Source organism: Streptomyces sp. NPDC090045 (genome assembly GCF_044747975.1).
Classification (GTDB): Bacteria; Actinomycetota; Actinomycetes; order Streptomycetales; family Streptomycetaceae; genus Streptomyces.
On the sequence record NZ_JBIVFA010000013.1, the window covers coordinates 113,010 to 170,680 of the forward strand.

At 72.2% G+C, this 57,671-nt stretch carries 45 protein-coding genes and 1 riboswitch (2 of these 46 cut by a window edge); of the genes, 13 read left to right on the plus strand and 32 right to left on the minus strand.

The annotated features are described in order from the left end of the window. The 4 genes from ACIPYQ_RS29660 to ACIPYQ_RS29675 all read right to left on the minus strand — a co-directional run. Nucleotides 1-792: the 5' portion of an LLM class flavin-dependent oxidoreductase gene (locus ACIPYQ_RS29660; RefSeq protein WP_401256848.1), read on the minus strand. It extends 177 nt beyond the left edge of the window; only the first 792 of its 969 coding nucleotides appear in the window; the start codon lies at nt 790-792; the stop codon falls past the left edge of the window. A 13-nt stretch (nt 793-805) separates the two neighbouring features. Further along, complete coding sequence (locus ACIPYQ_RS29665) at nt 806-1,324, minus strand: hypothetical protein (protein WP_362238647.1); 519 nt, start codon at nt 1,322-1,324, stop codon at nt 806-808. A 72-nt stretch (nt 1,325-1,396) separates the two neighbouring features. After that, nucleotides 1,397-2,251 carry an alpha/beta hydrolase gene (locus ACIPYQ_RS29670; protein WP_401256851.1) on the minus strand — a complete coding sequence of 285 codons (855 nt, stop codon included), beginning with the start codon at nt 2,249-2,251 and terminating at the stop codon, nt 1,397-1,399. Nucleotides 2,252-2,323: 72 nt separating this feature from the next. Beyond that, complete coding sequence (locus ACIPYQ_RS29675; protein ID WP_401256853.1) at nt 2,324-3,742, minus strand: MFS transporter; 1,419 nt, start codon at nt 3,740-3,742, stop codon at nt 2,324-2,326. Between the two features lie 166 nt (nt 3,743-3,908). Here ACIPYQ_RS29675 and ACIPYQ_RS29680 point away from each other — a divergent pair, with 166 nt between their 5' ends. After that, the gene (locus ACIPYQ_RS29680) at nt 3,909-4,826 is read left to right on the plus strand and encodes a helix-turn-helix domain-containing protein (protein ID WP_401256855.1); all 918 of its coding nucleotides are present in this window, start codon (nt 3,909-3,911) and stop codon (nt 4,824-4,826) included. 9 nt (nt 4,827-4,835) lie between these two features. Here ACIPYQ_RS29680 and ACIPYQ_RS29685 read toward each other — a convergent pair whose 3' ends face one another. The 11 genes from ACIPYQ_RS29685 to ACIPYQ_RS29735 all read right to left on the minus strand — a co-directional run bounded on the left by ACIPYQ_RS29685 (nt 4,836) and on the right by ACIPYQ_RS29735 (nt 17,844). Then, the gene (locus ACIPYQ_RS29685) at nt 4,836-6,059 is read right to left on the minus strand and encodes an acyltransferase family protein (protein ID WP_401256857.1); all 1,224 of its coding nucleotides are present in this window, start codon (nt 6,057-6,059) and stop codon (nt 4,836-4,838) included. 142 nt (nt 6,060-6,201) lie between these two features. Continuing rightward, entirely contained in the window at nt 6,202-7,449 is a 1,248-nt protein-coding gene (locus ACIPYQ_RS29690; protein ID WP_401256859.1) for an FG-GAP repeat domain-containing protein, read from the minus strand. Next, a complete protein-coding gene (locus ACIPYQ_RS29695; protein ID WP_401256861.1) occupies nt 7,446-8,240 on the minus strand; it encodes a hypothetical protein in 795 nt (264 codons plus the stop codon). Before ACIPYQ_RS29695 ends, ACIPYQ_RS29690 begins: the two co-directional genes overlap by 4 nt. A 16-nt stretch (nt 8,241-8,256) precedes the next feature. Further along, on the minus strand, nt 8,257-9,453 hold the full coding sequence (wecB, locus tag ACIPYQ_RS29700; protein ID WP_401256862.1) for a non-hydrolyzing UDP-N-acetylglucosamine 2-epimerase: 1,197 nt from the start codon (nt 9,451-9,453) through the stop codon (nt 8,257-8,259). A gap of 288 nt (nt 9,454-9,741) precedes the next feature. Further along, nucleotides 9,742-11,427, minus strand: a complete 1,686-nt coding sequence (locus ACIPYQ_RS29705) for an FAD-dependent oxidoreductase (RefSeq protein ID WP_401256864.1) — start codon at nt 11,425-11,427, stop codon at nt 9,742-9,744. Nucleotides 11,428-11,433: 6 nt separating this feature from the next. Next, nucleotides 11,434-12,708, minus strand: a complete 1,275-nt coding sequence (locus tag ACIPYQ_RS29710; RefSeq protein WP_401256866.1) for an MFS transporter — start codon at nt 12,706-12,708, stop codon at nt 11,434-11,436. A gap of 8 nt (nt 12,709-12,716) precedes the next feature. After that, complete coding sequence (locus ACIPYQ_RS29715; protein WP_401256868.1) at nt 12,717-13,502, minus strand: SDR family NAD(P)-dependent oxidoreductase; 786 nt, start codon at nt 13,500-13,502, stop codon at nt 12,717-12,719. A 107-nt stretch (nt 13,503-13,609) separates the two neighbouring features. Then, nucleotides 13,610-15,046 carry an MFS transporter gene (locus ACIPYQ_RS29720; protein ID WP_401256869.1) on the minus strand — a complete coding sequence of 479 codons (1,437 nt, stop codon included), beginning with the start codon at nt 15,044-15,046 and terminating at the stop codon, nt 13,610-13,612. A 69-nt stretch (nt 15,047-15,115) separates the two neighbouring features. After that, nucleotides 15,116-16,090: a ParB/RepB/Spo0J family partition protein gene (locus tag ACIPYQ_RS29725; protein WP_401256871.1), complete on the minus strand. Its 975-nt coding sequence runs from the start codon at nt 16,088-16,090 to the stop codon at nt 15,116-15,118. A gap of 194 nt (nt 16,091-16,284) precedes the next feature. Further along, complete coding sequence (gene galU, locus ACIPYQ_RS29730; RefSeq protein WP_401256873.1) at nt 16,285-17,190, minus strand: UTP--glucose-1-phosphate uridylyltransferase GalU; 906 nt, start codon at nt 17,188-17,190, stop codon at nt 16,285-16,287. Between the two features lie 57 nt (nt 17,191-17,247). Continuing rightward, nucleotides 17,248-17,844, minus strand: coding sequence for a TetR family transcriptional regulator (locus tag ACIPYQ_RS29735; protein ID WP_401256875.1), 597 nt, complete (start codon nt 17,842-17,844; stop codon nt 17,248-17,250). A gap of 338 nt (nt 17,845-18,182) precedes the next feature. On the opposite strand from ACIPYQ_RS29735, the gene ACIPYQ_RS29740 reads away from it, so the two are divergent. Beyond that, nucleotides 18,183-19,382, plus strand: a complete 1,200-nt coding sequence (locus ACIPYQ_RS29740) for an IS701 family transposase (RefSeq protein WP_401256876.1) — start codon at nt 18,183-18,185, stop codon at nt 19,380-19,382. Nucleotides 19,383-19,610: 228 nt separating this feature from the next. Here the strand turns inward: ACIPYQ_RS29740 and ACIPYQ_RS29745 are convergent, their stop codons facing one another. From ACIPYQ_RS29745 to ACIPYQ_RS29755, 3 genes are all read right to left on the minus strand, one after another. After that, complete coding sequence (locus ACIPYQ_RS29745) at nt 19,611-20,978, minus strand: phosphomannomutase/phosphoglucomutase (RefSeq protein ID WP_401256878.1); 1,368 nt, start codon at nt 20,976-20,978, stop codon at nt 19,611-19,613. Between the two features lie 106 nt (nt 20,979-21,084). Further along, nucleotides 21,085-22,038, minus strand: a complete 954-nt coding sequence (locus ACIPYQ_RS29750; RefSeq protein WP_401256880.1) for an NAD-dependent epimerase/dehydratase family protein — start codon at nt 22,036-22,038, stop codon at nt 21,085-21,087. Continuing rightward, nucleotides 22,035-22,712, minus strand: coding sequence for a ScbR family autoregulator-binding transcription factor (locus ACIPYQ_RS29755; protein WP_361765646.1), 678 nt, complete (start codon nt 22,710-22,712; stop codon nt 22,035-22,037). The genes ACIPYQ_RS29750 and ACIPYQ_RS29755 overlap by 4 nt, the downstream gene beginning before the upstream one ends. Nucleotides 22,713-22,814: 102 nt before the next feature. On the opposite strand from ACIPYQ_RS29755, the gene ACIPYQ_RS29760 reads away from it, so the two are divergent. Then, nucleotides 22,815-23,786, plus strand: a complete 972-nt coding sequence (locus ACIPYQ_RS29760; RefSeq protein ID WP_401256882.1) for a ScbA/BarX family gamma-butyrolactone biosynthesis protein — start codon at nt 22,815-22,817, stop codon at nt 23,784-23,786. A gap of 108 nt (nt 23,787-23,894) precedes the next feature. On the opposite strand, the gene ACIPYQ_RS29765 is transcribed toward ACIPYQ_RS29760, so the two are convergent. After that, on the minus strand, nt 23,895-24,251 hold the full coding sequence (locus tag ACIPYQ_RS29765; RefSeq protein WP_401256884.1) for a zinc ribbon domain-containing protein YjdM: 357 nt from the start codon (nt 24,249-24,251) through the stop codon (nt 23,895-23,897). Between the two features lie 141 nt (nt 24,252-24,392). On the opposite strand from ACIPYQ_RS29765, the gene ACIPYQ_RS29770 reads away from it, so the two are divergent. Both ACIPYQ_RS29770 and ACIPYQ_RS29775 read left to right on the plus strand, forming a co-directional pair. Then, the gene (locus tag ACIPYQ_RS29770) at nt 24,393-26,021 is read left to right on the plus strand and encodes an AMP-binding protein (protein WP_401256886.1); all 1,629 of its coding nucleotides are present in this window, start codon (nt 24,393-24,395) and stop codon (nt 26,019-26,021) included. Between the two features lie 138 nt (nt 26,022-26,159). After that, nucleotides 26,160-27,362 carry a serine hydrolase domain-containing protein gene (locus ACIPYQ_RS29775; RefSeq protein WP_401256888.1) on the plus strand — a complete coding sequence of 401 codons (1,203 nt, stop codon included), beginning with the start codon at nt 26,160-26,162 and terminating at the stop codon, nt 27,360-27,362. A gap of 25 nt (nt 27,363-27,387) precedes the next feature. Here ACIPYQ_RS29775 and ACIPYQ_RS29780 read toward each other — a convergent pair whose 3' ends face one another. Further along, on the minus strand, nt 27,388-27,645 hold the full coding sequence (locus ACIPYQ_RS29780; RefSeq protein WP_401256890.1) for a hypothetical protein: 258 nt from the start codon (nt 27,643-27,645) through the stop codon (nt 27,388-27,390). A 200-nt stretch (nt 27,646-27,845) separates the two neighbouring features. On the opposite strand from ACIPYQ_RS29780, the gene ACIPYQ_RS29785 reads away from it, so the two are divergent. Next, a complete protein-coding gene (locus ACIPYQ_RS29785; RefSeq protein WP_361765664.1) occupies nt 27,846-28,058 on the plus strand; it encodes a hypothetical protein in 213 nt (70 codons plus the stop codon). Nucleotides 28,059-28,307: 249 nt separating this feature from the next. Here ACIPYQ_RS29785 and ACIPYQ_RS29790 read toward each other — a convergent pair whose 3' ends face one another. After that, a complete protein-coding gene (locus tag ACIPYQ_RS29790) occupies nt 28,308-33,092 on the minus strand; it encodes a hypothetical protein (protein WP_401256892.1) in 4,785 nt (1,594 codons plus the stop codon). 252 nt (nt 33,093-33,344) lie between these two features. On the opposite strand from ACIPYQ_RS29790, the gene ACIPYQ_RS29795 reads away from it, so the two are divergent. Continuing rightward, nucleotides 33,345-35,411, plus strand: a complete 2,067-nt coding sequence (locus ACIPYQ_RS29795; protein ID WP_362235755.1) for a discoidin domain-containing protein — start codon at nt 33,345-33,347, stop codon at nt 35,409-35,411. Between the two features lie 154 nt (nt 35,412-35,565). Beyond that, nucleotides 35,566-36,231 (plus strand): TetR/AcrR family transcriptional regulator, encoded by a 666-nt coding sequence (locus ACIPYQ_RS29800; RefSeq protein ID WP_401256894.1) that lies wholly within the window; start codon nt 35,566-35,568, stop codon nt 36,229-36,231. A gap of 18 nt (nt 36,232-36,249) precedes the next feature. On the opposite strand, the gene metE is transcribed toward ACIPYQ_RS29800, so the two are convergent. Continuing rightward, nucleotides 36,250-38,574 (minus strand): 5-methyltetrahydropteroyltriglutamate--homocysteine S-methyltransferase, encoded by a 2,325-nt coding sequence (gene metE, locus ACIPYQ_RS29805; RefSeq protein WP_401256896.1) that lies wholly within the window; start codon nt 38,572-38,574, stop codon nt 36,250-36,252. 172 nt (nt 38,575-38,746) lie between these two features. Continuing rightward, nucleotides 38,747-38,973, minus strand: a riboswitch (cobalamin riboswitch). A 115-nt stretch (nt 38,974-39,088) separates the two neighbouring features. Beyond that, nucleotides 39,089-40,753, minus strand: coding sequence for an FAD-dependent oxidoreductase (locus ACIPYQ_RS29810; protein ID WP_401256898.1), 1,665 nt, complete (start codon nt 40,751-40,753; stop codon nt 39,089-39,091). A gap of 147 nt (nt 40,754-40,900) precedes the next feature. Here ACIPYQ_RS29810 and ACIPYQ_RS29815 point away from each other — a divergent pair, with 147 nt between their 5' ends. Together ACIPYQ_RS29815 and ACIPYQ_RS29820 are read left to right on the plus strand one after the other, a co-directional pair. Next, on the plus strand, nt 40,901-42,088 hold the full coding sequence (locus ACIPYQ_RS29815; protein WP_401256900.1) for a SchA/CurD-like domain-containing protein: 1,188 nt from the start codon (nt 40,901-40,903) through the stop codon (nt 42,086-42,088). Nucleotides 42,089-42,101: 13 nt separating this feature from the next. Next, nucleotides 42,102-42,359: an acyl carrier protein gene (locus ACIPYQ_RS29820; RefSeq protein ID WP_361765685.1), complete on the plus strand. Its 258-nt coding sequence runs from the start codon at nt 42,102-42,104 to the stop codon at nt 42,357-42,359. A gap of 102 nt (nt 42,360-42,461) precedes the next feature. Here ACIPYQ_RS29820 and ACIPYQ_RS29825 read toward each other — a convergent pair whose 3' ends face one another. Both ACIPYQ_RS29825 and ACIPYQ_RS29830 read right to left on the minus strand, forming a co-directional pair. Beyond that, nucleotides 42,462-43,526, minus strand: a complete 1,065-nt coding sequence (locus ACIPYQ_RS29825) for a methyltransferase (RefSeq protein WP_401256902.1) — start codon at nt 43,524-43,526, stop codon at nt 42,462-42,464. 34 nt (nt 43,527-43,560) lie between these two features. Next, a complete protein-coding gene (locus tag ACIPYQ_RS29830) occupies nt 43,561-44,784 on the minus strand; it encodes a nitrous oxide reductase family maturation protein NosD (RefSeq protein ID WP_401257091.1) in 1,224 nt (407 codons plus the stop codon). A 352-nt stretch (nt 44,785-45,136) separates the two neighbouring features. Here ACIPYQ_RS29830 and ACIPYQ_RS29835 point away from each other — a divergent pair, with 352 nt between their 5' ends. After that, complete coding sequence (locus ACIPYQ_RS29835; protein WP_361765693.1) at nt 45,137-45,499, plus strand: hypothetical protein; 363 nt, start codon at nt 45,137-45,139, stop codon at nt 45,497-45,499. Nucleotides 45,500-45,646: 147 nt separating this feature from the next. Further along, nucleotides 45,647-49,438, plus strand: coding sequence for a helix-turn-helix domain-containing protein (locus ACIPYQ_RS29840; protein WP_401256904.1), 3,792 nt, complete (start codon nt 45,647-45,649; stop codon nt 49,436-49,438). A gap of 63 nt (nt 49,439-49,501) precedes the next feature. Here the strand turns inward: ACIPYQ_RS29840 and ACIPYQ_RS29845 are convergent, their stop codons facing one another. From ACIPYQ_RS29845 to ACIPYQ_RS29875, 7 genes are all read right to left on the minus strand, one after another. Then, complete coding sequence (locus ACIPYQ_RS29845) at nt 49,502-51,067, minus strand: hypothetical protein (RefSeq protein WP_401256906.1); 1,566 nt, start codon at nt 51,065-51,067, stop codon at nt 49,502-49,504. 136 nt (nt 51,068-51,203) lie between these two features. Beyond that, entirely contained in the window at nt 51,204-51,398 is a 195-nt protein-coding gene (locus ACIPYQ_RS29850) for a hypothetical protein (RefSeq protein ID WP_362237703.1), read from the minus strand. Between the two features lie 98 nt (nt 51,399-51,496). Further along, nucleotides 51,497-52,156, minus strand: coding sequence for an ABC transporter ATP-binding protein (locus ACIPYQ_RS29855; RefSeq protein WP_401256908.1), 660 nt, complete (start codon nt 52,154-52,156; stop codon nt 51,497-51,499). Next, on the minus strand, nt 52,149-53,096 hold the full coding sequence (locus ACIPYQ_RS29860; RefSeq protein WP_401257093.1) for an oligopeptide/dipeptide ABC transporter ATP-binding protein: 948 nt from the start codon (nt 53,094-53,096) through the stop codon (nt 52,149-52,151). Before ACIPYQ_RS29860 ends, ACIPYQ_RS29855 begins: the two co-directional genes overlap by 8 nt. 104 nt (nt 53,097-53,200) lie before the next feature. After that, entirely contained in the window at nt 53,201-54,118 is a 918-nt protein-coding gene (locus ACIPYQ_RS29865; RefSeq protein WP_401256910.1) for an ABC transporter permease, read from the minus strand. Then, on the minus strand, nt 54,111-55,076 hold the full coding sequence (locus ACIPYQ_RS29870) for an ABC transporter permease (RefSeq protein ID WP_401257095.1): 966 nt from the start codon (nt 55,074-55,076) through the stop codon (nt 54,111-54,113). The genes ACIPYQ_RS29865 and ACIPYQ_RS29870 overlap by 8 nt, the downstream gene beginning before the upstream one ends. Before the next feature lie 17 nt (nt 55,077-55,093). After that, the gene (locus ACIPYQ_RS29875) at nt 55,094-56,686 is read right to left on the minus strand and encodes an ABC transporter substrate-binding protein (protein WP_401256912.1); all 1,593 of its coding nucleotides are present in this window, start codon (nt 56,684-56,686) and stop codon (nt 55,094-55,096) included. A 181-nt stretch (nt 56,687-56,867) separates the two neighbouring features. On the opposite strand from ACIPYQ_RS29875, the gene ACIPYQ_RS29880 reads away from it, so the two are divergent. Beyond that, a protein-coding gene (locus ACIPYQ_RS29880; RefSeq protein WP_401256914.1) for a fibronectin type III domain-containing protein crosses the window boundary here: on the plus strand, nt 56,868-57,671 show its 5' portion. 165 nt of this gene lie beyond the right edge of the window; 804 of the gene's 969 nt are visible here — the first part of the coding sequence; it begins with the start codon at nt 56,868-56,870; its stop codon lies off the right edge, out of view.

Sequence of the window (57,671 nt, forward strand, 5' to 3'; positions counted from 1 at the left end):
GGGCGCCCCGGAGACGAGGGCCGCACGGTGCACCTTGGCCCGCTCCAGCTCGGCGCCCGTCCACCGGTGGCGGCGCGTGGTCTCGTACGACGGCAGCGGGGCGTCCTGGCCGAGATCCTTGCGGGCGCGCCACAGCAGCAGGCTCTGGGCCAGTTCCTCGGCACGGCCGGCGCTGTCCGCGGTCACCACGCGCACCGCGAGCGCGCCGCCCGCCCGGCGGCCGGTGGCCGCCCGGAACTCGGTGCGGTAGTCCTCGAACGCCTCCCGGCCGCCGGCCGGGGAGAAGAAGTGCCCGAACGCGAACTCGGTCCCCAGCAGGCCGGCCAGCCGCGCCGACTCGCGCCCCGCGCCCAGCAGCCACATCTGCGGCGGGACCGGCGCGTGCGGTACGACTCCGCCCTCGCCCAGCAGCATGCGGAGCTCCGCCAGCCGCTGCGGGAAGTCGCGCGCGGGCCCGCCCGCCCGGCCGATCCCCAGGTCGACCCGCCCGGGGTAGAGGGAGGCCAGTACGCCGAAGACCTCGGCGACCTTCGCCGGCTCGTAGCGGGGCAGCAGCACACCGCCCGTCCCGATCCGCATCCGCGAGGTGTGGGCGAGCAGCGCCCCCGCGAGGATCTCGGGCGCGCTGCTCGCGAAGCCCGGGGAGCCGTGGTGTTCGGCGACCCAGTACCGGGTGTAGCCGAGGTCCTCCGCGACGCGGGCCAGGTCCACGGAGGCGCGCAGCGCCTGGTCCGGGGTGTGGTCCTCGCCGACCGGGGTCTGGTCCAGCACGGACAGTCGCAGGTTCGTCATGACGGATGGCCTTTCAGTGCTGGTGGGCGGGGACACCGGTGGCCCCGGCCATGGTCGCGGGCACGATCCTGAAGTCCCGTTCGAAGACGAGGTTGTGGAGGTCGGCGGCGGCGATGGCGCGCAGCGTGGGCAGTTCGGCGGCGGCCTGCGCGTCGTCGAAGACGTTCAGCGGCCACTCGGAGACCGTCGCCCCGCGCAGGTGCGGGTGGTGGAAGGAGGCGCCGTAGTGCGCGTAGAGGGTCACGGGCGGGATGTCGGCGGCCGACTGCTCGTCCCACCACAGGGTCCAGGCGTGGAAGAGGCTTCCGTCGTCGGCTCGTTGCACCCCGCCGGCGTCCACCACGCCCTGCCCGAGGAGCAGTTCGTCATTGAGCTCGCCGAGCGCCTGGCGGGCGTACGGGTCCAGGAGTCGGGCGGCGGTGCGGAAGTGCTCCTCCTTGTCCGGGCGGCTCACGGCGCCGCCGTGGATCCCGTCACGCAGGTCGGCGAAGTGCCTCAGCAGGGCAGCGAGGTTGGGGACGTCGGAGGTCATGTCGACTCCTTGGGGGTGAAGGGCGGGATAGGAGGGGGAAGAGGAAGGAAAGGGGGCGCGGGCCGGGCGGCCTCAGGCGCCCGCGGGGTCCGGTGAGACGAGCGAGTACAGGGCCGTTCCCAGCCAGCCGCGCAGGGACACCGTCGTGTGCCCGCCCGTGGCAAGGCCGGGCAGCAGGAACGCCCCGTGGCCGGTCTGCCGGAACTCCCGCAGGGCCACCTCCACTCCGGCCGCCCGCAGCAGGCGTCCGTAGCGGTGTACGTCGTCACCGACGGGGTCGAGGTCGCCGGTGGCCATGACGGCCGGTGCGACTCCGCGCAGGTCGGAGGCTTCGAAGGGGGTGCTGTAGAGCCGTGTGCCGTCCGCGGCCACGGGCCGACCCGGCTGCCGGTAGTCCTGCCAGGCCGCGATCAGGTACGAGGCCGTGGGGAACATGTCGGGGAAGCGGTGGTAGGAGGCGGCGGCGCAGCCGGGGTCCAGCGGCGGATAGGCGAGGACCTGGGCGGCCAGGGGAAGGGAGCGGTCGCGGCAGGCGAGCGCCGCGCAGGCGGCCAGGGTGGCTCCCGCGCTGTCCCCGCCGACGGCGACGGGCGCGGTTCCCCCGGCCCGCTCCCGGACCCAGTCGAGCGCCGAGAGGACGTCCTCGACCATGGCCGGGTGACGTACGTCGGGGGCCAGCCGGTAGTCGACGCTCACGACGGCGAAGCCGGAGGACCGGGCGAGTTCGACGGTCGCGCCGTGCCAGTCCTGGGCGGATCCGGCGCGCCAGCTGCCGCCGTGGGCCCACACCAGCCAGCCCTGCGGGGCTGATGCCCCCGGCCGGTAGACCCGGGCGGGGACCGGGCCGGACGGGGAGGGGATCTGGGCCTGCTCCCAGCGGACCGCAACACGGCTGTTTCCGGCGGCCGCGTGGGTGGGTGTTGCCATCGGGGTTCCTTCCCTCCGTGCCTGAGGCCAACGTTCGCTGGCACGGCAGTGCTGTCACAAGGCGGAGTTGCCTTAGTTGCCGGGCTGCTGCTTGTTGCGGAGGAAGAGGGCGGTGGTGAGGGTCCCGAGGACCACGATCGCGGTGTTCACGATCACCGCGGTGGTGATGCCCGCGTGAATGTCCGTGTTCGCCGCCGCGATCGCCGACATGATCGGCGTACCCATCGTGATACCGATCTGCTGCGTCATCGTCGCCAGACCCGTCGCCATACCCTGCTCGTGATCCGGCAGCCCTGTGGTGGCAGTCACCATGAACCCGACGATCACCAGCATGTTGCCGACACCACCGGCGAACGTCGCGATCAGCAACAGCCACATCGACGAAGACGTCTCACCCAGCGCGATCAGACTCAACGTCGCCACCGCCTGCAGCACACCACCGGCGATCAGCGTCGTGCGGGTACTCGTCGCACCGATCACCCGCGGAGCAATCGAACCACCGATCACCGTCCCGATACCCAGCACACCGAACGACAGCCCCGCCGTCAGCGGCGAAAAGTCCAGCACCTCCTGCAGATACAGCGTCATCAGGAAGACCAGGCTGGTCTCCGTCAGGAACGCGATCAGACCCGCAATGTTGCCCCACGCGACCGTCTTCTTCTTCAGCACCGACACCGGCACGAGAGGAGCCGCGCTCTTCGACTCGATCGCATAGAACACGACCAGCAACACCACACCCGCCGCCAGCCAACCCAGCGCCGAACCCGAACCCCAACCGTGCTCACCCGCCTGCGTCAACCCGTAGATGAGCGCCAGCAGACCCAACGTCACCGCGGTGGCACCCGGAAGATCCAGCTTCGGACGCACCGACGGACGAGACTCCTTGATCACCGCCGGAGCGATGAACAACACCGCGAGCGCCACGGGGACGTTGATGAAGAACGCCCACCGCCACGACAGCAGATCAGTGAGCACACCGCCCAGAATCGCGCCCGTCGTGAAACCGGCCGACATCAACGCACCGTTCAACCCCAGCGCCTTCTGCCGCAACGGCCCCTCAGGAAACGACGTCGTCAGCAGGGACAGGCCCGCCGGCGTCACCGCGGCCGTCGCCAGACCCTGAAAGACGCGGGCGATCAGCAGCATCTCGGGACTGTTCGCCAGACCACCCGCCAGCGACGAGAGACCCAGCACCGCCAAACCCACCAGGAACAGCCGGCGCCGACCGAACAGGTCCGCCACCCGCCCGAACAACAACGTGAACCCCGCAGCACACAGGGCGAACGACGTCGCGATCCACTGCAGATTCGACAACGAGAAACCGAGCCCGTCACCGATCACCGGCAGAGCCACATTCAGAATCGAGAAATCAACCGCCAGCATGAACTGCGCCACCAGCAGCACCACCAACACCAACTTCAGGCGCCCGTCCAACCGGACCGGCGCCTCCCCCGTCCCCGTATCGACCCGCGCACCCTCGACAACCGACATCGCGACACTTCCTCTCGATCACGCAACGAGCTGTTGCGTCATCGACTCTGGACCGGTCGGAGAGGGTTACCCAGCCCCCTGGTTGTGCTGGCGCCGGGCAAGCTAGCACTGCCAGGGCCACCTTCACGGGCAGCGTTCTGCGCCCTCCCCCGGCACACTGGAACGCATGGACACACCCACAGCCCTGGGCGAATTCCTCCGCACCCGCCGCGCCCAGCTCCAGCCCGAGGACGTCGGTCTCCCCTCGCACGGCACCCGCCGGCGCGTACCGGGACTGCGGCGCGAGGAGCTCGCCCTGCTGGCCGGCGTGAGCATCACGTACTACACGCACCTGGAGCAGGGGCAGAGCACGAACGCCTCGGACAGCGTTCTCGACGCCCTGGCCCGCGCCCTGCGCCTGTCTCCGGACGAGCACGCGCACCTGCTCAACCTCGCCCGGCCACCGCGTGCCAAGCGGGCCCAGTCGCCCCGGCCCGAGTACGCCAGGGACACCACGCGCCGGCTGATCGGCGCGATGCCGCAGGTGCCCGCCGTCGTCCTGGACGGCCGCAACAACGTGCTCGCCTGGAATCCGCTGGGCCATGCCCTGCTCGCCGGGCACCTCGACTTCGCGAGCCCCGAGGATCCGGCGGTACGCCCCAACCTCACGCGGATGCTCTTCCTCGACCCGCACACCCGCGAGCTCTACACCGACTGGAAGAGCGAGGCCCGGGTCGCCCTGGCGGCGCTGCGCCTGGTCGCCGGGCGCAATCCCGAGGACCGCGCGCTCGCCGAGCTCATCGGGTCGCTGATGCTGCAGAGCCCCGACTTCGCCTCGCTGTGGTCCAAGCACCCCGTACGGGACTGCACCGTCGGCACGAAGACCCTGCACCACCCGGTCGTGGGCCCGCTGACCCTCGACTTCGAGAACCTGCACCTCACCGACGGCACCAACCACCGGATGCTGCTCTACAGCGCCCCCGAGTCCTCCCCGTCCGACGCGGCCCTGCGCATGCTGTCGAGCCTGACGGCGGGTTCCACCGCCCCGGGCCGGGGAACGCCGAAGCCCGCGTCGGCGGATGCCGACACGGGCGGGGAGCGGTAGGGCGGCGGGTCAGTCCCGGGCGGCCGCGGTGACCGGGGTCCGGTCACCGGCGGGCTCGCGGACCGGGGCCGGGGCCGGGACGGACGGCGTACGGGGCCTGGCGCGGCCGAAGCGGCGCATGGCGGGCATCTCGACGTAGCGGAAGAGGAGCCAGCCGCCGAGCAGCGACGCGGCGAAGAAGCCGGCGATCACCAGCAGGGCCACCGGGACGCTGTAGGTGTGCTCGCCCAGCAGCGAGCGCAGGTAGAAGATCGTGACGCCCTGGACCAGGTAGAACCCGAAGGACACCTCGCCCAGCCAGACCATGGGCCGGCTGCGCAGGAAGGTGGCCCGGCCGTCGACGTCGGCCTGTGCGGTGGCTCCGATGAGCGCGGCGACGGGGATAATCGTGGCGACGACGAACCCGTACTGGAACGGGGCGACGAGGGCCGCGGCGTAGCCGAGGACGGTGAGCACGGCGGAGACGCCGAAGCCGACGCGGCGCGGCCACAGTCCCGCGAGGACGATGCGGGCGAGCAGGATGCCGAGGACGAACTCGAAGAGGCGGCCGGCCGGCAGCAGGTAGCCGAACCAGAACTGCAGGCCGGAGATGGGCGTGATGGTGGACTTCGGGGTGTCGGGGACGAAGTACGTGGCGATGAGCTGGATGGCGACCATCCCGGCGATCATCGCTGCGCTCCATCCCCACAGGGCGGTCCGGCCGCGGAGCTTGCGGATCGGGCCGATGAGGGCCGGGAAGAGCATGTAGAAGAGCAGTTCGCTGCCGAGGGACCAGCTGGGCGGGTTGACGCTGAGGTTGACGGTGGGCTGCGGCCACCAGGTGTGGATGAGGAGGAGGTTGGGGAGCCAGTCGGCGACGCCGGTGACGGCGGAGCCGGCGAAGAGGAGCATCGCGGCGGCGAAGACGACGACGTGGTTGGGGAAGATCTTCAGCAGTCGGCGGCGGAGGAAGGCGGTGACGCGCTCGCCGGGCTTGGCGGCCCAGGCGAGGACGAAGCCCGAGAGGACGAAGAAGAAGGAGACTCCCAGGTAGCCCGCCTTGCCGAAGGCGGTGGAGAACCCGTCGGCGATCGAGGCGTCCGCGAAGGGGTTGATGGGCGCGTTCGGTGGGATCGGGGAGTCGGTCAGGGACGAGTGGAAGAAGAAGACGGAGAGTGCGGCGAAGAACCGCAGGCCGGTCAGTGAGGGCAGCTTCGCCCGCTTCGCGGCGTCGGGGGACGTCGTGGAGGCCACAGGAATCGCTCTTTCGGGAGTGGGGTTCGTCGGGGACGGCGGCCGGGACCGGGCTCCGCCGTGCGGTGCCCGGTCCCGGCGGCGCGAAGGGGCGTACGGGACTGCCGGGAGAGGCGGAAGGGGTGGAAGGGGCGGAAAGGGCCTACTGCTCGGTCTGGTTGCGGTAGACCATGAGCTTGGCGTCCTTGGCCACGTAGTAGTTCTGGACGGAGTAGGCGATGGTGGCGAAGTCCAGGCGGCCGTCCCCGTTGAAGTCGGCGGTGGCGATGCGGGCGACGGACTCCTCGGAGACGCGCCACTTGGCCCAGACGCCGTTGGCCGCGTCGATCGCCTTGTAGTACATGACGCCCTGCCACGGCCACGGGCCGCGCAGCGCGACGAGGAACTCCTCGTTCCCGTCGCCGTCGAAGTCGGCGCAGACGATCTGGTGGCCGGGGCCCTCGCCGTTCTCGTTGGGATCTCCGTACACGTCCAGCAGGACGCGGTTCCAGCCCTCGCCGTCCGCGGCCTTGGTGTAGACGGCGACGGTGTTGCCGTGGAAGGGCTCGATGGCGGCGACGTAGGCCATCGGGTCGTCGCCGAGGCGGCCCGCGTTGAGGTCGCCGCTGCCGCGGAAGCCGGTCTGCTCGAACTGGGTGAGCTCGCCCGTGCCGATGAGCTCGCGGTTCCACTCCTGGCGGTTCTCGTCGAACCAGAGCCAGGTGACGCCCTCGTCGGAGGCCAGGAGGAGCGATTCGAGGTCGGAGCCGGGGATCAGGCCCTGCTTCTTCTCGGCGCCGTGGATCATGCGGAAGTGGCTGTCGTCGATGACGGTCATCGGCCACTCCTCGGCCGTGTGCACGTCGTCGGGCTGGGTGAACAGCACCACCGGCAGGACGGCGTGGACGTCTTCCTTGGCGACGATCGGCAGGCCGATGATCTGGAGCCGGTCGGTGCGGGTGAAGTGGCCGGCGCGCAGGCGGTGCATGCCGGTGGCGCGGCCGACGTAGTGGCGCTTCCAGCGGGACTCGTCCTTGTCCGGGGTGCCCGGGTTCTCCAGCCAGTCGATCTTGCCGCCCTCGGTGTTGGCGTCGTGGATCGTGCCGATCGGGCCGTAGAGGTCGTAGCAGACGATGACGTCGGGGTGGCCGTTGCCGCTGACGTCGGCGAAGTCGGCGCCCACGGGCATCTTGATCCGGTCGGCTATGAGCCGGCGGGTCCAGTCGCCGTCGTTGGCGTACCAGTAGATCTCGCCGAGGCGCAGCCCGTAGCCGAACAGGTCGGGCTTGCCGTCGCCGTCGATGTCGGGCGCCTCCAGCCAGTAGCCGTCGCGGAGCTGGTCGGCGACCACCTCGGCGGTGAACTTCGGGGCGCGCAGGACGGTCTCGGGGTTCTTGCCGGTGGCGGTCATGACTGGTTCTCCAGGGTGGTCGCGAGCGGAGACGAGGACGGGGGGAAGGGGAGGGTGCGCAGGGCGCGGGGTACCGGGTGGTATTCGATGGCGAGCCAGATGCAGTCGGTGTCGGCCCGGTACTGGTGGCGGGGGTAGTGGTACGTGCACTGGGGGCCGGTGGCGCAGAAGGGGTCCGGGGTGGTGTAGCCCGGGCTCATCAGGACGTCCTGGTAGAGGGAAGCCTGGTCCTCGCTGCGGAACCGCTGCATCCGGCCCAGGCCGTGGACCTGGGTGTGCACCTCGATGAAGTCGTGCTGGTTGTGGATGAAGCAGTCGGTGCCGGCGGGGGCGAACCACAGGTTGGCGCGGACGTTGAACTCCCGCTGGTCCAGTACGGTCTCGCGTTCGCCCAGTACGTGGGCCGGGTCGAACAGGACGGTGTTGATGTCGTCCTGCGGGCTGCGGTACAGCGGGGTCTCGTGGGAGAACTCCCCGGGGGCGAGCAGATCGGCCAGGTGCGACCAGCCGGGCTGTTCGACGATGCCGCTGATGTCGGCGTCGTCCGCGGCGGGGCGCAGCAGGAGCAGTGCCTCGGCCCGCTCGATGCGGGTGTCGGCGAGGACCGTCGAGGACAGCGGGGGGATGGTCTTGCGGAACTCCTCGGCGATGGTCACGGGGGTCACACCGGGGTTGACCACGATGGTGCGGCCTTCGACGGTGTAGTCCACGGCGTCGCGCACGAGGTCGGCCCTCAGGTACGGGGTGCTGAAGTTCAGCGGGCGTTCGATGGCGGACGAGGTGGCGGTCATGCGGGCTTCCTCTCGGTCAGGTGCGGGCGAAGGCGGCCGTGCGGGCGAGCTCGACGCTGAGCTCGTCGGCGGCGCTGTCGGGGACGAAGGGCTCGGGGGCCGGCCCCAGGCCGAAGAAGTGGGCGAGCGCGGCGACCGTGCGGGCGGTGGCCCGTCCGTCGCCGTACGGGTTGGCGGCGTTGGCCATCCGCTCGTACGCGGCCCGGTCGCGCAGGAGCTCCAGGGTGCGGGCGACGATGCCCTCGGTGGCCGTTCCGACGAGGCGGGCGGTGCCGGCGACGATGGCCTCGGACCGTTCGGTGACGTCGCCGAGGACCAGGGTGGGCTTGCCGAGCGCGGGGCCCTCCTCCTGGCTGCCGCTGCTGTCCGAGACGATGAGGTCGGCGCGGGCCATGAGCTTGCAGAAGCTGAGGTAGGGCAGCGGGTCGACGACGGTGATGTGCGGGTGGCCGCCGATGTGCGGGAGGAGCGCCTCGCGGACCACGGGGTTGCGGTGCAGCGGGACGACGACGCGCACGCCGGGCTCGTCGGCGATGCGGGCCAGGGCCTGCCCGATCTGCGGCAGGTGCGGCCAGGCCTCGCGGCGGTGCGCGGAGGCCAGGACGATCCGGCTCGGGTCGGCGTCGAGGTCGGCCAGGGCCGGGTCGCCGTAGCTGTCGGCCCGGCCGCAGGCCCAGCGCAGGGCGTCGATGACGGTGTTGCCGGTGACGGTGACCGTGCCGGCGTCGATGCCCTCGCGCACCAGGTTCGCCAGGTTTCCGGGGGTGGGGGCCAGGTGCAGGGCGGCGACCTGGGCGACGAGCCGTCTGTTGCCCTCCTCGGGGAAGGGCGAGCCGAGCACGCCGCTGCGCAGTCCGGCCTCGACGTGGACGACGGGGATCCGCTGGTGGAATCCGGCCAGGGCCCCGGTGAGGGTGGTGGCGGTGTCGCCGTGGACCAGGACGGCGTCGGCGGGGGCGGTGGCGAAGTAGTCGTCCAGGCCGCGCAGGGACCGGTAGGTGACCTGGGAGAGGGTCTGCTTGGGGGCCATCACTTTCAGGTCGACGTCGGCGGTGAGGCCGAAGGCGTCGAGGGTCTCGTCCAGCATCTGGCGGTGCTGCCCGGTGGAGATCACGACGGGCTCGAAGCGCGGGTCGTCCTGGAGGGCGCGGATGACGGGCGCGAACTTGATGGCTTCCGGCCGGGTGCCGAGGACTACGGCGACGGAACGCATGGCTTCCTCTTTCTTTCTGACGCGTTGGGAATCGAGCCGGGGCATGACGCAGAAGGGCGCGGCACGGCGGTGCCGCAGACCTGTTCGACGGGTGGTGGCCAGGGGATCGGATCTCGCTGCGAGGGGCTTTTCGGCTGCCCTCTTCCGGCCAGGAGTCAGCTTTCCCGGAGCCGGCCGGGGAGTCAACGAACGCTCGCGTCCACTCGAACGATTGAGCGGGAACGACAGAAGCCCCGCACTCCGGAGACCGGAGTACGGGGCTTCTGACCAGCGGGAACGCGAGGAGCGTCAGCCTCGGGCGGGCTTGATGGACATGGAGTGGCGGAAGAAGTCGGACGGGTCGTACCGCCTCTTCACCTGCTGCAGACGCGGGTAGTTGTCCTTGTAGTAGAGCGTCTGCCACGGCACGCCGGACCGGTTGCGGCGCGGATCGGTCACGTCGCGGTCGGGGTAGTTGATGTAGCAGCCGTCGGTGCTGTCGTCGATCAGTGGCACGCCTCCGGTCGCCGAGAAGAAGTCCTCGTACAGGCCGCGCAGCCAGCCCAGGTAGAACTCGTCCTCGCTCTCCTCCTGCCAGAAGGTCTGGAAGCACATCTTGAAGATGGACGACCGCTGCGCGTTGGCCGTGGCGTCGGGCGCCGCGGCATTGACCTGGCCGCCGAAGGAGAACAGGACCAGCATGGTGTCCGGATTCTTGAAGTCCGGCCGGCTCATGTACCGGTAGAGCTGCGTGATCTGATGGTCCGTGAAGTTCTTGCGCATGTACGCGGACTTGTGCGCGCCGCGTGAGGTGGGATTGGTGATGGTCGGGTTGTTGGTGCCGACCAGTCGGGTCGCCTGGAGCCAGGGCAGGGTTCTGGGCTCCGCGAACTGCGGCATGGCGGGCAGTTCGCCGGTGGCCCGGGTGAGTGCCTTCGGGGTGACCCCGGTGCCGGCCGTGATCGCCGCCAGGTAGTCGTCGAGCAGCTTTCTCGCGTGCGGCACCGTCGCGTCGACCTGGGTGAACATGCCCACGCTGCCGTGCGCCTTGGAGCTGACGTTGAACAGGCTGGACAGGTGCCGGTACGGGGAATCGGGGGCGCTGTTCGCGGCGTGCCAGGCGCCGAAGTTCTTGAGCAGCCGGGTGAACTTCGCCTCCGTCAGCTGCTCCCAGGGGAAGTCGACGGCGCTCACCAGGACCGTCGACGGCGGGGAGATGAGCTGTTCGGAGGGTTCGGATCCCTTGGCGCCCGGGGAGCGGAACCAGTAGCGGGTCACGAGGCCGAAGTTGCCGCCGCCCCCGCCGGTGTGCGCCCACCACAGCTCGCGGTGCGGATCGTTCTTCTCCCGGGTCGCCACGACCGTGCGGACGCCGCCCTTCCCGTCCGTCACCACGACCTCGACGGCGTAGAGGTGGTCGACGACCAGGCCGTGGGCCCGCGAGAGCAGTCCGTAGCCCCCGCCCGCTATGTGGCCGCCGGCTCCGACGCTGTAGCAGATGCCGCCGGGGATGGTGACACCCCAGCCCTTGTAGAGGGCCTCGTACACGTTGATCAGACGGGCGCCGGCCTCGACGACGAACGCCCGGAACTTCGGGTCGTACCCGACGTGCGTCATCTCCGAGAAGTCGATGATGACCTCGGTGTCGGGGTGCGCGGCGAAGTCGGCGAAGCAGTGGCCGCCGCTGCGCACCGAGACCCGCTTGCCCGCGCGGGCGGCGTCTCTCAGCGCCCGTTCGGCGTCCGCGGTGGAGCGGACCATCTTGATGTAGTCCGGGCGGGCCACGAAGCGCTGGTTGTTGCCGGTGGTCAGCATCTCGTAGCGGGGGTCGCCCGGCCGTACGACGGATCCGGCTCCGGCGGCCACGCCGGGAACTCCGGAGCGGGCGGGGGCCGTGGCGGCGGCAGCGGGGCCGGCCAGCGCGCCGGCCACCGCCGCGCCTCCGACGACGGCGGCGCTGCGGGTGAGCATGGTCCGGCGATCGACACCGTTCATGTGCGTCTACCTCGACTTCTCTTCGACGATGGAGTGGGTGCCGTACCCGGCACCGGCGGAGGGGTGCTGTGCGGAGGGGTGCTGAGCGGAGTGCGGTGCGGCGGGGAGCTCTGCCGACGGCAGCGGGCGCGGCCCGTGGCCCCTGCGGTCGAGCCGGCCGGAGAGCGCCGCGGTGCCCAGGCCGGCGGCGGCGAGACCGGCGCCGATCCAGGTCGGCGCGGTCCATCCGAGGCCGTGGGCGACGGCGAGACCGCCGAGCCAGGCCCCGAGGGCGTTGCCGAGGTTGAAGGCCGCGATGTTCGCCGCGGAGGCGAGGGCCGGGGCCCCGGCGGCCTGCTGCATCACGCGGGCCTGCAGCGGGGGCACCGTCGCGAAGCCGATCGCCCCGAAGGCGGCCAGGGTGATCGCGGCGGGCAGTGCGGCCTGCGAGGTGAAGGTGAAGACCACCAGCACCAGGGAGAGGCCGCCCAGGATGAGGTACAGGCTGGGCATCAGCGCCCGGTCGGCGGCCCGGCCGCCGAGCACGTTGCCCACGCACAGTCCGACGCCGAAGAGGACGAGGAGCCAGGCGACCGCGCCGTCGGAGAAGCCGGCCAGTTCCGTCATCATCGGCGCGAGGTAGGTGAAAGAGGCGAAGACGCCGCCGAAGCCGAGCACGGTCGTCGTCAGCGCCAGCCACACCTGGGGTTTGCGGAAGACGGCGAGTTCGCCGCGCAGCGCCCCGCGCTCCGGCGCCGGCTGCGCCGGCACCAGGGTGACGAGGCCCAGCAGGCCGACGATGCCGATGCCGGTGACCGCCCAGAAGGTGGAGCGCCAGCCGAACTCCTGGCCCAGGAAGGTGCCCAGCGGTACGCCGAGTACGTTGGCCAGGGTGAGGCCGGTGAACATCAGGGCGATGGCGCTGGCCCGCCGGTCCGGTGCCACCAGGTCGGCGGCGACGACGGACCCGATCCCGAAGAAGGCACCGTGCGTGAGGGCGGCGATCAGCCGTCCGCCCATGAGAGCGGTGTAGTCGCCTGCGAGGGCGCAGAGCAGGTTGCCGGCGATGAAGATGGCCATGAGCACGACGAGCATGGTCTTGCGCGGCAGGCGGGCGCCGGCCGCGGTCATCAGCGGTGCGCCGACCACCACGCCGAGGGCGTAGCCGGTGACCAGCATGCCCGCGGAGGGGATGGACACGGACAGGTCGTCGGCGACCTCGGGGAGCAGGCCGACGATGACGAACTCGGTGGTCCCGATGCCGAAGGCACCGATGGCGAGGGCGAGGAGGGAAGCGCGCATCGGCCCGGTCAGATCTGCCGCAGGGCGCCGCCGTCGACGCTCCACTCGGCGCCGGTGACCTGGGTGGCGAGGGGCGACAGCAGGTACCCGACGACGCCCGCGACATCGTCGGGCGTGCCGATGCGGCCGCTCGGCAGCGCGCGCACCACGCGGATGAAGTGCTCGACGGCCTCGTCGGGCGGGAGGCCGAACCGCTCCCCGAGCTGCTCGGCGAAGCCGCCGGGCGCGTCGAAGAGCGCCGTCCGGGTGGGCCCCGGCGAGACCACGTTGGAACGCACCCCGCGTACGCCGAACTCCGCGGCGAGGGACTTGGAGAGGGACAGCAGCGCCGTCTTGGAGGCGGCGTAGTCGACGATGCCCGGGTCGGGGAAACGGGCGGCCTCGCTGGCGATGTGCACGAGGGAGCCCGCTCCCGTCTCCAGGAGCGCGGGCAGGGCCGCTCGGGTCATGCGGACCGCGGAGTGGAAGTTGACCTCGAAGGTGCTCCTCCACTGTTCGTCGGTCACGTCGAGGAAGCCGGTACGGGATTCCAGCGCGCCCGCGTTGTTGACGAGGCCGTCGAGCCGGCCGTGGCGCTCGAGCACGGTGTCGGCCACGTACCGGGCCGCGGTGGGGTCGGTGAGGTCGGCGGCGACGGTACTGACCCGGTCACCGAGGGCTTCGGTGTTCCACGGCTTGCGGGCGACGCCGACGACGGTGGCGCCTTCGGCGGCCAGCAGCCGGACGGTGGCCGCGCCGATGCCGGACGACGCGCCGGTGACGAGGTACACGCGGTCTGCGATACGGAGGTCCATCACGTTCCTTGGGAAGAGGAGACCTTGGGGAGAAAGGGGAGGCGGCCCCGGCACGGCGGGGGTGGAGTGCCGGGGCCGCCTCCTGGGGGATCCTGAGCCGCGGGGGCTCAGGCGGAAGTGAGGTCCTTCGCCGCCTTGTTGCGGAGGAAGAGGGCGGTGGTGAGGGTCCCGAGGACCACGATCGCGGTGTTCACGATCACCGCGGTGGTGATGCCCGCGTGAATGTCCGTGTTCGCCGCCGCGATCGCCGACATGATCGGCGTACCCATCGTGATACCGATCTGCTGCGTCATCGTCGCCAGACCCGTCGCCATACCCTGCTCGTGATCCGGCAGCCCTGTGGTGGCAGTCACCATGAACCCGACGATCACCAGCATGTTGCCGACACCACCGGCGAACGTCGCGATCAGCAACAGCCACATCGACGAAGAGGTCTCACCCAGCGCGATCAGACTCAACGTCGCGACCGCCTGCAGCACACCACCGGCGATCAGCGTGGTGCGGGTACTCGTCGCACCGATCACCCGCGGAGCAATCGAACCACCGATCACCGTGCCGATACCCAGCACACCGAACGACAGCCCCGCCGTCAGCGGCGAAAAGTCCAGCACTTCCTGCAGATACAGCGTCATCAGGAAGACCAGGCTGGTCTCCGTCAGGAACGCGATCAGACCCGCAATGTTGCCCCACGCGACCGTCTTCTTCTTCAGCACCGACACCGGCACGAGAGGAGCCGCGCTCTTCGACTCGATCGCATAGAACACGACCAGCAACACCACACCCGCCGCCAGCCAACCCAGCGCCGAACCCGAACCCCAACCGTGCTCACCCGCCTGCGTCAACCCGTAGATGAGCGCGAGCAGACCCAGCGTCACCGCGGTGGCGCCCGGCAGATCCAGCTTCGGACGCACCGACGGACGAGACTCCTTGATCACCGCCGGAGCAATGAACAACACCGCAAGCGCCACCGGCACATTGATGAAGAACGCCCACCGCCACGACAGCAGATCAGTGAGCACACCACCCAGGATCGCGCCCGTCGTGAAACCGGCCGACATCAACGCACCATTCAGACCCAGCGCCTTCTGCCGCAACGGCCCCTCAGGGAACGACGTGGTGAGGAGCGACAGGCCGGCCGGCGTCACCGCGGCCGTCGCCAGACCCTGGAAGACGCGGGCGATCAGCAGCATCTCGGGACTGTTCGCCAGACCACCGGCCAGCGAGGACAGACCCAGCACCGCCAGACCCACCAGGAACAGCCGGCGCCGACCGAACAGGTCCGCCACCCGCCCGAACAGCAGGGTGAACCCCGCAGCACACAGGGCGAACGACGTCGCGATCCACTGCAGATTCGACAACGAGAAACCGAGCCCGTCACCGATCACCGGCAGAGCCACATTCAGAATCGAGAAATCAACCGCCAGCATGAACTGCGCCACCAGCAGCACCACCAACACCAACTTCAGGCGCCCGTCCAACCGGGCCGGACCCTCAGCACCACCCCCCGCGCCCGCTTCCACACGCGCACCCTCGACAACCGACATCGCCATACATCCTTTCCATCACAACGGAGGCCCTCGGCTCGGAGGGCCGGTACTGGCCGGGAAGCCGGCTCAGGCAGGGGTCTGCGCCGAGGCCCGGCGCCGTAGTTCTTCGGACAGCTCCTGCCAGCCGCGTGCGCACTGGGCGGCCGCGGCGGCGGCGGTCTCGGCGCGGTACGGGGGTACCGCGGCGACGATCCGCTCCCACTGGCGCAACCCGCTCACCTGGAGATCGAGCATGCGCAGCAGGAGCCTCCCCGCCTCGCTCAACCTGAGCAGCGGGTCCTTGCAGAGGCCGGTGACCAGCGAGGGCAGCGGCTGCCCCCCGCCCCGGTCCGGCGGCCGGGGCGGGCCCGGGCTGCTGCCCGAGCGCCGTTGGACGGCCGGCACGGGATCCGCTCCCTCGCCGATCCGGCGGCGTACGTCCCGTACGGTCGAGGGCGCGATGCCCGCCTCCCGTGCGATCTGCCGCAGGGAAGCCGTGGGACGGCCGGCGAGCAGCCGGGCCGCGACCTCGCGGCCGCGGACCGGATCGGCCGGCCGTACGCGGCCGTCCTGGCCGATGCGGCCGGGCGGCGCGGGCCCCGGCCCTTCGCGGCGGCGCAGCGCCCCGATGGTCTTGGCAGCCAGCCCGGTCCGCTGCGCGATGCCGCGGTCGGACCAGTCCGGGTGGGACCGCAGGATCCGTAACGCCGCGGCGGTCCGCTCCGCGTGGGTCAGCGGGAGCCCGTGACTGATGTTGGCCTCGACCGAGAGCACGAACGCGTCCTCGGCGCTGCCGTCGAAGTACGTCACTCCCACCGTGCGCTGCCCGCGGAGCACGGCGGCCCGCAACCGGTGCGTCCCGTCGATGATCCGCATGGTCGGGCGGTGCACGAGCAGCGGCGGCAGCGCCCGGCCGGAGTGTGCGAGGTCCTGTGCGTGGCTCTCGTTCACGTGGACCGTGCGGGGGGAGTCCGCCGCGAGCAGCGCGCCGACCGGCACTTCGAACGCGGCGCCGGGGGTGTTCGCCACGTTCGCCTCGTTCCTCGTGTTCGGCTTGCCCATGAAGTTCACCTCCTTTCGTGCACTCGATGCTTCGGGCGCCGCGCCGTTCGTCGGCCCCGGGAAGAAATTACGTAACTACCGTTCGGTAACCAATCTCGTAGCCGAACCCCGTTGAGATTTCGGCAAGTTGGGAAGACGGCGGTCCGGCGGGGTGGGCGACCGCGGAAGATCCCCGGTCGCCCACCGGGGGCCGCTCACACCCCCGCGAGCTGCTCGGACCGTACGAACTCCTTGAGCCAGGACAGGAATTCGGGACCCAGATCCTCGCGCTCGCAGGCGAGCCGGACCGTCGCCCGCAGGTACTCGGCGCGGTCCCCGGTGTCGTAGCGCCGGCCGGAAAAGACGACCCCGTGCACGGGGCGCCCCGCGTGGACCAGCGTGCGCAGGGCGTCCGTCAGCTGGATCTCGCCGCCGCGACCGGGGGTCGTACCCCGCAGGACCTCGAAGATCTCGGGGTCGAGGAGGTAGCGGCCGATGATCGCGAGGTTGCTGGGGGCGGTTCCCGGCTCCGGCTTCTCCACCAGCTCGGTGATGCGTACGCCGCCACCGCCCGCCGACTGCTCCACCGCGGCGCATCCGTACTGGTGGATCGCGTCCGGATCCACCTCCATGAGGGCCACGACGCTGCCGCCCAGCCGGGCGCGCACCTCGGCCATTCGGGCCAGCAGCGGGTCGCGCGGGTCGATCAGGTCGTCGGCCAGGAGCACTGCGAACGGCTCCTGACCGACGTGCGGGGCGGCGCACAGTACGGCGTGTCCGAGCCCCTTGGGGTCGCGCTGGCGGACGTAGTGGATGTCGGCGAGCTCGGTGGAGGCGCAGACGCTGTTGAGTTTGTCCTGATCACCCCGGCGCTGGAGGGCCTCCTCCAGCTCGTAGTTGCGGTCGAAGTGGTCCTCGAGCGGTCGCTTGTTGCGTCCGGTGACCATCAGGATGTCGGACATCCCCGCCGCGACCGCCTCTTCCACCACATACTGGATGGCCGGCTTGTCGACCACCGGAAGCATTTCCTTCGGGGTGGCTTTGGTCAGCGGCAGGAATCGCGTACCGAGTCCTGCGGCGGGGATCACTGCCTTGGTTATGCGAGAGGGTGTGGAATTCATGACGCTGACGCTAGACCGCAGCGCGCCGCAGCGGCCTGAATTCCCTGGAGTTTATGCCTACTTGGGCATTTCCGTTTCGGCCGGCCGCTCCGGCTGCCCCGGCGCCGGCCTCTCCTCCGGAGTCGCCGCGATGCTCCGCCGGACGAGCCACCACAGCTCTCCGAGCTCGCCGGTGCCCTCGCCCGGGCGCCCGCCCCGGCCACGGCGCGCCCGCGCGACGACGCCCCCCACCAGATGCGCCGTCAGCACGGCCACCGGGCGGGGGTCGACCTCGGGATCCAGCTGCCCTTGGGCAGCGGCCCGCTCCAGCAGATCCCTGACCTCGGGAAGCCAGCAGCAGCACCACTCGGGTCCGGCGCCGGCGCGCTCCTGGGTCAGCCGGGCGGCGGCGCGGACGGCCACGTCCGTCTCGACGAGGCGCCCCAGGGCGAGGACGAGCGCCGAGAGGGTGTCCAGCGCCGGGCCGCCGCGGGCCGTCACGCCCTCGACCACTCTGCGGGTGGCGCTCCGGCCGGCGTTCTCGACGGCCGACGCCAGTTCTCCCTTCGCCGAGAAATGAAAGGTGACGGCTCCGATCGAGATGTCGGCGGAGCGGCTCAGCCGGGAAAGCGACGTCCCGTCATATCCATTGCGGTCGAATTCAGCGGCGGCCACTGAGATCAGATGATTACGGGTGCGCACGGCGCGCTCTTGCTTTACCACTGCACTATCACTGCCATCCAGGTCGTTCCTGACTCGCCGACGCCTCCTCCGCGGAGACGGGCGACCTCCAGCGTCACCCCGGTACCGACCCGGCACAACGGCGACTTGACGAAGAAGCACCCCTGTCCCGCCGCTCCGGGACCGCGCCGCGGCAGGCGTCGCCGGACCCGTTCACCAACCTGCCGAAGTCGCACCGCGGGCGCCATGCGTTCGCTAGAAAAAAAACGAACGTTCTGTATTCTTAACTCATCGACGACGCACGCCGGCGTCCGCAGTGAAGGGGGAGACAGATGACGGCACAGACGAGGACCCGAGCCCTGGTTGCCGGTGACACGGACCTCGACGAGTTCACGGAACGCCTCTTCGGCCACTTACCGCGCACCGACCAGCGCCGTTGGGCCCGGGTCTACCTGCAGGGACTGCTCACGACCCCGGGCAAGAAGTCCGTACGCAGGCTCGCGGCGTCCGTCACCGCGTCGCCCACCGCCTCCCAGTCACTGCAGCAGTTCATCAACGCGAGCCCCTGGGACTGGGAGCCGGCCCGCGCCGAACTGCTGCGCTGGGCGGAGGAACGGCACACGGTGCGCGCCTGGACGATCGGGCAGGTGTGCTTCCCCAAACGCGGTGAGCACTCGGTCGGCGTGCACCGCCGCTTCGATCCGGCCGCCGGACGCATGGTCAACTGCCAGTTCGGCTTCGGCCTGTTCCTGTCCCTGGACGGCGTCAGCGTGCCGGTCGACTGGCGTCTGGTCCTTCCCGAGACGTGGACGGCGGATCCCGTCCTGCGCCGCCGGGCGCGCATCTCCCCCGAGGCCGTGCACCAGAGCCCCGAGTCCCTCGTGGTGGAGCTCGCCGACGGGGTCGCCGCCCGCACCTCCGCGGCGCGCGTGCCCGTGGTCGCCGACATCAGCCGCCTCGGCAGTGCCGCCGCGGTGATCGGCATGCTCGGCCGCCGGGGCCACGACTTCCTCGTTTCCGTCCCGCCGACCCTCGTCGTCCGCGCCGCCGGTACGGTCCACGGCGGCGACGCGTCCCGGACGCCCGGGCTCGCGTGCACCGCGGGCGACCTGGCCCGCCTGGGGAACACCAGCCACCCGTACACCGCGCTGCTCACCAGACCCGACGCGGGCCCGCAGCGGCTGCGCATCCACTCGGCGCTGGTCCGCGTACCGGGAGGGGAAACGGGGGCCGCGGGGGCGCCGGGCGCACCGGGGGCGCGCCAGACGTACCGACTGTTCGGCGAGCGGCGACCGGGGCAGCGGGGAGGCGGGCCGGTCTGGCTCACCAACATGAGCCGGCACCGGATGGACGACCTGCTGTACCTGGCCCGGCAGTCGGCGCGGGCCACGGCGACGCTCGGCACGCTGGCGGAGGAGTTCGGCCTGCTCGACTTCGAGGGCCGGTCCTTTCCCGGGTGGCACCACCACATGACCTTGATGTCGGCCGCGTATGCGTACAAGAGGCGGCGGGAGTTTGCGCGGCTCGCGTGAGCCGGGCCTTGCCGTTGGCTCCCGCCGTGGGAACCCGGCTCCGCCGGGCACCGGGCTCCGCCCGGACCCTCCCCCAGACTTCGTCCGGGGGGACCCCCACTCAAACGCCGGCGGGGCTGGATTTGCCGGCCACCGCTGAAATGTGACGGTCAAGGGTTGGATGTGCTGGCCACCGCTGAAAGATGCGGCCTGGTCAGGGGCGGGGGATCCGCCCCTGACCGATGAACATCACGCCCGGATGAGGGCCAGGACCTCGTCGCGGACCTTCGACAGAGTGGCCTGGTCGCGGGCCTCCACGTTCAGGCGGAGCAGGGGCTCGGTGTTGGACGCGCGGACGTTGAACCACCAGTCCTCGCCCGTCGCCGTCAGACCGTCCAGCTCGTCCACCGTCACATCGCTGCGGCCGGCGTAAATGGCCTTCACCGCCGCCAGGCGGTCCGCCTGGTCGGCGACCGTCGAGTTGATCTCGCCCGAACCCGCATACCGGTCGTACGAAGCCACCAGGGCCGACAGCGGGCCGTCCTGGCCGCCCAACGCCGCCAGGACGTGGAGCGCGGCCAGCATGCCCGTGTCCGCGTTCCAGAAGTCCTTGAAGTAGTAGTGCGCCGAGTGCTCACCACCGAAGATCGCACCCGTCTTCGCCATCTCCTCCTTGATGAAGGAATGGCCGACGCGGGTACGGACCGGGGTGCCGCCGTTCTCACGCACGACCTCGGGGACGGACCAGGAGGTGATCAGGTTGTGGATCACGGTGCCGGTGCCGCCGTTGCGGGCCAGCTCGCGCGCCGCGACCAGAGCGGTGATCGCGGACGGGGAGACGCCCTCACCGCGCTCGTCCACGATGAAGCAGCGGTCCGCGTCCCCGTCGAACGCGATACCCAGATCCGCACCCTCCGCCAGCACACGCGCCTGCAGATCCACGATGTTCTTCGGATCCAGCGGATTCGCCTCGTGATTGGGGAACGTACCGTCCAACTCGAAGTACATCGGGATGACGTCGAGCGGCAGGCCCTCGAACACCGTCGGGACGGTGTGACCGCCCATCCCGTTGCCCGCGTCCACGACCACCTTCAGCGGACGGATCGACGCCAGGTCCACCAGCCCCCGCAGGTGGGCGGAGTAGCCGGGAAGGCTGTCCTGCTCCGTCACCGTGCCCGCAACCGTGCCGGCGGCCACCGCCGGAGCGCCCGACTCCGACCACTTCTCCACCAGTTCACGGATCTGCGAGAGCCCCGTGTCCTGACCCACCGGCGCCGCACCCGCCCGGCACAGCTTGATCCCGTTGTACTTCGCCGGATTGTGCGAAGCCGTGAACATCGCACCCGGAAGATTCAGCGAACCGGAGGCGTAGTACAGCTGGTCCGTGGAACACAGACCGATCAGCGTCACATCCACACCCCGCGCGGCCGCACCCCGCGCGAACGCCGCCGACAGACCCGGCGACGACGGCCGCATGTCATGACCGATCACGATCGCCGAAGCCCCCGTCACCTCCACGAACGCGGCACCGAACAGCTCCGCCAACGACTCGTCCCACTCGTCCGGCACGACGCCACGCACGTCATACGCCTTGACGATGTTCGAAAGATCGGGCATGTGCACTCCTTCGGGGGGTGACCGGCTGTGTTCCGGACGCTACCCGCCGCCCTCCCCACCACAGCCCGCCCGCCCCCCAACCCGCCGAGGCTTTGGCAGATCGCCTTCAGCCCGGGGCGGCGGCGCCCCTCTCCCGGTACCACTGCGCCGCCGCGCCGAGCCGGCTCAGCGGGCCGGGTCCCGGCGCGATGCCGGCGAGTCGCCATGCCTCGTCGGCGCGGTACCAGTGGTCCCGGGCCAGCAGCGTGAACTGCCGCTCGCTCACCCATCCCGGGGTCGTGGCCAGCGTGTCCAGACACCTGCGCCACGGCCAGTCGGCGGCGGGTCTCGCCGGGAGCACCCGGTGGTCGGCGAGGGTGTCCATGAGGTCGCGGTTGCGCACCGGCACCGGGTGGTGGGCGTGCAGGACGCCCGCGGCCCCGGCCGCCGCGCCGCCCCCGAGCGCGAACGCCGCGATGAGCCGCGCCAGGTCGTCGACGTCGACGAAGGAGGCCAGCCCCGCGCCCCCGCCCCACGCCGCCGGTACGCGCCGGAAGGCGTCGACGAGGGCCGGTACGACCCACCGGTCGCCCCTGCCCAGCACCAGCCCCGCGCGCAGGACCAGTCCCCCCGCGTCGAGCACCGGCTCCTCCCCCGCCAGCCGGCTGCTGCTGGCCGCCGACACCGGGGCGGTCGTCAGCTCGCCGACGTCCTGCCCCGTGTGCGGTCCCGGCCCGTAGACGGCGCAGGTGGACAGCTGGACGATGCGCCGTACGCCCGCCCGGCGCGCCTCGGCCATCAGGGCGGCGGTTCCCGTGGAGTTGACCGCCGTACAGCGGTCGGCGTCCGGTCCGATGAAGCAGGCGAGCGACAGCAGGACGTCCGCGCCGTCACACACTCCGTGCAGGGATTCCGCGTCCGCCAGATCCGCGCCCACCCAGCGCCCTCCGTATGCGCTGGGGGGACGCGTACGGGACACCGTACGGACCACGGCCTGCGGGTCCTGCGCGGCCAGCCGGCGCAGGACCGCCGACCCCACGAAGCCCGTCGCTCCGGTGACGACGATCCGGCGGGCGCTCAACCCCGCCGCTCCGGCCCGGTCTCCGGCTCCCTCGACGCCGGCTGCCGCGTCGGACGCAGCGTCAGGCGCAGGTTCTCGCGGGTGCCCTCGGTGGCGACCGCGGGAAGCAGGTAGCGCCACAGGGAGGCGATGCGCTGCGGCAGGTCGGCCCGTCCGGTGGACGCCTGGGAGAAGAGCTGCGCGCCGGTGAAGGAGCTGACCAGGACCCACGCCAGCTCGTGGTCGTCGACGTCCGGCTGGAGCTCGCCCTTGGCCCGGGCGAAGCGCAGCTGCTGGCGGAACTCCAGCACCCAGGCCTGGTAGGCGACGTCGTCGCGCAGGCCGAACTCGCCCTGTTCCACGGCCAGTCGGACGCCGGCGCGGAGTACCGGGTTGTGCCGCAGCTCCTCCGCGAGGTAGAGCGTGATGTCCACCAGGTGCTGCAGGCCGTCCTCCCCTTCGGGGAAGACCAGGCCGTCGCCCTGGCCGACCATCACGGCGTAGGCGAGCTCCTCCTTGGAGCTGAAGTGGAAGTACATCCCGCCCTGGGTGACGTCCGCCCGCTTCATGATCTTGCTGATGCTGGCCCCGCTGAAGCCGAACTCGTCGAAGACCTCTGCGGCGGCACGCAGGATGGCTGCTTTGGTCTGAACTGCCCTGAGTTGAGGCGCGCGTTGCTGCTTCCGCTCTGACATGGACACCCAATCTCTCTCGACAAAAAAAACGAACATCCTTTATTTTAGGACCCAGCGCCACACAAGCACCAGCTCATGTCCGATGTCCAGGGGGGCTCAACCATGACTGTGTCAGCTGATCACTCCGTCTCGTCCGTAGCCGCACTCAGCAGCGCCTTACCGCGGGAGTACGTACACAAGAGCGCACACTCCGAAGTCCTGCTCACCGGGTGGCGCACCGTCGCCCCCGACGAGTACGTCGTCACCGCCCAGTGGCCCCGTACCCACAGCTTCTACACGCCGGACGGGGGCCACCACGACCCGCTCCTCCTCGCGGAAACGGTCCGCCAGGCCATCCCGCTCCTGAGCCACGTCGCCTACGACGTCCCGTTCGGCCACCGTCAGATCTGGGACACCTTCAGCTACTCGGCGAACCCGGAGGCCCTCGTCGTCGGCCCGGTACCGGCCGACATCGTGCTCCACATCAGCTGCTCCGGCATCACCCGCCGGGGCCGAAGACTGGCGGGCCTCACCATGCACGTCACCGCCACCCGCGACGGGGAGTTCCTCGGCACCGCCCAGGCCGGCTTCACCAACCAGCCGGAGGCCGTCTACCAGCGTCTTCGCGGTACGAACGCGGACCTCGACCAGGTGGCCGCCCGCATCATCCCGCTGCCGCCGCCGCTGACGCCCCGCCGCGTCGGCCGCGACCGCTTCCACGACGTGGTCCTCTCCCCCACCAGTTCCGCCCTCCGCACCCAGCTCCGGACCGACATCAACCACCCGATCCTCTTCGACCACCCCGTCGACCACGCCCCGGGCATGCTGCTCCTGGAAGCCGTGCGCCAGGCCGCGTACGCATCCGCCTTCCCCCGGCGGGGAGTCCTCACCGACATCGAGATGCGGTTCTTCCGCTACGCGGAGCTGAACTCGCCCTGCTGGATCGAGACGGCCCCGGCCACCGGGGAGACGACCGCGGCGGGCCGCCATCCCGTGCGCGTCCTGGCCCGCCAGAACGGCGAGGACGTCTTCACCGCCACCGCGACGATCACCACCCCGGCGCACGCCCCCCTCCGCGCCTACGCCATTTCCTGACCCCCCGTCCACCCCGGAGCAGCCCGCCGGGACATGCACGAAGGCGCCTGACCGGGTCCCCGCCCGGCAGGCGCCTTTCCCTTCCCCGCGCAGCGCGGGGCGTTGCGGTCAGACCTTCCTGACCACGCTGGACTTGAGCTGCATGGAGCCGAAGCCCTCGATCCTGCAGTCGATGTCGTGGCCGTCCACACCCTCGACGAGACGGATGTTGCGCACCTTGGTGCCGGCCTTGATTCCGGTCGGGCTGCCCTTGACCTTCAAGCCCTTGACGACCGTCACGGTGTCGCCGTCGGCCAGCACGTTGCCGACCGCGTCCTTGATCACCCGCTCTCCGGGGGCCTCACCGGGCTCGGCGGACGCGAGCGGCCACTCGTGCCCGCACTCGGGGCAGACGAGGAGCGCGCCCATCTCGTACGCGAACGTGCCGGCGCACTCGGGGCAGGGGGGCAGGGGGGTCTCAGTCACCCCGTCAGTATATTTCAGGCCATTCTCGCAGGTCGGCACACGCGTCCCTGCTGGGGCGTGTGCGAGAGTCCGGTCGGCGCGGTTCACGAGGGACGCCGGACCGCCGGGCCCCGCTCCCGCCACCCAGTCCAGGAGGTCCATGTGTCTGCCGCATCGAGCTACGCGTCCGGGGTCTGCGAAGTGCCGCTGCTGGGCGACACGATCGGCGAGAACCTGGACCGCACCGCGCGGAGGTTCCCCGGCCGCGACGCCCTCGTCGACGTGGCCGCCGGACGCAGGTGGACGTACGCGGAGCTGGCCGCCGACGTCGACGCCCTCGCGCTCGGACTGCTGGACCTGGGCATCGTCAAGGGCGACCGCGTCGGCATCTGGGCCCCCAACCGGGCGGAGTGGACGCTGGTGCAGTACGCCACCGCCAAGATCGGGGCGGTCCTCGTCACCGTGAACCCCGCGTACCGCTCCCACGAACTGGAGTACGTGCTCCGGCAGTCCGGGATCCGGCTGCTGGCCGCGGCGGACCGGTTCAAGACCTCCGACTACGCGGCCATGATCGAGGAAGTGCGGCCGCGCTGCCCGGCGCTGGAGTTCGTGGCCCTGCTCGGCGGGCCCCTGTGGACCTCCCTGCTGGAGCGGGGCCGGCAGGGCGACCCGGCGCGGCTCGCCCGGGCGCATGCCGCGCTGAGCCCTAACGACGCGGTCAACATCCAGTACACCTCGGGGACCACCGGCTTCCCCAAGGGCGCGACCCTCTCGCACCACAACATCCTCAACAACGGCTTCTTCGTGGGCGAGCTGTGCCACTACACCGAGCAGGACCGGGTCTGCATCCCGGTGCCCTTCTACCACTGCTTCGGCATGGTGATGGGCAACCTCGCGTGCACCAGCCACGGCGCGGCCATGGTGATCCCGGCGCCGTCCTTCGATCCGGCGGCCACCCTCGCCGCGGTGGAGGCGGAGTCGTGCACCTCCCTCTACGGCGTCCCCACCATGTTCATCGCCGAGCTGGCCGATCCCGGATTCGACGCCTACGACCTGTCCAGCCTGCGGACGGGGATCATGGCCGGCTCGCCCTGTCCGGTCGAGGTCATGAAGGAGGTCATCGACCGGATGGGCATGACCGAGGTGTCCATCTGCTACGGGATGACGGAGACCTCGCCCGTCTCCACGCAGACCCGCGCCGACGACTCGGTCGAACGCCGGGTGTCCACCGTCGGCCGCGTCGGGCCCCACCTCGAAGTGAAGGTGGTCGATCCGCACTCCGGCCTGACGGTGCCGCGCGGGGAACCGGGCGAACTGTGCACCCGCGGCTACTCGGTCATGCTCGGCTACTGGGAGGAGCCGGAGCGGACCACCGAGGCCGTCGACGCGGCCCGCTGGATGCACACCGGCGATCTGGCGGTCATGGACGACGACGGCTACGTGAGCATCACCGGCCGGATCAAGGACATGGTGATCCGCGGCGGCGAGAACCTCTACCCGCGCGAGATCGAGGAGTTCCTCCACACCCACCCGGACGTGCTGGACGTCCAGGTCATCGGCGTGCCCGACGTGAAGTACGGGGAGGAGCTGATGGCATGGGTGCGGATGCACGAGGGCGCCGAGCCGCTGACCGCGGCCGCCGTGCGGGCGTACTGCGACGGCAGGCTGGCCCACTTCAAGATCCCGCGCTACGTGCACGTCGTGGAGGAGTTCCCCATGACCGTCACCGGAAAGATCCGCAAGGTGGAGATGCGCGAGGCCGCCGTGCGGCTGCTGGAACTGCCCTCGTAGAACCGCGCGTTGTCATTGGCACCCCTGCCGATCCTGTCAGATGATCTTCTCTGGGCCCGTGGGCCGGTCGGCCGACCGGTCCACGACGCCCCTTTTTCCGCCCTGCCGAACGACCAGAGGAACACCGTGCCCCTGCCCATGAACCGACGTCTGGCCCTCAGCGCAGCCCTGCTGGCGGTGACGGCCGCGGTGGCTCCCGCCACCAGCGCCCAGGCCGCCCCCGCCCTCTCCCCCGACCTCGAAGGGGTGAGCCAGGCACTGCGCAGCACGACCGCCGCCGGAGCGCCGGGCGCCATGGCCCGCTTCAGCGGCCCCCTCGGTGTCCGGACCAGGACCGAGGGCGTACGCGACAAGACCACGGGATCGGCCATGGACACCCAGGCCCGCTTCCGGATCGGCAGTGTCAGCAAGACCTTCTCCGCCGTCGTGCTGCTGCAGCTGGTGGCCGAGGGGCGGATCGAGCTGGACGCCCCCGTCAACCGCTACCTGCCCGGTCTGCTGCCGGACGACAAGATCACCGTGCGTCATCTGCTCAGCCACCGCAGTGGCCTGGCGGACTACACCGATGCCATGTTCGCGAAGACCGTGCCCGGCTTCGAGTCCGTGCGCAACAAGGTGTTCACCTATCAGGAACTGGTCGACCTCTCCCTGCGCGAACCGCGGACGACCGTGCCCGGCGCGGCGTACAAGTACTCGAACACCAACTTCGTGGTCGTCGGCATGCTCATCGAGAAGGCCACCGGCAACAAGGTGGCCACGGAGTACGAGCGGCGCATCTTCAAGCCGCTGGGGCTGCGCAACACCTCTTACGTGCACCCCACCACGCAGATCAAGGGGCTGCACGCGCGCGGCTACCTCCACCCGGACGAGGCCGGCACGCCCCTGGTCGACTCCACCGAGCAGACGGTGTCGTGGGCCCAGTCCGCCGGGGCGGTGATCTCCAGCGCGGCCGATCTGAACACCTTCACGTCCGCGCTGCTCGGCGGCCGGCTGCTGTCCGCCCCCATGCTCGACGCCATGATCACCGTGACCCCGACCGACACCACGAACACCCGGTTCTACGGGCTCGGCCTGCGCCGCTACGACCTCTCCTGCGGCACGTCGGTCTACGGGCACACGGGTACCGTGCAGGGCTTCTACACGTACGCCTTCTCCACGCGCGACGGCCGGCGCAGCCTCGCCGCCATGGCGAACACCTCGAACAAGGGCTCGGCGAACACCGCCCTCGGCGGAACCCTCGAAGCCGCGTTCTGCGGCAAGCAGCCCGCGAAGGGCACCAAGCGCGGCTTCGGCTTCGCCCCGGCCGAGATGGACCTGCCCGAGCACAACGCGGAGCGCTGACGCGTCCTCCGGGCGTCCTGACCTCTCAGCCGTCACCCGCCGCGTCGTCGCAGGCGGGGCAGACCCGGCCCGCGTACTGGGGGTCGTACCACGCGGAGCCGGGCTGCCCCGGCGGCTGCCACGAGGCCCTCTGCATCGCGAAGGTGTCCCGGCCGCAGAAGGTCCGCGGGCCGGGGACGGCCGTCATGCCGGGGGCGGCCGGCGCCGCGTGCACACGGTGCACGGGCAGCCGGCCGTCCTCTGCCGGTTCGTCGAGCTCGTACACGACGACGAATTCGCTCATACCCCGACGGTAGGCCGCCCGCGGGCGTCCCGCAGGACCGACACCGGCGAACCGGCGGCGTGGGCCGGGTGCACCTCGGTTCACCCCGCGGGAGCGAGCAGCGTGTCGGGCCGCCGGCGCCGTCCGGGTTCGCCATCCTGGGCCGGGGCGCGGTGGCGCAGTGGCCGCCGCCCCTCCCCCACGGCGAAAAGGAGCACGGCATGCCGACGGACGCGATCGGGCGTTTCCTCGCGGCTTTGGACCCCCACCACCGGGAGGCCGTCACCGGCCGGCCGCGCGAGGAGCAGGAGCGGCTCGCGGCCGCCTGGGAGCGGGAGCTGGCCTCGGACGACGAGCTCGACACCCTGGACGAACTGTCTCCTCCCGCCGCCGAGGCCGAGGCGGCCCGCCGCGTCATGGACCGCGAACCCTGACCCCGTTCAACGAGTGGCCGTGACCGCCCCTTTCGGGGCCGGCGCCGCTGCTCCCCGACAACGAGCCGAGGCCTCACGGTATCGGCCACGGGCGCGCTCAGCGCCGCCCCGGTCGGCGTCGCGGTGGTGGCCGGGCTGATCGCCGGCATCCCGGTGGGGCACCTGGCCGACCGCCACGGCCCGCGGGACATCTCCAAAGTCCCGCCTGCCCCGCCCTTCGGGCGGCCGGCGCCACTTGGCGCACACGCCCTAGCGGGTGGCCCCCGGCCCGCCCGACAGCCGCGCCCAGGCCTCCGCGAACATCTCGTGCAGGGGCGCTGTCGGCAGGACGCGGACGAAGGGGGCGCGGATCTCGCTCCGCCACAGCGGGCGCACCAGGTGGGTCTCCAGCTTCGCGGTCTCCATCGGCAGGTGCGGGGCCTTCAGTTCGCTCCACTCGCCGGGCAGGAACAGGGTCCGGCCGGCCCTCGCCCGCTTGGCCTCCACCACCGTGCCGGTGGCGAGGAGTTCGGCGCGGGCCTGGCCGTGCTGCCGGGCCGACCAGCCGTTCCACCGCCGCACGTTCCGGTCGGTGGGCGCGGCCAGGGCCGCCAGCTGGAGGTACAGGGCCGCGGCGTCCGCGCCCGCGCCGATCTGCTGACCCACCCGCTCGACCAGTTCCGGGCAGGACCGGCGGGGGTCCGCCTCGTACGTCCCGGCCGGCAGGGCTCCCGAGCGGGCCCGGAGCATCATCCGCTCCAGCCCGCCACCGGGCAGCAGCGGGGCCACCCGGTCGAGTGCCTCGGCGAGGCCGGTGATCGTGCGCAGCCGCTGCCAGGCCTCGGGGCCGGAAACCGCGGCGGGCCTCAGGAAGGCGGCGCCACCGGGCGTGCACACCACCAGCGGCCCGGAGTCGTACGCGGTCACGGTCACCGGGCCCTCCTCCGCGTAACGGCCCTTCACCACCGGCAGCCGCCCCGGCCCGAACTGCTCGGCGATCGGGGTCGGGCCGTCCTGGACCAGCCCGCCCGGCAGCTCCAGCAGCAGCTCCGGGCGGGCCAGTTCGGCCCGCAGCCGCTCGTACAGGGCCATCGCCCCGGCCACCGCCGGATCGCCGGCGGGCCGGTCCGTCCACGCCCACACCAGCGCGCTCGCGATCCGCCCGAGGGAGAGGCCCACCGGGGTTCCGTAGGGCAGCTCGGGTCCGGCCGGCGGCACGGCCCTGACCTCCACCTTGTTGCCGTACCGGGTCGCCGCCAGCTCCCAGCCGGCCGCTGCCGCCGTCGTGTCCTCGGCGGCCTCGTAGCCGCCCGCCAGCCGCCGGGCCCACACCTCGCAGAGGCCGAGGTCGGCCTCCAGGGCGTCGGCCGCCTCGTCGTGCACCGCGGGCTGCGCCCCGATCAGCTCCCGCCACACCCCGGCCATCCGTTCCACGGCCGCCAGGACCCCGCCCGGCCGCCACAGCTCGGCCGGGTCCTCGGGCAGGGCCGCCGCGAGGACGGCCCGCCGTCCCGCGCCCCCGAGCCGCGCGCGCAGCCGCTCGTACGCCTCGGCAGTCGTCGGGGTCGCCTTGTACGGGGCCTTGCGCGCCAGGGCGCGGTCCTCGTCCCGGCCGGGCCGGCCGACCAGACCGGCCACCACGAGCCGGGCCACGGCCCTTCGTACGCCCGTCAGTTCGGCGAAGCGCGCGGCCGCGGCCTCCGGCAGCGGGACCGGGCCGTGCGCGTCGACCGCCTCGACCAGGGCGCGGAGCCGGGCGGCGTCGTCCCGCTCCACCCGGACGAGCCGGGCCTGCGCGAGCGCCGCCGCCGGTACCGGACCGCCGCCGGCGTCCCCGGTCGCGTCTTCCGCTGCGGGTGCGACGAACCAGCACTGCGAACCGCCGGGCCGCACCGCGGCGGACACCACGGCCGTACCGCCCGCACGCAGCCCGTCCAGGGTCCCCGCGTCGGCGCGGCCCACCCACCACCGGCTGCCCGCGCGGGCGAACGGCTGGTCGGCCCAGGTGTCCAGGAGCGCCAGCAGCGCGGCCCGGTCCGCGTCCGGGGTCGGTTCCACCACGGCCCGCCACGCCGCGGCGTCGACCGCGCCCAGCAGCTGCGACCAGTCGTGCGGCGGCGCCGGCGGGGAGAGCCGCCGCACCTCTTCCACGATCGTCCCGGCCAGGCAGGCGCCGTCGGCGGCCAGCGCGCCCAGCGTCGCCGGCAGGGCCGCGTCCCGGGCCGGTCGCTCCCCCTTGGAGACCAGCCCGAACAGCGCGGGCAGCAGCTCGGTGTCCGGCGCGGACCGGCGGGGCGGGGCCGGCGCGGCCTCGGTGAGCAGGGTGACGCGCCGGTGCAGGGCGCGGCGCCGCTCCTCCACCCGGGCGGCCCGCCCGGCCACCGCCACGACGGCCTCGGCCAACACCGGGTCGGTGACCTCCGGCAACTCCCGGGCCACCGCCGCGCGCAGCGCCGCCGGGCCGTCGAGGGCGGCCGTCAGCAGGGTGTCCGCGGTCTGCCCGCCCACGGTCCGCAGCGCGCGGGACCCGGCCGCGTCCCGGGTCCGCAGCAGGTACCAGAAGGCCGGCGGCAGGGCCACCCCGCCCGACACGGTGACCTGCCGGGCGGGCCTCACCCGCGGGTTCCGGGGCGAGTGGTGTCCGTCCAGTTCCCACAGCAGGACGCCGTCGGCGGCGTAGGCGCGTACGCCCGTCCGGGTCTGCGCCTCGGCGAGGACCACGTCCTCCACCGCGCCCTCCGGCGGGGCCCACAGGGCCCAGGGCTCCTGCCCGGGCCGGTCGATGTCGAAGCGGGCCGTCCGGCCGTCCACGCTCTCCACCAGGTAGTGGTCGGGTGCGTGGTCGCGGTGCCGGGTGCGGAACAGCACCCGGGTCCCGACCAGCCCGTCCCGGCTGCCCAGCGGAGAACCGGCCAGACCGGTGGGCAGCGGCGCCAGCTGCAGCGCCTCCGCGGCCAGGCTCATACCGGTCTCGGACGGCTCCGCGGCCGGATCGTCGCTCGCGGGGCGGCCCGGGAAGTCCGGCAGCGGGCTCGCCCCCTGCCGCTCCCCGGTGACCGGGTCCACCACCTCCCACGGCCGCCGCCCGAAGACGGCGTTGGTCCAGATCCGGGAGCCGTCGCCGAGGAGCAGCTCGTCCCCGTCGATGCCCTCGGTGCCGCCCGGTCGCAATACGAGCGTGCCGCCGTGCCGCCCGCCCCCGTCGGCGGTCTCGAACTGGAAGCCGTAGGCCCCGTCCAGGCTGCCGGCGAACGGCACCAGACCGCTCAGCTGGTCCGGGGTGAACGGCTCCGCGGGGCGGTCGGCCCAGACGGCGGTGTCGCAGTAGTAGGGGCTCTGCTTGAGGGTCCAGCTCACCAGGAATGATCCGCCGACGTAGTGGACGGCGTACATGGTCGCCCCGTCCGGGACGGTGAACCGGCAGGAGCCCCGCACCCCGTCCGGGGCGACGGCGACGGCCCGGTCGCGCCCGAACACCGTCAGCACCGGCCAGGTGCAGGTCACCCCGGACACCCCGGCGACTACCGTCACCTCCGTCGCCTCTGGCAGCCCCCCTTCCGTTCCGTCGGTCCCGGCCTCCGCCGCGAACTGCGCGTACACCGACTCCAGGGCCGGCCAGGCCAGTTCCTCGGGCAGGCCGGCCGTCAGCGAGCGTCGCAGCGCGCCCGCGGCGCCCGCCCCGGCGAGGGCGTCGGCGATCCCGCCGAGCGCCGTCACCGTCGGCCGGTCCAGCAGGGTCTCCAGCTCGGCCACGGCCTCCTCGGCCCCCGCCATGCCGCCGCCCGCGACCGTGTCGACGAGCTTGGCGACCCGCCCGGCCACCTCGTGGGCGATGCCCTCGTTGCCCGGCAGCAGCGTCACCGCGGACCCGGGCCGGCGGTGGTGCGCGGTCGACCAGTGGGGCGTCAGACCCGCGTGTACGGTCCCCTCCAGGCGGGGTCCGAACACCGGGTCGGCGGCGAGCGCGACGAGGTCGCGCCGGGACCGCTCGCCCCAGAACCGCATCCGCGTCTCCGGACCCGGGTCGACGACCGCGGCCCCGGCCGCCAGGCAGGCGTCGAGCACGTCCGCGTCGAAGCCCTGGTAGTGGTGCCGGGTGGTGTGCAGGGTCACCGGGTCGCCCGCGGCCCGCAGCCGCGGTCCCAGCCGGCCCACGAGGTCGAGGAATTCCGCCGGGAGCGGCTGGCGCGCGACGCCTCCGCCGGACTGCGCCGCGTACTGGTACATGCGGACGAAGTTCCCGACCCAGTGGTGCAGTCCGCCTTCCGGCACCACCCGTCCGCTCTCCATCGCCTCGGCCGCGCCGCAGCCGATCAGCATCCGCAGCCACGCCCCGCCGTCGGTGACCCCGTCCGGGAAGACGTCCACCAGCCCGGCCGCGACCGTGTCCGCAGGCCGATGGGCCGTCAGGACCTGCTCCGCGGCGGTCAGCAGCGCGTCCGGCACCGACTTCTTCCGGGTGGCCGACAGGATCGCGCCCACCAGCCGCGCGACCTCCTCGTCCCCGTGCCCGGCCGCCTTCGCGGACGCCCGTACGCGGCGCACCAGATCCGCCGGCAGGTCCGCGGGCGAGCCCGCCCACGCCGTCAGGAACGCGTCCAGGGCCGCGTGCGCCGCGGCGGGCTCCAACGTCTCGGCGAGGAACCGCTGGTGGGCCCCGAACTCCTTCGCGGGCATGGCCCCGCCCGTGGCGAACAGCAGCGCGTTGGCCCGGCGGTAGTCCGGGTCCACCGGCAGCCCGTGCCGGGCCTCGGCCTCCCGCGCCGCGGCGTAGGCCCGCCCGCCGGGGCGGCTCCCGTAACCGATCAGCCGGTGGCCCACGGTGTCCCAGAACCACGGCAGGTGCGCCGGCGGCAGCCGTCGCGCCCGCGCCGCCATCGTGTCGACGAACCGGCCGGGCTTGCCCTGGGAGCGGCCCAGTTCGGCGCGCATGTCCTCGATCACGGCGCTCGCGGTCCCGGCGGCGTCCGGCTCGTGGGCGGCGGCCCAGTCGGCGTAGGTGGTCGAGACGTGGGTACCCGCGGTGGGCAGCAGGGCGGCGAACGAGGCGATCATGCCTGGGATCGTCGCATGCGCCACCGACACCGCCGGCGGCACGGCCCGGGGATCCGATCAAGCCGGGCTGACGCATCATCAGGTCATCTGTCCCGGACTCTTGACTCTGCTGCTGCCAGTGGCGATTCTCGTCCCACCGCTTGTGCGGGCCATGACAAACAAGCCACAGCCGTGCCCTGCGGCCGTGGCCGTCGTGCCCCCGGACGGATCCGGCTCCTCGACCGCGCCATCCACTGACCGAAGACGTGAGTGATGACCATTACCCGACACACGCACCACAGGCGTAGGCCCCTGGCGGTCCTGTCATTGCTCCTCGCCGTGGTGGCCATGGTGCTCGGCCCCGTGCCCAGTTCCTCCGCCGCCGACCCCGGCTGGTGGAACCCGGTCGCCCGGCCCGCACCCGACTCCGAGATCAACGTCACCGGCGAACCCTTCAAGGGGACCGACTCCCAGGGACGCGTCCGGGGCTTCGTCGACGCGCACGACCACCTGATGTCCAACGAGGGCTTCGGCGGCCGTCTCATCTGCGGCAAGCCGTTCTCCGAGCAGGGCGTGGCCGACGCGCTCAAGGACTGCCCCGAGCACTATCCCGACGGCACGCTCGCCATCTTCGACTTCATCACGAAGGGCGGCGACGGCAAGCACGACCCGAACGGCTGGCCGACCTTCAAGGACTGGCCCGCCCACGACTCGCTGACCCACCAGCAGAACTACTACGCCTGGGTCGAACGCGCCTGGCGCGGCGGCCAGCGGGTGCTCGTCAACGACCTCGTCACCAACGGAGTCATCTGCTCGGTCTACTTCTTCAAGGACCGCGGCTGCGACGAGATGACCGCCATCCGTCTGGAGGCGCAGAAGACGTACGACATGCAGGCGTACATCGACAAGATGTACGGCGGCCCGGGCAAGGGCTGGTTCCGGATCGTCACCGACTCCGCGCAGGCCCGCGACGTCGTCAAGCAGGGCAAGCTGGCCGTCGTCCTCGGGGTCGAGACCTCCGAGCCGTTCGGCTGCAAGCAGATCCTGGACATCGCGCAGTGCAGCAAGGAGGACGTCGACCGCGGCCTGGACGAGCTGCACAAGCTGGGCGTGCGCAGCATGTTCCTGTGCCACAAGTTCGACAACGCCCTGTGCGGGGTCCGCTTCGACCAGGGCGCGCTCGGCACGGCGATCAACGTGGGCCAGTTCCTGTCCACCGGCACCTTCTGGCAGACCGAGAAGTGCAAGGGCCCGCAGCACGACAACCCCATCGGTCTCGCGGCGGCTCCCGAAGCGCAGAAGCAGCTCCCGGCGGGCGTGGCGGTCCCCTCGTACGCGGCGGACGCGCAGTGCAACACCCGCGGTCTCACCGAGCTCGGCGAGTACGCGGTGCGCGGCATGATGAAACGCAAGATGATGCTGGAGATCGACCACATGAGCGTCAAGGCCGCCGGCCGGGCCTTCGACATCCTGGAGTCCGAGTCCTACCCGGGCATCATCTCCTCGCACAGCTGGATGGACGACAACTGGACCGAGCGGCTCTACAAGCTCGGCGGGTTCGTCGCCCAGTACATGAACGGGGCCGAGGGCTTCAGCGCGGAGGCCAAGGCCAAGAACGCCCTGCGCGACAAGTACAACGTCGGCTACGGCTACGGCACCGACATGAACGGCGTCGGCGGCTGGCCCGGCCCCCGCGGCGCGGACACCCCCAACCCGGTGCGCTACCCCTTCCGCAGCACCGACGGCGGCGCGGTGATCGACAAGCAGACCACCGGCGTGCGCACCTGGGACCTCAACACCGACGGCGCCTCGCACTACGGTCTGGTCCCGGACTGGATCGAGGACATCCGGATCACCGGCGGCCAGGACGTGGTGGACGACCTGTTCCGGGGCGCCGAGTCCTACCTCACCACCTGGGGCTCGTCCGAGAAGCACAAGGCCGGGGTGAACCTGGCCGCGGGCGCCCCCGCCTCGGCCAGCTCGTCCGAGTGGAACCCGTTCATCAGCTACGCGCCCTCGCGGGCCGTGGACGGGAACACGGGCACCCGCTGGGCGAGCGACTGGAGCGACGACCAGTGGCTCCAGATCGACCTCGGGACGCCGGGTCTGGTCAAGCGCGTCACCCTCGAATGGGAACGCGCCCACGGGAAGTCGTACCGGATCGAGCTCTCGGGCGACGGCACGAACTGGCAGTCCGTGTGGTCCACGACCACCGGTGACGGCGGGCTGGACACGGCGCAGTTCGCCGGCACCCCGGCCCGGTACGTACGCGTCCACGGACTCCAGCGCGGCACCCAGTGGGGGTACTCGCTCTACGAGGTCGGCGTCTACAGCAGCTGACGCCGCCCACGCGGTGCCCTGGTGCCGGGGCCGGCCGGATCCTCACCGATCCGGCCGGCCCCGGCCGTCTTCCCGCCGCCGCACCGAAGCGCCCGTACCGCACCGCCCGTACTCGCACCGCATTGCACAGCAGCACGAACCGAAGGGATCGCCCATGGCACGGATGCCGTCGGCCGACCGGCGCCGGCAGCTGACCGAGGCCGCCATCCGCGCGATGACCCGAGACGGGGTCGCCCGGACGACGACCCGGTCGATATCCGCCGAGGCGGGCGTGTCACTGAGCGTCTTCCACTACTGCTTCGACTCCAAGCAGGCCCTGCTCGAATCCGTCATGGCGGCCATCACCGAGCACAGCATCGCCGTGGTGAAGGAGGCGGTCCAGCCCAGGGCCACCCTCCGCGAGACCGTCCGGGCCGGCTTCCAGGCGTACTGGGACCACGTGTCCGCCCACCCGGGCGAGCACATGCTCACGTACGAACTCACGCAGTACGCCCTGCGCCGGCCCGGCTTCGAGCACCTGGCGCGACGCCAGTACCAGCTGTACGCCGACACCTACGCCGAGCTCATCGAACAGCTCCGTCACCACATGGGCCTCGAACTCCGCGTCCCCGTGACCGTGCTGGCCCGCTATCTGGCCGCCATGACGGACGGGCTGACGCTCAACCACCTCGTGCTCGGCGACGCGACGATCTCCACGGACATCCTCGACACGATCACCGACCACGTGGCGGGCCTCGTCGGCGACGACTGCGCCGGCGGCTTCGGCGACGGGGCCCGGCCGCCCGTCCGGGAGCGCGTCGCACCACCGCGCTCCGCCTGAGGCGGCCGGGTCCCCGGATCAGGCGCCGTCGGCGGTGACCTCGGCGCGGACCTGGCGGGCCGCCTCGACCAGGTTCTCCAGGGAGGCCCTGGTCTCCGGCCAGGCCCGGGTCTTCAGGCCGCAGTCGGGGTTGACCCACAGCCGTTCGGCCGGGATGGCCGCGAGGCCCTTGCGGAGCAGCGCCGACGCCTCGGACACCGAGGGGATCCGCGGCGAGTGGATGTCCCAGACGCCGGGGCCGACCTCGCGCGGGTAGTCGGCGCCCGCGAGCTCGTCGGCGACCTGCATGTGCGAGCGGGCCGCCTCCAGGCTGATGACGTCGGCGTCGAGGGCCTCGATGGCGTCGACGATGTCGCCGAACTCGGCGTAGCACATGTGCGTGTGGATCTGGGTGTCCGGACGGACCCCGGCGGTGGTGAGCCGGAAGGACTCGGTGGCCCACGCCAGGTAGGCGGCGTGGTCGGCGGCGCGCAGCGGGAGGGTCTCCCGCAGCGCCGGTTCGTCCACCTGGATGACGGAGGTGCCCGCCGCCTCCAGGTCGTTCACCTCGTCGCGCAGGGCCAGCGCCACCTGGCGGGCGGTGTCGCCGAGCGGCTGGTCGTCGCGGACGAAGGACCAGGCGAGCATGGTGACGGGGCCGGTGAGCATGCCCTTGACCGGGCGGCCCGTCTGCGCCTGGGCGTACGTGGTCCAGCGCACGGTCATCGGGTCGGGGCGGGAGATGTCGCCGGCCAGGACGGGCGGGCGGACGTAGCGGGTGCCGTAGGACTGGACCCAGCCGTGCTGGGTGGCGAGGTAGCCGGTGAGCTGCTCGGCGAAGTACTGGACCATGTCGTTGCGCTCGGGCTCGCCGTGCACGAGGACGTCGATGCCGGCCTTCTCCTGGAAGGCCAGGACCTCCCGGATCTCGGCCTCGATGCGGTCCTCGTAGCCCGCCGTGTCGATGCGGCCGGCCCGCAGGTCGGCGCGGGCCACGCGCAGTTCGTCGGTCTGCGGGAACGAGCCGATGGTCGTCGTGGGCAGCAGCGGCAGGCCCAGGCGGGCGTGCTGGGCGCTCGCGCGCTCCTCGTACGGCTGGGAGCGGCGGCCGTCGGCGTCGGTGATCGCCGCGGTCCGGGCGCGCACGGCGGGATCGCGGGTGACGGCGGAGTGGGCGCGGGAGGCCAGGTCGGCCCGGTTGGCGGCGAGTTCGGCCGCGATCGCGTCGGTGCCGCCGGAGAGGCCGCGGGCGAGCGTGGCGATCTCCGCGGTCTTCTGCCGGGCGAAGGCGAGCCAGCGCCTGACCTGCGGGTCGACGTCCCGTTCGACGGTGGCGTCCAGCGGGACGTGGAGCAGGGAGCAGGAGGCGGCCACGTCGACCCGGTCGGCGAGGCCCAGGAGGGTACCGAGGGTGGACAGGGACTTCTCGAGGTCGTTGATCCAGATGTTGCGGCCGTTGACGACGCCCGCGACGAGCCGCTTGCCGGGCAGGCCGCCGACGGCGGCGAGGTCGGCGAGGTTCGCGGCGGCGGCATCGGTGAAGTCCAGGGCGAGCCCGTCGACGGGAGCCTTGGCCAGCACCGGCAGGGCCTCGCCGAGCCGGTCGAAGTACGAGGCCACGAGCAGCTTCGGCCGGTCGCCCGGGGCGCCGAGCTCGCGGTACGCGCGGGCGGCGGCGTTCAGTTCGGCGGGGGTGCGGTCCTGCACGAGCGCGGGCTCGTCCAGTTGCACCCACTCGGCTCCGGCCGCGCGCAGGTCGGCCAGGACCCGGGCGTAGACGGGCAGCAGGCGGTCGAGCAGGGTCAGGGGCTCGAAGTCGGCGGCGACACCGGGGGCGGGCTTGGCCAGCAGGAGGTACGTCACGGGCCCGACCAGCACCGGGCGGGCGGTGTGGCCGAGCGCCCGTGCCTCTTCGAGCTCGGCGACCTGCTTCGAGGAGTCCGCCGTGAACACGGTGTCCGGGCCGAGTTCGGGCACCAGGTAGTGGTAGTTGGTGTCGAACCACTTGGTCATCTCCAGCGGCGCCACGTCCTGGGTACCGCGCGCCATGGCGAAGTAGCCGTCGAGGGCGTCGGTCCGCACCGCGGCGCGGTGGCGCTCGGGGACGGCGCCGACCATCACACTGGTGTCCAGCACGTGGTCGTAGTACGAGAAGTCGCCGGTCGGCACTTCGGTGATGCCGGCGTCGGCCAGCTGCTGCCAGTTGGTCCGGCGCAGGTCACGGGCGGTGCCCCGGAGGGCGTCGGCGGTGACGCGGCCCTTCCAGTAGCCCTCGACGGCCTTCTTCAGTTCCCGGCTGCCGCCCTGGCGGGGGTAGCCGTACACGGTGGCCTGTACTGCCGCGGCTGCGGACTCGGTGGTCACGGAACTCTCCTTCGCGAGCGTGTCTCCATGGACCCGGTGACGGGCCTGGGCTGCGAAGGGGTGCCGGAACGGGCGGACCGCCGGATGCGCGTACGCCTGAGGTACGCGCCGGAACGATCCGCCTGAAGCACGCCGACCCGCCCACGAGGTCACCGGGAAACCGGGCGCGGTCGTTCGCGCTCGGGCAACGGGCAGGTCTTCGGACTCGCGGGCACGCCTGCCGGTCTCCCGGCGGGCACCTACTGGCCGTCGCTTCCCAGGACCGGATCCGGTCCCAGTGCGTATGACGGCGGTCGTTCCCGCTCACCGCTGCGGGGCAGTCCCGGATTCCCACCGGGTTCCCTCTTACGACGCACCCCGTCCGGCTGACGGGTGCGAACCAGCTGCCCGGCCAGAGTAGATGGCGTTCGTCGCCAACGGACAGGGTTGTCCAATATCCGGATGGCGCGGCGAGACCGGGACACGGAGGATCCCCGCACCGCCGGGGCGGCGCGGGGATCCGGGGGGGGGAAGGTCAGTACCGGTCCAGCAGGGTGGTCAGGACCTTGTAGAGGACCGATTCCTCATCAGCCACGGCCTCCTCCGAACGCCAGGCCACGAAGCCGTCCGGGCGGACGAGGACCGCCCCGGCCGCGGTCGTGCCGTGCGCCTCGGCCCAGTCGCCGCCGTTCGAAGGGATCAGCTCGGCCTCCGGCCCGTTGCCGATGGCGTAGGCGTCCAGGCGCAGGTTCATCCGTTTGGCGACGGATCGCGCCGCCCCGCTCCACGGCGTGCCCTCGGAGCTGAGCAGGACGAAGGACCGCTCGTAGAGGTCCAGGGTGGACTTCTGCTGCTCCTCCCCCGGGGCGTGGAGCCACATGTGCGGCGCGCGCGTGCCCGGTTCGCCGCACAGACGCATCCGTTCGGGCACGACCGGCTGGTCGGGATCGGTGCCCAGGACCGCCCCCTGGTTGTAGCGGTAGCCCATGGCCACGGACAGGACACCGCCCTGCCGTCCGCCCGGGGCGGGCTCGGACTGGGCCCGGGGGGCGGTCTCGGGGTCGGGCTCGTACCCCGGGTGGCTGTGCTCGACGGACCGGGCCGAGGCGCGCTCGCTCGTCGCCCGCGCCACCGGGAGCCGCTCGGCCTCGTACGTCTCCAGCAGCCCGGGGCCGGCCGCGCCGTCCAGTACGGCCGCGAGCTTCCAGGCCAGGTTGTGCGCGTCCTGGATACCGGTGTTGGAGCCGAACGCCCCGGTGGGGGACATCTCGTGGGCGGAGTCGCCGGCCAGGAAGACCCGGCCGGCCACGTACCGCTGCGCGACCCGCTGGGCGGCGTGCCACGGGGCCTTCCCGGTGATCTCGACGTCCAGGTCGGGTGCGCCGATGGCCCGGCGGATGTGCTCGACGCAGCGCTCGTCTGTGAAGTCCTCCAGGGTCTCGCCGCGGTCGGGGTGCCACGGCGCGTGGAAGACCCACCGCTCGCTGTTGTCCACCGGCAGCAGGGCCCCGTCGGCGTCGGGCTTGGTCAGGTAGCACACGATGAAACGCCGGTCGCCGACCACGTCCGCGAGCATGCGGGAGCGGAAGGTGATGCTCACGTTGTGGAAGAGGTCACCGGGACCGCTCTGGCCGATCCGGAGCCCTTCCCGCACCGGACTGCGCGGCCCGTCGGCGGCGACGAGGTAGTCCGCGCGCACCGTGCTGTGCTCCCCGGTGTCGCGGTTCTTCACGAGGGCGGTCACACCGCCCGGGTCCTGTTCGAAGGAGAGGAGTTCGGTGGAGAACCGCAGGTCGGCCCCGAGCCCGGGGGTCACGGACATCAGGACCGGCTCGATGTCGTTCTGGCTGCACAGGCACCATGCCGACGGGCTGAAACGGGCGAGTGCGCCCCCCGGATCGATCTGCTCGAACAGCCACTCCTGGTCTTCACCGGTCAGGGAGCCGCCTTGCAGGATGCCGTGGTTGTCCGCCAGGACCGAGGCCGCCTCGCGGATCCGGTCCTCGACACAGGCGACGCGGAACAACTCCATGGTCCGTACGTTGATACCGCGTCCTCGCGGGTGCATCGAGGTACCCGCGTGCTTCTCGACCAGCATGTGGCTGATGCCGTGCCGGCCGAGGAAGAGCGAGGTGCACAGGCCCACCAGCGAGCCGCCCACGATGAGGACGGGGACGCGGTGGTCGACGTTTTCCTTCATGGCTCTTCCATGCCCTGTACGAGGGCGCTTCCCTCGCTCGTTCACCCGCTTGGTTCTCTCCTCTCGCGCTGGAGGGATTACGGGACAACGATCGGTTCGGGTGGCGCCGCCCCGTGGCGACCGTGTGGTCTCGAAGGAGTGTGAACGATGACAACCTTGTCGGAACGGATATCCCAGTCCGCCTTCGACGGCTCGAGGCTTCGGGTCGTGCTGCTGCTGGATCTGTACGACGGAGCGCAGAACCAGTTCCTGGAGGTCTACGAGCATCTCCGCAAGCAGGTGTCCTCCGTCCCCGGACACATCCGCGACGAGCTGTGCCAGTCGATCGAGAACCCCTCGCAGTGGCTCATCACCAGCGAGTGGGAGAGCGCACCGCGGTTCCTGGCCTGGGTCAACAGCGAGGAACACGTCGCGTCGGTGCATCCGCTCCACGGCTGCGTACGGGACACGCGCTCGCTGCGTTTCAGCGTGCTGCGGGTGACCGGCGAGGACTCCGTCCCCGTCTCCCTCGCCGACCCGTCCCCCGACTCCGAAGCCGTGTTCGGCCCCGACGCCGCTTCCGCGCACTTCGAGGACCGGCCCGGGGACCGCCTCCGGGTCGCCCCGCGGCGCGGGGACGGCGTGGTCCGCCACGCCCTCACCTTCACCGTGAAGCCGGGCAGCGAACCCGTCGTGGCGGAACTGCTCGCCGGGTACACCTCCCCGCAGGCTCGGGTCGACGAGAACACCCGGCTGCGGCGCACCTCGCTCTTCATGCACGGCAACCGGGTCGTACGGGCGGTCGAGGTGGAGGGCGACCTCCTCGCGGCGTTGCGCCACGTGGCCCTGCAGCCCGAGGTGCAGGCCCTGGAGGAGGCCATCAACCCGTATCTGGAACAGGACCGGGACCTCAGCGACCCGGGATCCGCCCGGATGTTCTTCACCCGTGCGGCGCTCCCCGCGGTGCACCATGTGGCGGGCGCCGGCCGCGAGCACGCGGACGTCCGGCGGCACGCGCTCTTCTACCCCGCCAAGAACGGGTGCGGCATGGCACTCGCCGAGCTGCTCGCCGGCCAGGACGAGGCGGCCGTGGACGACCCGGCCAACCCGATCGAGGCCAGCACCCTGTTCCAGCGCGACGACATCGTCGTCCGGCTCCTCGACATGCGGGGCCCGCTCGACGCCCGGCCGGCCCTGACGCTCGGCGTCGAGGGCGGCCACAAGGCGGCCGTGCTGGCCCGGCTGCTCGACAGCGCCAAGGACGGCGTCCCCACCACCGACCCGGAGATCGCACACTTCCTCGCGCGCTCTGAAATGCGCCTGATCACCGACCGGCGTACGCCGGACCAAGCCTGAGGAGAAGGCCGTCATGACCCCTCGACTGACCATGGAAGAACTGGCCGCCCTGATGAAGAAGGGGGCCGGCGTGAACGTCGACCCCGCGGCCATGGCGAGCCGCCCCGACTCGGGCTTCGACGAGTGGGGGCTCGACTCCCTCGGTCTCCTCGGCATCGTCGGCGAGCTGGAGAACCGGCACAGCCGGCCCCTGCCCGCCGACGCGGACCGGTGCAAGTCGCCGCGCGAGTTCCTGGACCTCGTCAACAACGCCCTGGCGACCAAGGCCTGACGCGTTCGGACGGACGGGCACCGCCCGTCCGTCGTGCCGACGCCCCCGAGACCGGCTCGTCCCGCCGGTCTCGGGGCGTTGTGGCGCGCGGGGGACCCGGAATCACTCGGGCACGGTGCACTCGAACGCGTGCAGGTACGGGTTGACCGGACGGATCTCGCCGATCACCAGCCCCGCGTCCCGCATCCGGGTGCAGAGGCTCTCCTTGGTGTGCTTCGCTCCGCCCACGTTGAGGAGCAGCAGCAGGTCCATGGCCGTGGTGAACTTCATCGACGGGGTGTCGTCGACCAGGTTCTCGATGATGACGACCCTGGCTCCGGGGCGGGCCACGGAGACGACGTTGTGCAGGGTCCGGCGGGTGCTCTCGTCGTCCCATTCCAGGATGTTCTTGATGATGTACATGTCGGCCTCGACCGGGATGGCCTCGCGGCAGTCCCCGGGAACGATGCCGGTCCGCTCGGCGAGCGGACCGCCGTCCCGCAGCCGGGGATCCGCCTTCGCCACCACGCCCGGCAGGTCGAGCAGGACGCCGCGCACCGTCGGGTGCTTCTCCAGCAGGCTCGCCAGTACGTGGCCCTGGCCGCCGCCGATGTCGGCGACCACGGAGACCCCGGTGAGGTCCAGGAGCTCCGCGACGTCCAGCGCCGACTGCATGCTGGAGGTGGTCATTGCCCGGTTGAACACGTGGGCCGACTCGTGCGCGTCCTCGTGCAGGTACTGGAAGAACCCCTTGCCGTAGAGGTCCTGGAAGACGCTCCCGCCGGAGCGCACGGCGTCGTCGAGGCGCGGCCAGGCCTGCCAGGTCCAGGGTTCCGTGCACCACAGGGAGATGTAGCGCAGGCTCTGCGGATCGTCCTCGCGCAGCAGCCGGGACATCTCCGTGTGGACGAACTTCCCGTCCTCGGTCTCCTCGAAGATCCCGTAGCAGGCCAGGGTGCGGAGCAGCCGTTCCAGTGGCCGGGCCTCGGAGTTCACCGCCGCCGCGAGCTCGGCGGCGGTGGCGGGCTCCGACCCGAGGGCGTCGGCCACGCCGAGGCGGGCGGCGGCCCGTACGGCAGCGGCGCAGGCCGCCCCGAAGACGAGCTCCCGCAGGCGCATGCCCGGCTGGGGGGTGTGCGGGGGTACGGGAACGGTGGCCGGGGTGGGGGTGGAACTTACCGTGGTCATACGGCCTCGATTCTTCTGATGAGGTGGAGCACGGTCAGCACATTCCGGCCGGTACGGAGGTCCCGCACCGGTTGCCTACGAACCGGTTGCCCGAGCCGGTCCCCTGGTTGGCCATGTCGGCCGGCTGGTTGTCCCGCACCACGTTGTCCTGGATGACGTTGTCGGTGTTCGTCGCGCCCACGAAGCTCTTGAACAGCAGGATTCCGCCGGACAGGGGGGAGGCGCCGACGTTGCCGCGGATGGAGTTCCCCCGTACGACCGTCTCCTCGGCCCCGGTGAGGACGATGCCGACGCCCTGGATGTCGGGGAGGCGGCTGTTGCCCTTGCAGAACTTGTTGTTCTCGTGGATCCGGTTGCCGCGGATGGTCATGGCTCCGGCACCCGGCTCTCCCTCGTCGCCGACGACGAACACGCCGCCGCAGTTGCCGGTGAGGAGGTTGCCGCTGACGGAGAGGTTCCTGACGCGCCTGACCGTGACTCCGATCCGGTTCCCGGTCAGCGTGTTGCGCCGGACCACCGCGCCCAGGGTGTCGGTGGCACCGCCCTCCCGCGCGACGGTGTTGGCGATGAAGATTCCCGACTCGGCGTTGTCGCGGGCGGTGTTGCCGCGGAACACCCCGCGGGTGGACCGCTCCTGGGCGATGCCCCAGGTGCCGTTCTTCTCGGAGATCACCCGCTCGACGCTGAGCCGGTCGGTGTAGGAGGCCCAGATGCCGTTGCGCTTGAAGCCCGAGACGGTCAGCGAGCGGATCCTCACCCCCTCCACGCTCTGCTCCGGCGTCCCCATGACGCAGATCCCGGTGTCGGCCTGCGAGCAGGCGGTGGCCTCGCTCAGGGGGGCCGCCGGTGCGCTCTGCGCGGCCCGCGTGTCCCCGTCCTCTTCGTCGGACGACGAGTCGGGTGTCGTGGGTACTGCGGGTACCACAGGTACCACAGGTACCACAGGTGCCACAGGGGTTGCGGGTGCCGCAGGCACTGCGGGTGCTGCGGGTGCTGCCGGCGCTGCGGGTGCCGCCGGCGCGGCCTGGGTGATCGGCGGCTTGATCACCGTGCGGGCGCCGAACCCCCGCAGGGTCAGCCGCTTCGTGATCAGCACGTTCTCGTAGTAGGTGCCGGGCATCACGGTGATGATGTCGCCCGGTCGGGCGGCGTTCACCGCGTCCTGGATCGAGTCGCCCGGGTGTACTCGCCGTCCGGCCGCGGCGGCGGGTGGCGCGGCCACGCCGAGCCCTGCGGCCATGACGACTGCGATGCACATGAGGGACTTGATTTGTCGGTTCGTCACGATGCAGAAGTTATGGGCGATGAGGGCGATTCGCCACATTGGGTAAGCGGATGGATACATGCCGTGGGCAAACGGCGCAATTTGACCTCCGGAGGAGTGGATCGCGGGACGCGCCGCGACGGCCCTTCCGCCGTCGCGCCGTGACGCCTCGTCACCCGGAGCCGGGGACGCGACGCGCGCCGTTGCCCTCGGCCCCTCGACCGGGCTGGTCGCAGGGGGTTTCCCGGGGGATCCGGCAAGGGGCAACGGGCAACCCGTCGACCGCCGCCCCCGGCGGGGGCAGGCTGAAGCCGTCCGCAGGAGACGAGAACCACCAGGAGAAATCATGCGCAAGATGTTCCGCGGCGCCGCCGCCCTCGCGACCGCCGCCACCGCCGTCCTCGCGCTCAGCGGTTCGGTCGAGGCCAAGCCGGTCGACGCGTGGGCCGGATGCCCGGAGGGGGCGGTCTGCATCTACCCTCAGAACCAGAACCCGGCCGTCAAGCCGACGCACGTCTTCTACTCGTACGGGGCCCACAATCTGAGCAACCAGTTCGGGAACCACTGGGTGCTCAACAATCAGTACGGCGGTGCGACCGCAAACCTGTGCACCGGCTCCAACGGCGCGGGCTGCGGCAGCCCCATCGCCGCCAAGACCGGTGTCTACGCCGACCTCACGCCGATCAACTCGATCCGTCTCAACCGGTAGCACCCCCGCGGCAAGGGCTTCCGGAGCCGCCGCGCGGGCGGCTCCCGGGGCTCCATTTCCCGTCATACCGGCTGGAAGATCCACTCTTCCGCCGTACCCCCGCGGTAGCCTGGGCGGTGCCATCTCGCTGCCTGGGCGCGCATTGCCATGGGGGATGTTTTGGGGGATCCGGACCGCCGGCGGAAGACCGATCACCAGCAGGCATCCGACGACACGTCGGTGCACTTCCCCGCGCAGCTGAGACGTCTGCGGGTGCAACGCGGCCTGTCCCTCGCGGACCTCGCGCGGCAGACGCACTACAGCAAGGGCTATCTCAGCAAGATCGAGACCGGCTCGAAGCGCGTCACCGTCGACGTCGCGCGGCGCTGCGACGACGTGCTGCGGGCCGGAGGTGAACTGCTGGCGATGGTCCGGGAGACGGGAGCGCCCGACGCCGGCACCGAAGGCCCCGCCGACGCCGGGCCGCCGGCGGACGGCGGGTGTCCGTACCCCGGCCTGCCGGCCTTCACCGCGCGGGACGCCGAGTGGTTCTTCGGCCGCGAGCGGGCGACGGCCGACCTGGTCGAACGGGTCTTCGGGCGGGTCGGCGTCGGCCCGCTGATGCTGGTCGCCCCGTCGGGCGCGGGCAAGTCCTCGCTGCTCAACGCGGGTCTCGTACCGGCGCTGCGGCGCGGCGGCGGCTTCCCGATGCCGGGCGCCGACACGTGGCCGGTGGTGCGGTTCACTCCCACCGCGCATCCACTGGAGGAACTGCTCGACTGCACCTCGAAGGTCCTGGGCAGCGATCTCGGCATCACGGCACGGGAGTTGCGGGACCATCCGCACGCGCTGCTCGAAGCCGTCCACCGGCTGACGGAGCGGCCTCCGGCCGGTTCCGGGGACCGGCGGCCGCCTCCGCCCCGGCCGGTGCTGCTCGTCGACCAGTTCGAGGAACTGTTCACGCTCTGCTCCGACGAGGAGGAGCGGCGCGCGTTCGTCCGGGTGCTCTGCACCCTGGCCGCCTCCGGTCCGGCGCTGCCGGCCGCGCACGACCCCGCCGTCGTGGTGCTCGGCGTACGGGCGGACTTCTCCGGGAACTGTCTGGACCTTCCGGAGCTGGCCCCGGTCTTCACCGGCGGGCTGTTCGTCCTGCCCCCGATGTCCCTCGCGGAGCTCCGGGAATCGATCACCCGGCCCGCCGGACTCGCCGGTCTCACCCTCGAACCGGGCCTGGTCCCGCTGCTGCTGCGCGATGTCGGCCTGCGTGACGATCCGCCCGACCGTACGCCCTCGGGTGCGCTGCCCCTGGTCTCGCACGCGCTGAGGGCCACCTGGCAGCAGCGCGAGGGCTCCACCCTGACCGTCGCCGGGTACGAGCGCACCGGCGGCATCCAGGGGGCGATCGCCCGCACCGCCGAGGAGGTGTTCGCCCGCCTCTACCCGGCCGAGCAGAACACGCTGCGCCGCGTCCTGGTGCGGCTGGTGCACGTGGCCGACGGCACGGGCGCGGCGCGGCGCCGGATGAGCCGGACCGCGCTGATGGACCAACTGGCCGACGCGGGCCCCGCCGCGGCCGCGCTCGACACCTTCGTACGGGCCCGCCTGATCACCATGGACAGCGACACCGTCGAGATCACCCACGAGGCCCTGCTGCACGCCTGGCCACGGCTGCGCGGCTGGATCCACGCCGACCGGGCCGGGCTCCTGATCCACCAGCAGCTGGCCCACGCCGCCGCCGAGTGGGAGCGCGAGGGCCGGGACCCGTCGGCGCTCTACCGCGGGACCCGGCTGGACACCGCGCGCTCCTGGGCCGACGAGCTCGACGGCCGGAGCCGGCTCGGCCCCCTGGAGGCCGCCTTCCTCCGGGCCGGCCAGGAGGCGCACGACAGCCGCGAGCGGCAGGCCGGGCGCCAGGTGCGGCTGCGGCAGCGGATGCTGGCCACGCTCGTCGTCCTGCTGGTGCTCGCGGTGGGCGCCGGCGGCCTGGCCTACCAGCAGCGCGCGGGTGCCCTCGGCCAGGAGCGCGTCGCCCGTTCGCGGGCGCTCGCCCTGCAGTCGGCGGCGCTGGCCGCCGGCCAGCCGGAGGCGTCGATGCTGCTCGCCGGGGAGGCCTACCGGACCGCGCCGACGACCGAGGCCCGGGGCGCCCTGCTGAGCACCCAGTCCCAGCCGTTCATCGCCCGCCTGGGCGGGCACGGCGGGCCGGTCAACGCGGTGGCCTTCTCACCGGGCAACGGCGCGCTGGCGACGGCCAGTTCCGACGGCACGGTGACCCTGCGGCAGGTGGCCGACCGCCGCACCCTCGCGACCTTCACCATGCCCGGACGGGTCCGCGCGGTCGCCGTCAGCCCGGACGGGCGGACCCTCGCGGCGGCCTCCACGGACGGGCCGGCGCGCCTCTGGGACGCCGTGAGCCACCGTGCGACGGGGGTGCTCCCCGCGAGTACGGAGGGCGCCCGGGCGGTGGCCTTCGCCCCCGACGGGCGGACGCTGGCGGTCGCCGGCGCCGACGGGACGGTACGGCTGTGGGAGACCGCCGGGGACCACCGGGCCGTCGCCTCCCTCGCGGGCCACACCGGGCGGGTCAACGCCCTCGCGTACGCCGCGGACGGCCGGACGCTGGTCTCGGCTGGCGCCGACCGGACCGTACGGCTGTGGGATCCGGTGGACGCGCGTCCGCTGGCCGTGCTCACCGGGCACACCGACGAGGTGCTGGGGGCGGCGTTCGCCCCGGACGGCCGCACGGTCGCCACGGGAGGCGTCGACCGGACCGTACGGCTGTGGGACGTGGCCGCCCGGCGGACGGCCGCGACGCTGACCGGGCACAGCGACGACGTCAACGGCGTCGCCTACACCCCGGACGGAACCACGGTCGTCAGCGCGGGCGGGGACGGGACGACCCGGCTGTGGGACGTGGCCGGCGGCCGGCTGACGGCGACGCTCGCCGGGCACACCGACTACGTGCTCGGGGTGGCCGTGGACCAGCGCGGCGCGATGCTGGCCACCGCCGGTTTCGACCAGTCGGTGGTGCTGTGGGACCTGCGGGGCGCGGTGCTGGCCTCGCGGCCGTTCTCGGAGATCTGGCACGCCGCGTACAGCCCGGACGGAAAGCTGCTGGCCACCGCGGAAGCGGATCACATGGTCCGGCTGTGGGACGTGGCGGAGCGCCGGGTGCTCGCCACCTTCGAGGGTCACAGCGAGACGGTGTTCTCGGTGGCCTTCTCCCCCGACGGGCGGACCCTGGCCTCGGCCGGCTCGGACGGCACCCTACGGCTGTGGGACGTCGTGGCGGGCGGACCGTCCGCGACGCTCGCCGGGCTGGGCGGGACCGTCTTCGCCGTGGCCTTCTCCCCCGACGGGCGGACGCTCGCCTCGGCCGGCTCGGACGGCACCGTACGGCTGTGGGACGCCGTGGCGCGCCGCCCGATCGCCACGCTCCCCGGGCACACGGACTTCGCCAACGACGTGGCGTTCAGCCCCGACGGCCGCACCCTGGCGAGCGCCGGCGACGATCTGACGGTCCGTCTCTGGGACGTGGCCGGGCGCCGCCCGCTGGCCGCCCTCACCGGCCATACGGGTGCGGTCCGCGGGGTGGCCTTCAGCCCGGACGGCCTGACCCTCGCCAGCAGCGGCAACGACGGGACCGTACGGCTGTGGGACGCGCACCGCCACCGCTTCCGGGCGGCGCTGTCCGGCCACACCGGCTCCGCGCGGGGCATCGCCTTCTCCCCCGACGGGCGCACGCTGGCGAGCAGCGGCAACGACCGTACGGTACGGCTGTGGGACGTGACCGCACGCCGGACGGTGGCCACGCTGTCCGGCCACACGAGCGCGGTGTGGGGCGTGGTCTTCTCCCCCGACGGGCAGACGGTGGCCAGCAGCAGCACGGACGGCACCGTACGGCTGTGGAACCTGGACGTCGGGGCGCGGCTGGCGGCGATCGGGCGGCTGCGGGAGTGACCTGCCCGGCCCGACACCGCCCGCCGACCTCCGGGTGGTCTCGGAGGCCGGCGGTCCGTCGGGTCAGCTGTCGCGGACCGCGACGATGCCGTTGAAGACGCCGACGTACGCGGTGCCGTCGGGGCCGAGGGTGATCGGGGCCCAGTTGTTGTCGTAGAGCGGGCCGGTTCCGGTCAGCTGGCGCCAGCGGCGTTCACCGGTGCGGAAGTCCACGGCCGTGAGGTACCAGCCGTCGATGCCCCAGAAGTTGGGCTCCTTCTCGTAGAAGTAGAGCAGCCCGTTCGCGGTGGAGAGCTTCGGGACCACGGAGGGAGCGCGGATCGCGCTCTCCCACACCGTGTCGCAGCCGCTGCCGTCGGCCCGGACGTCGATGCGGGTCACGCCGCCCACGACCGACTTGCCCAGCAGCAGGGTGGTGGGGTTCTCGTAGCCGTAGTTGTTCTCGACGACGATGCTGTTGCCCCAGGCGATCAGGGAGTTGTCGGTGGTCGAGGCGCCGGAGCCGAACACCGGCACCTTGCAGACCAGCCGCCGGTCGGCCGGGACGTCGGTGCCCCGCTTGTAGACCAGGACGTTCATCCGGTCGTCGGCGTTGTCGGTGATGGCGACGTAGCCGTTGCCGAAGAGGTCCGGGGTGGTTCCCGAACCCTGGTTGACGGAACCGGGCTTGGCGGCGGTCCCGCGGTCGTACGTCTGGCGCCACTGCACCTCGGGGGTGCCGTCGGCGGCGGCGAGGAAGCTGTAGAGCGCGTGGTCGGAGACGATGGAGACGCCGTCCTCGGCGACCGAGAAGGAGTTCTGGATCTCCTCGCCCGGCAGCCGCACGGAGCGGATCACCGAGGTCGCCGGGTCCACGGTGCCGACCCGGCCCTGGCGGGTGACCCACCAGATGCGGCCGTCCCAGTCGGGCATCACGGAGGTGACGGGGTCGCACGTGCCACTGGGCCGCAGGTTGGTCCAGGTCACGCAGTCGTGCGGGACCTGGCCGGTGAGGTCCCAGTCGTCGTCGACCGTGAACTTCCAGCTCCCGTCGGGGCTCTGGGAGTGGGCGAGGCGCAGGATGTGCTGGCGGGAGTCGGCCAGCACGGCCCGGTCCTGGTCGTCCAGGTAGAAGTAGGCGCCGCCCGAGGTGTCCTTGAAGATCTTCGCGAAGTCGAGCGAGGTGATCGCCTCGACCGTCGAGGAGCGCTGCGGGAGCTGGTACTCCGCGAGCGTGGCGAGCGTGCGCGGCTCCAGGAGCTTGACCTTGAAGCCCGAGAAGGTGCCGCACACCGTGACGAGGCGGCCGCCCGCGTCGAAGGTGGCGGTGGCGCATTCGCCGCCCAGCGCGGCTATCTTCTCGCTGGTCACCTGCAGGTTCTTGCCGAGCGGCCCCGACCAGGGGGCCGTGGCGCTGCCCGCCGCGTCGGAGTGCATGCCGCTGCGGCCGTTGGGCGCGAGGTGGGGGTGCTGCGGCGGCGCCTCGCCGGGCAGCGGTGCGGCGGCCGCGGGGCTGCCGTCGTAGTGGCTGATCAGGCGGTGGCCGGGGGCCTTGGGTATCTCCTCGGCCTGAGCCGGCGAGCCGCCGTACATCACCGTGAAGGCGGCGACGACCGGCACCACGGCGCAGTTCAGCGCTCTTCGGAACATCCGGACTTCCTCCCTGTCTCTTCGGTCTTGTTGACATTGCGTCTGACATCGCGCCGCGGCCAGACGCTAGATCGCAGTGCCCGAGGAGTCCATGGATGCGCCGGATGATTCACGAAGGCGCAACAGAAGATCAAGCTCAGGGGTGGAGGCTGGAGACCACGTTCGCGGTGGCCGTCAGTCCGTTGTGGATGGTCGCGGCCATGCTGCTGCTCGCGAGGTAGAAGCCGAGCAGCACGCAGACCAGCGCGTGCGAGAACTTGAGCCCGCCGCTGCGCAGGAAGATCCAGGCGAGGATGAGGAGCAGGACGACCACGGAGAGGGAAATCACCATCGAAACCTCCTTACTCGCCGCCATGGTGGCGCAGGAGGGGGTGCCTTCGGGCGAAACACGTGTCCGCCGTACGGGTGTTGACCGTCCGTGACGGGCGGTCAGTCCTTGACGATCTCGTTCCAGTGGGTCGTGCGGCCGCACCAGCGACCGAGCAGCACCGGATCGTGGCCGACGGCGAGGAGTCCGGCCCCGCTCTCGGCGCGGTACTCCTCGACGACCGCGACGAGGGCGGCGGCGGTGGAGGCGTCCAGCATCGCGGTCATCTCGTCGCACACCAGCCAGCGCGGCCGCAGCACCATCGCGCGTGCCAGGCAGGCGCGTTGCAGCTGGCCGTCGCTGACCTCGTGGGGACGGCGGGCGAGCAGGTCCGCGCCGAGGCCGACCCGCTCCGCCAACTCGGGCACCCGTACCGCCACATCCTCGCGCCGGCCCGTCGCGCGGAGGGGTTCGGCCACGAGGTCGCGCAGTCGCAGGCGGGGGTCCGCGGAGAGCCGGGGCTGCTGGAAGACCACGCCGACCGCGGTGCGCAGGGAGCGCGGGGCCCGGTGGGAGAAGCCGGTCACGGCGCGGCCGTCGAAGGCGACGGTCCCCCGGTCGGGACGGTGCAGCAGGGCGGCGACCCGGGCCAGGGTGGACTTGCCGCAGCCGCTCGGCCCGAGCAGGCCGAGCGACTCGCCGGGCCGCAGGGTCAGGTGTGCGCCCCGGACCACGGGGGCGCGGCGGTCGTAGCCCGCGGTGATGTCCTTGAGCTCAAGCACGGTGGCAGGCCACCCCTTCGGTGAGCACGGGCCGCCGGCTGCGGCAGACCTGGTCGGCGGCCGCGCACCGGGCGGCGAAGGCGCAGCCCGGCGGGAGCGCGCCCAGCTCGGGCGGCGCCCCGGGGACGGGCTTGAAAGCACGTTCGGGGAGGGCGTCGAGGAGGCCCCGGGCGTAGGGGTGGCGGGGACCGGGAGTGCCGAAGAAGGACTCGGCCGGACCGGTTTCGACGATCCTCCCGGCGTACATGACGGCGACGGTGTCGGCGATCCGCTCGGCCGCCGCGAGGTCGTGCGTGATCATCAGCAGGGCGCGGCCGGCGTCACGGGTGTGGGCGCGCAGTTCGTCGACGGTGCGCCGGACCAGGTCGCGGTCGAGGCCGGTGGTCGGCTCGTCGGCGATGAGCAGCGGCGCGTCGCCGACGAGGGCGAGGGCGGTGGCGGCCCGCTGGGCGAGCCCGCCGGAGAGTTCGTGCGGGTGGTGGTCGAGGTGGGTGGCGGGGAAGGCGGCCCGCGCGCCGGCCGCCTCCGCCGCCGCGCGCAGGGCGGCCTTGCCGAACCGCTTGCGACGGGCGGGCCGGCCGGATGCGCCGGGGGCGGGCGCCCGGTCGGTGTCTGCGGCCAGTTCGCGCACGGTTTCCTGCAGGTGGGCGCGAATGGTGCGGACCGGGGTGAGGTGCGCGGCCGGGCTCTGCGGGACCAGCCCGATGCGCCGGCCCCGTACGGCACGGGCCAGGGTGCGCTCGTCGGCGGCGAGCACGTCCAGGCCGTCGGCGAGCCGGGCCGACCCCGCGGTCTCGGCGTTGCCGGGCAGCAGGCCGAGCAGGGCGGAGGCGAGGACGGACTTGCCGCAGCCGCTCTCGCCGACCAGGGCGAGGCACTCCCCGGGCGCCAGGGAGAAGGTGACGCCGGTGACGGCCTCGACGTACCGGCCCGCCGGCATGCGGAAGCGGACGGAGAGCCCGTCGACGCGCAGGACGGGCCCGGCCGGGCCGGGGCGGGGACCGTCGGCCCCGGCGGAGCGTGCGGTGACGGGGGGCGCGGGGGTCACAGCGTCAGCTCCGAGCGGCGGCGGGGGTTCAGGCGCTCGCGCCAGGCGCCCGCGAGGCCGGCGATGGCCAGTGTCGGGACGATCAGGAGGAGGCCGGGGAAGAGGGTGGGCCACCAGTCGCCGGCGAGCAGCGAGCCGCGGGCGCTCTGGACGAGGCTGCCCAGGCTCGCCTGGTGGGCGGGGAGCCCCAGGCCCAGGAACGACAGGGCTGACTCGTGCCACATGGCGTGCGGGATCATCAGCACCGCGGCGAGGCCCGCCTGGGGCAGGACACCCGGCACCAGGTGGCGTACGGCGACCCGCCACCGGGAGGCGCCGCCGGAGACGGCCGCGTCCACGTAGGGGCGACCGCGCAGGGACAGGACCTCCGCGCGGACGATGCGGGCCGTCGACAGCCAGTGGGTGACGGCCACGGAGACCACCACCGGCCAGACGCCCGGCCGGAACATCGCCACGATGAAGATGCCGAGGAGCAGGTGCGGGATCGCGGACAGGGTGTCCACGGCCCGCATCACCACCCGGTCCGTCCAGCCGCCCAGCGCGCCTGCGGCCGCGCCCACCGCCGTACCGATCACGGTGGCGACCAGGGCGGCCACCAGGCCGACGAGGAGGGAGACCCGCAGCCCGTACACGCAGCGCAGCAGCAGGTCGCGGCCGACGTCGTCGGTGCCGAAGGGATGGGTCCACGAGGGCGGTTGGAGCTTTGCCGACAAGTCGACCGCCTGCTGGTCCAGCTGCGCCAGCGGGGGAACGACCAACACCGCCAGCACGATCACCACCATCACCGCCGCCGACGTGCGCACGCGCAGGGTGCGGGTGGAGCGCCGGGTGCGCCCGGCCGGGCGCCACGCCATCCCGGTCGTCGAGCCCGCCGGAGTCGAGGAGGTCGCCGAAGTCGCCGGAGTGTCAGCCATCGAAGCCCACCCTCGGGTCGGCCAGCCCGTACAGCAGGTCGGACAGCAGGTTCCCGGCCAGCACCGCCGCCGTGGCCAGCACCGTGAGGGCCGCGAGCAGCGGGAAGTCCACCGAGGTGGCCGCCTGTACGGTCGCCGCCGCGATGCCCGGCCAGCTGAAGACGGTCTCCACCAGCAACGCGCCGGTGATCAGCTCCGGCACCCGGGAGCCGATCAGCGTGAGCATCGGCAGCATGCCGGAGCGGAGCCCGTGCCCGAGCAGGATGCTGCGCTCGGCGAGGCCGCGCGCCCGGGCCCCGCGTACGGGGTCCTCCGCCAGCGCGTCGGCCACGCCCTGGCGGACGTACAGGAAGAACCAGGGGAGTTGGGAGGCGCCCAGCACCAGGGCGGGCAGGACCAGGTGCGAGGCGACCTGCCCGAAGGTGACGGTGTCGCTGCCGGCGTCCGTCAGACCGCCCGAGGGCAGCGCCCCGAGCCGGACCGAGAAGAACCAGATGACCAGCAGACCGAGCCAGAAGGCCGGGGCGGCCTCCAGGGTGTAGGCGAGCGAGGACACGAGCCGGTCCAGCGGGCCGCCCGGCCGGCGGGCGGCCAGCACCCCGAGCACCGTGCCGGCCAGTACCGCCACGGCGAACGCGCAGGCGGCGAGCAGTGCCGACCACCCCACCCGCTCCCCGATGACGTCGGCGACGGGCTGGCGCATGACGGAGGAGGTCCCGAGGTCGCCGGTGACCGCCGAGGTGAGCCAGTCCCACCAGCGCGGGACCAGGGCCCGGTCGACGCCGAGGTTGGTACGGAGCTGGTCGAGTTCGGCCTGCGAGGCGGTGAGCCCCGCGCTGCCGGCGTAGGCCTTCACGGGGTCGAAGGGGGAGAGCGCGGCGATGGCGAAGACGCCGAAGGTGACGGCGAGCAGGACCGGGGCGGCGAGGAGCGTCCGCCGCCCCGCCATGCGCGCCATCGGCCCCCAGGGGAGGCTCACTTGTCCTTCGGCTTCCAGCTCTCCACGTTCCACCAGGGGCCGGAGCCGAGGCCGTGGTCGTGCGGCTCGACCTGGGTGGTGAGCCCTTCCCAGCGGTCGTTCACGACGTACAGGTGGTCGATGTGGGTGAGGAAGACGTAGCCGGGGTTCTTGACGAGCTCGCGCTGCACCGTGTCGTACGCAGCCTTGCGCACGGCCGGGTCGCCGCTCCTGCGGGCCTCGTCGAGGGCCTTGTCGACGGTCGGGTTGTCGTACCGGGCCATGTTGTTGAAGCCGTCCCCGCCGAGGGAGGAGGTGAGCAGCAGGTACTGGTCGAAGTCGGGGTCGGCCGGGGAGCCGCCGCCCGCGAGGACGGCGTCGGTCTTCATCCGGGGCTCGATGACCTCCCAGGTCCCGGCCTCCGTCCTGACCTCGATGCCGGCCTTCTTCGCGTCGGAGGCGAAGGCGAGCGCGTGGTCCTGGCGGATCTTGTCGCCGGAGGTGTACCAGAGCGGGAAGGAGGCGCGGACCCCGTCCTTGACGCGGATGCCGTCCTCGCCCGCCTTCCAGCCGGCGTCGTCGAGGATCCGCTTCGCCCGGTCGAGGTCGTGACGGCGCTCGGTACCGGCCGTGAACCACGGGCTGTCGGTCGGCACCGGGCCGAAGGCGGGCTTGCCCGCGCCCTCCAGGAGCTTGTCGACCATGGCCGTGCGGTCCACGGCGATGTCCAGCGCCTGCCGGACCGCCACGTCGCCGGTGACCTGGTGGTGCGTCGGCAGGGTCACGTTGCGGTAGTCGAAGGTCTTGGCGTCGTGGGTGCGGCGCGCGGCGTCCTTCTCGAAGCCCTCGGCGAGGTTCGGCGGGAGGATCGCCCCGTCCAGTTCGCCGGAGCGCAGCCGGGTGGCGCGTACGTCGTCGTCCTTGACGACGGCCATGGTGAACTTCTTCACCGCGGGCTCGCCGCCCCAGTAGCCGGGGTTGGCCTTGAAGCTGAGCTTCTCGCCCTTGGACCAGGCGGTGAGCACGTACGGGCCGGTGCCGACGGGCCTGGTGGTGAAGTCACCGCTGTTGACGTCCTGCTTGCCCGCGATGTGCTCGGGGGCGATCGGCAGCACGGTGCGCTCGGCGAAGGGGGCGTAGGGGTACTTCAGGGTGAAGACGACGGTGTCCTCGCCGCGCGCCTCGACGCCCTCGATCGCGTCCAGCTCGGTCTTGGAGGCGTTGTTCGTCTTCGCGTCGAGGATCGTCCGGTACGTGAAGACGACGTCCTTGGCGGAGAAGGGCGCCCCGTCGCTGAACTTCACTCCCCCGCGCAGCTTGTAGGTGTAGGTGCGCCCGTCCGCGGAGACCTCCGGCAGGGCCTCGGCCAGGGCGGGCTTCAGCTTCATGTCCGCGTCGTGCGTGAGCAGTCCGTCGAAGACCTTCGAGTTGCCGTCCTTGCCGTAGCCCAGCAGCGGGCTGAGGCTCTCCGGCTCGGTCGCGATGCCGACCACCACCGCGTCGTCGCCGCCCGCGCCGGTGGCGCCGGGGGTGGAACAGGCCGCCACGCCCGTGATGAGTGCGGCGGCCAGGGTCGCCCTGGCCGCTCCCCGTACTGTCCGGGCCGTCATGCTGTGCACATCCCTGTTCAAAATCATCTGTTATTGCAAAGAGCTGGCAATAATGCCAGACAGCATCGGAAGAAGACGAACCGGGGCACATCGCCGGCGCCCGGGCGCAGGGGTCTTGCCGGGCCCGCGCCGCTCGTGCCATATATGTCTAGACCTTTACGGCAGCGGAGGAAGGCACCCCGTGCGACGCAGAGCCGCCCCCACGCTCGCCCTCCGCCTGATCCTCACCGGTCTCGCCGGTCTCACGGGCCTGACCGCGTGCACCGCGCCCGACACCGAACCCCCGCCCGCCCCGGCCGGACTCACCGCCCAGGCGGGCAGCGCCACCACCGTGCACGTCATGTGGAACGCGGCGGCGGACCGGGACGGGGTGACCGGCTACCGGGTCTTCGAGGGGGACCGGCTGGTCCGCGAACTCCCGGCCGGGCAGACCATGGTGGACGTCACCGGCCTCGCCCCGCAGACCGGTTACGCCTTCACGGTCCGGGCCGAGGACGCCGCCGGGAACCTCTCCGAGCCCGCCCCGGCCGCCCGGACGACCACCCCGGCGGCCAAGGCCGAGGACCACACTGCGCCCACCGCCCCGGCCACGACCACCGGCCGCGCGACCGGGCCCCGGGCCGCCGCGCTGTCCTGGACCGCGGCGACCGACGACACGGGCGTGACGGCGTACGACGTCTACCAGGGCGGCGTCCGGATCCACACCGCCGGTCCCGGCGAGAGCGGCACCGCGCTGAGCGGGCTCCGCCCCGACACCGTCTACACCTTCACCGTCCGGGCCCGGGACGGGGCCGACAACTCCTCCCCCGACGGGCCGGCCGTGGACGTGACGACCCCGCCCGCCTCCGGCGAAGGGCCGGGCACCGCCCCCGCCGAGTTCGCCGCGGCCGCCTCGCCGGGGGCCGTCACGCTCACCTGGACCGCACCGGACACGGGCCGCGAAACCACCGAGTACGAGCTGTACGTCAACGGACGCGCCACCACC

Coding starts and splice junctions, on each gene's coding strand:
- ACIPYQ_RS29800 (WP_401256894.1), top strand. CDS start 35,566: ATGGCACGGATGCCGTCGGCCGACCGGCGCCGGCAGCTGACCGAGGCC.
- ACIPYQ_RS29835 (WP_361765693.1), top strand. CDS start 45,137: ATGCGCAAGATGTTCCGCGGCGCCGCCGCCCTCGCGACCGCCGCCACC.
- ACIPYQ_RS29665 (WP_362238647.1), bottom strand. CDS start 1,324: ATGACCTCCGACGTCCCCAACCTCGCTGCCCTGCTGAGGCACTTCGCC.
- galU (WP_401256873.1), bottom strand. CDS start 17,190: ATGAATTCCACACCCTCTCGCATAACCAAGGCAGTGATCCCCGCCGCA.
- ACIPYQ_RS29680 (WP_401256855.1), top strand. CDS start 3,909: ATGGACACACCCACAGCCCTGGGCGAATTCCTCCGCACCCGCCGCGCC.
- ACIPYQ_RS29670 (WP_401256851.1), bottom strand. CDS start 2,251: ATGGCAACACCCACCCACGCGGCCGCCGGAAACAGCCGTGTTGCGGTC.
- ACIPYQ_RS29825 (WP_401256902.1), bottom strand. CDS start 43,526: ATGACCACGGTAAGTTCCACCCCCACCCCGGCCACCGTTCCCGTACCC.
- ACIPYQ_RS29875 (WP_401256912.1), bottom strand. CDS start 56,686: ATGACGGCCCGGACAGTACGGGGAGCGGCCAGGGCGACCCTGGCCGCC.
- ACIPYQ_RS29820 (WP_361765685.1), top strand. CDS start 42,102: ATGACCCCTCGACTGACCATGGAAGAACTGGCCGCCCTGATGAAGAAG.
- ACIPYQ_RS29860 (WP_401257093.1), bottom strand. CDS start 53,096: ATGCCGGCGGGCCGGTACGTCGAGGCCGTCACCGGCGTCACCTTCTCC.
- ACIPYQ_RS29785 (WP_361765664.1), top strand. CDS start 27,846: ATGCCGACGGACGCGATCGGGCGTTTCCTCGCGGCTTTGGACCCCCAC.
- ACIPYQ_RS29815 (WP_401256900.1), top strand. CDS start 40,901: ATGACAACCTTGTCGGAACGGATATCCCAGTCCGCCTTCGACGGCTCG.
- ACIPYQ_RS29840 (WP_401256904.1), top strand. CDS start 45,647: ATGGGGGATGTTTTGGGGGATCCGGACCGCCGGCGGAAGACCGATCAC.
- ACIPYQ_RS29780 (WP_401256890.1), bottom strand. CDS start 27,645: ATGAGCGAATTCGTCGTCGTGTACGAGCTCGACGAACCGGCAGAGGAC.
- ACIPYQ_RS29725 (WP_401256871.1), bottom strand. CDS start 16,090: ATGGGCAAGCCGAACACGAGGAACGAGGCGAACGTGGCGAACACCCCC.
- ACIPYQ_RS29810 (WP_401256898.1), bottom strand. CDS start 40,753: ATGAAGGAAAACGTCGACCACCGCGTCCCCGTCCTCATCGTGGGCGGC.
- ACIPYQ_RS29775 (WP_401256888.1), top strand. CDS start 26,160: ATGAACCGACGTCTGGCCCTCAGCGCAGCCCTGCTGGCGGTGACGGCC.
- ACIPYQ_RS29705 (WP_401256864.1), bottom strand. CDS start 11,427: ATGAACGGTGTCGATCGCCGGACCATGCTCACCCGCAGCGCCGCCGTC.
- ACIPYQ_RS29740 (WP_401256876.1), top strand. CDS start 18,183: ATGACGGCACAGACGAGGACCCGAGCCCTGGTTGCCGGTGACACGGAC.
- ACIPYQ_RS29760 (WP_401256882.1), top strand. CDS start 22,815: ATGACTGTGTCAGCTGATCACTCCGTCTCGTCCGTAGCCGCACTCAGC.
- ACIPYQ_RS29710 (WP_401256866.1), bottom strand. CDS start 12,708: ATGCGCGCTTCCCTCCTCGCCCTCGCCATCGGTGCCTTCGGCATCGGG.
- wecB (WP_401256862.1), bottom strand. CDS start 9,453: ATGCGTTCCGTCGCCGTAGTCCTCGGCACCCGGCCGGAAGCCATCAAG.
- ACIPYQ_RS29690 (WP_401256859.1), bottom strand. CDS start 7,449: ATGACCGCCACCGGCAAGAACCCCGAGACCGTCCTGCGCGCCCCGAAG.
- ACIPYQ_RS29715 (WP_401256868.1), bottom strand. CDS start 13,502: ATGGACCTCCGTATCGCAGACCGCGTGTACCTCGTCACCGGCGCGTCG.
- ACIPYQ_RS29870 (WP_401257095.1), bottom strand. CDS start 55,076: ATGGCGCGCATGGCGGGGCGGCGGACGCTCCTCGCCGCCCCGGTCCTG.
- ACIPYQ_RS29795 (WP_362235755.1), top strand. CDS start 33,345: ATGACCATTACCCGACACACGCACCACAGGCGTAGGCCCCTGGCGGTC.
- ACIPYQ_RS29850 (WP_362237703.1), bottom strand. CDS start 51,398: ATGGTGATTTCCCTCTCCGTGGTCGTCCTGCTCCTCATCCTCGCCTGG.
- ACIPYQ_RS29830 (WP_401257091.1), bottom strand. CDS start 44,784: ATGTGCATCGCAGTCGTCATGGCCGCAGGGCTCGGCGTGGCCGCGCCA.
- ACIPYQ_RS29755 (WP_361765646.1), bottom strand. CDS start 22,712: ATGTCAGAGCGGAAGCAGCAACGCGCGCCTCAACTCAGGGCAGTTCAG.
- ACIPYQ_RS29790 (WP_401256892.1), bottom strand. CDS start 33,092: ATGATCGCCTCGTTCGCCGCCCTGCTGCCCACCGCGGGTACCCACGTC.
- ACIPYQ_RS29845 (WP_401256906.1), bottom strand. CDS start 51,067: ATGTTCCGAAGAGCGCTGAACTGCGCCGTGGTGCCGGTCGTCGCCGCC.
- ACIPYQ_RS29695 (WP_401256861.1), bottom strand. CDS start 8,240: ATGACCGCCACCTCGTCCGCCATCGAACGCCCGCTGAACTTCAGCACC.
- ACIPYQ_RS29720 (WP_401256869.1), bottom strand. CDS start 15,046: ATGTCGGTTGTCGAGGGTGCGCGTGTGGAAGCGGGCGCGGGGGGTGGT.
- ACIPYQ_RS29675 (WP_401256853.1), bottom strand. CDS start 3,742: ATGTCGGTTGTCGAGGGTGCGCGGGTCGATACGGGGACGGGGGAGGCG.
- ACIPYQ_RS29745 (WP_401256878.1), bottom strand. CDS start 20,978: ATGCCCGATCTTTCGAACATCGTCAAGGCGTATGACGTGCGTGGCGTC.
- ACIPYQ_RS29865 (WP_401256910.1), bottom strand. CDS start 54,118: ATGGCTGACACTCCGGCGACTTCGGCGACCTCCTCGACTCCGGCGGGC.